This window comes from Candidatus Krumholzibacteriia bacterium, from assembly GCA_035268685.1.
Taxonomy (GTDB): Bacteria; Krumholzibacteriota; Krumholzibacteriia; order JAJRXK01; family JAJRXK01; genus JAJRXK01.
Window position 1 is genome coordinate 1 of sequence record DATFKK010000170.1, and the last position, 57,671, is coordinate 57,671.

General features: G+C 69.4%; 40 protein-coding genes and 1 tRNA gene (1 of these 41 running past the window's edge). 20 read left to right on the top strand and 21 right to left on the bottom strand.

All coding sequences use genetic code 11. The features are described from left to right. The coding region (locus VKA86_15800) for a sigma 54-interacting transcriptional regulator (GenBank protein HKK72670.1) at nt 1-814 on the top strand (814 nt) is incomplete at its 5' end. Here VKA86_15800 and VKA86_15805 read toward each other — a convergent pair. Next, nucleotides 783-2,102: a glycosyltransferase gene (locus VKA86_15805; protein ID HKK72671.1), complete on the bottom strand. Its 1,320-nt coding sequence runs from the start codon at nt 2,100-2,102 to the stop codon at nt 783-785. The two genes, VKA86_15800 and VKA86_15805, sit on opposite strands and share 32 nt — an antisense overlap. A gap of 129 nt (nt 2,103-2,231) precedes the next feature. Between VKA86_15805 and VKA86_15810 the strand changes: the two genes are divergently transcribed. After that, nucleotides 2,232-3,101, top strand: coding sequence for an LEA type 2 family protein (locus tag VKA86_15810; protein ID HKK72672.1), 870 nt, complete (start codon nt 2,232-2,234; stop codon nt 3,099-3,101). A gap of 12 nt (nt 3,102-3,113) precedes the next feature. On the opposite strand, the gene VKA86_15815 is transcribed toward VKA86_15810, so the two are convergent. The 3 genes from VKA86_15815 to VKA86_15825 all read right to left on the bottom strand — a co-directional run bounded on the left by VKA86_15815 (nt 3,114) and on the right by VKA86_15825 (nt 7,838). Beyond that, nucleotides 3,114-3,620 carry a YchJ family protein gene (locus VKA86_15815; protein ID HKK72673.1) on the bottom strand — a complete coding sequence of 169 codons (507 nt, stop codon included), beginning with the start codon at nt 3,618-3,620 and terminating at the stop codon, nt 3,114-3,116. Between the two features lie 86 nt (nt 3,621-3,706). Further along, nucleotides 3,707-4,396 (bottom strand): tetratricopeptide repeat protein, encoded by a 690-nt coding sequence (locus tag VKA86_15820; protein ID HKK72674.1) that lies wholly within the window; start codon nt 4,394-4,396, stop codon nt 3,707-3,709. Between the two features lie 142 nt (nt 4,397-4,538). After that, entirely contained in the window at nt 4,539-7,838 is a 3,300-nt protein-coding gene (locus VKA86_15825; protein ID HKK72675.1) for a glycosyl hydrolase, read from the bottom strand. 223 nt (nt 7,839-8,061) lie between these two features. Here VKA86_15825 and VKA86_15830 point away from each other — a divergent pair, with 223 nt between their 5' ends. Then, nucleotides 8,062-8,868 carry a hypothetical protein gene (locus tag VKA86_15830; GenBank protein ID HKK72676.1) on the top strand — a complete coding sequence of 269 codons (807 nt, stop codon included), beginning with the start codon at nt 8,062-8,064 and terminating at the stop codon, nt 8,866-8,868. A gap of 88 nt (nt 8,869-8,956) precedes the next feature. Here VKA86_15830 and VKA86_15835 read toward each other — a convergent pair whose 3' ends face one another. The 5 genes from VKA86_15835 to VKA86_15855 all read right to left on the bottom strand — a co-directional run bounded on the left by VKA86_15835 (nt 8,957) and on the right by VKA86_15855 (nt 16,842). Next, nucleotides 8,957-9,964 carry a hypothetical protein gene (locus VKA86_15835; GenBank protein ID HKK72677.1) on the bottom strand — a complete coding sequence of 336 codons (1,008 nt, stop codon included), beginning with the start codon at nt 9,962-9,964 and terminating at the stop codon, nt 8,957-8,959. A 131-nt stretch (nt 9,965-10,095) separates the two neighbouring features. Next, nucleotides 10,096-13,245 (bottom strand): hypothetical protein, encoded by a 3,150-nt coding sequence (locus VKA86_15840; protein ID HKK72678.1) that lies wholly within the window; start codon nt 13,243-13,245, stop codon nt 10,096-10,098. Between the two features lie 80 nt (nt 13,246-13,325). Next, nucleotides 13,326-15,707, bottom strand: a complete 2,382-nt coding sequence (locus VKA86_15845; GenBank protein ID HKK72679.1) for a CHAT domain-containing tetratricopeptide repeat protein — start codon at nt 15,705-15,707, stop codon at nt 13,326-13,328. Beyond that, nucleotides 15,704-16,318: a hypothetical protein gene (locus tag VKA86_15850; protein ID HKK72680.1), complete on the bottom strand. Its 615-nt coding sequence runs from the start codon at nt 16,316-16,318 to the stop codon at nt 15,704-15,706. Before VKA86_15850 ends, VKA86_15845 begins: the two co-directional genes overlap by 4 nt. After that, entirely contained in the window at nt 16,315-16,842 is a 528-nt protein-coding gene (locus VKA86_15855; GenBank protein HKK72681.1) for a sigma-70 family RNA polymerase sigma factor, read from the bottom strand. Before VKA86_15855 ends, VKA86_15850 begins: the two co-directional genes overlap by 4 nt. Nucleotides 16,843-17,004: 162 nt before the next feature. Here VKA86_15855 and recC point away from each other — a divergent pair, with 162 nt between their 5' ends. The 8 genes from recC (at nt 17,005) to VKA86_15895 (ending at nt 31,651) form a co-directional block, all read left to right on the top strand. After that, complete coding sequence (gene recC / locus VKA86_15860) at nt 17,005-20,397, top strand: exodeoxyribonuclease V subunit gamma (GenBank protein ID HKK72682.1); 3,393 nt, start codon at nt 17,005-17,007, stop codon at nt 20,395-20,397. Next, nucleotides 20,394-24,020, top strand: coding sequence for a UvrD-helicase domain-containing protein (locus tag VKA86_15865; protein HKK72683.1), 3,627 nt, complete (start codon nt 20,394-20,396; stop codon nt 24,018-24,020). The genes recC and VKA86_15865 overlap by 4 nt, the downstream gene beginning before the upstream one ends. Beyond that, entirely contained in the window at nt 24,017-25,846 is a 1,830-nt protein-coding gene (recD, locus tag VKA86_15870; protein HKK72684.1) for an exodeoxyribonuclease V subunit alpha, read from the top strand. The genes VKA86_15865 and recD overlap by 4 nt, the downstream gene beginning before the upstream one ends. Before the next feature lie 77 nt (nt 25,847-25,923). Next, on the top strand, nt 25,924-27,756 hold the full coding sequence (locus VKA86_15875; GenBank protein ID HKK72685.1) for a histone deacetylase: 1,833 nt from the start codon (nt 25,924-25,926) through the stop codon (nt 27,754-27,756). A 258-nt stretch (nt 27,757-28,014) separates the two neighbouring features. Further along, the gene (locus tag VKA86_15880) at nt 28,015-29,382 is read left to right on the top strand and encodes a DNA polymerase IV (GenBank protein ID HKK72686.1); all 1,368 of its coding nucleotides are present in this window, start codon (nt 28,015-28,017) and stop codon (nt 29,380-29,382) included. Between the two features lies 1 nt (nt 29,383). Next, nucleotides 29,384-30,814: a hypothetical protein gene (locus VKA86_15885; GenBank protein HKK72687.1), complete on the top strand. Its 1,431-nt coding sequence runs from the start codon at nt 29,384-29,386 to the stop codon at nt 30,812-30,814. Beyond that, entirely contained in the window at nt 30,811-31,473 is a 663-nt protein-coding gene (gene lexA, locus VKA86_15890; protein ID HKK72688.1) for a transcriptional repressor LexA, read from the top strand. The genes VKA86_15885 and lexA overlap by 4 nt, the downstream gene beginning before the upstream one ends. Before the next feature lie 103 nt (nt 31,474-31,576). Continuing rightward, nucleotides 31,577-31,651 (top strand) — tRNA-Glu (locus VKA86_15895). 64 nt (nt 31,652-31,715) lie between these two features. Here the strand turns inward: VKA86_15895 and VKA86_15900 are convergent. After that, on the bottom strand, nt 31,716-33,386 hold the full coding sequence (locus VKA86_15900) for a calcineurin-like phosphoesterase family protein (GenBank protein HKK72689.1): 1,671 nt from the start codon (nt 33,384-33,386) through the stop codon (nt 31,716-31,718). Nucleotides 33,387-33,664: 278 nt separating this feature from the next. Here VKA86_15900 and hemB point away from each other — a divergent pair, with 278 nt between their 5' ends. Beyond that, on the top strand, nt 33,665-34,645 hold the full coding sequence (gene hemB, locus VKA86_15905) for a porphobilinogen synthase (GenBank protein ID HKK72690.1): 981 nt from the start codon (nt 33,665-33,667) through the stop codon (nt 34,643-34,645). Nucleotides 34,646-34,678: 33 nt separating this feature from the next. Here the strand turns inward: hemB and VKA86_15910 are convergent, their stop codons facing one another. The 3 genes from VKA86_15910 to VKA86_15920 form a co-directional block, all read right to left on the bottom strand. Then, nucleotides 34,679-35,101 carry a SufE family protein gene (locus VKA86_15910; GenBank protein ID HKK72691.1) on the bottom strand — a complete coding sequence of 141 codons (423 nt, stop codon included), beginning with the start codon at nt 35,099-35,101 and terminating at the stop codon, nt 34,679-34,681. 29 nt (nt 35,102-35,130) lie between these two features. After that, nucleotides 35,131-36,681 (bottom strand): leucyl aminopeptidase family protein, encoded by a 1,551-nt coding sequence (locus VKA86_15915; protein ID HKK72692.1) that lies wholly within the window; start codon nt 36,679-36,681, stop codon nt 35,131-35,133. 178 nt (nt 36,682-36,859) lie between these two features. Beyond that, nucleotides 36,860-37,144 (bottom strand): hypothetical protein, encoded by a 285-nt coding sequence (locus tag VKA86_15920; protein ID HKK72693.1) that lies wholly within the window; start codon nt 37,142-37,144, stop codon nt 36,860-36,862. A gap of 265 nt (nt 37,145-37,409) precedes the next feature. Between VKA86_15920 and VKA86_15925 the strand changes: the two genes are divergently transcribed. The 6 genes from VKA86_15925 to sufT are packed head-to-tail and all read left to right on the top strand — an operon-like array spanning nt 37,410 to nt 43,369. Then, nucleotides 37,410-37,943: an Rrf2 family transcriptional regulator gene (locus VKA86_15925; GenBank protein HKK72694.1), complete on the top strand. Its 534-nt coding sequence runs from the start codon at nt 37,410-37,412 to the stop codon at nt 37,941-37,943. Next, nucleotides 37,940-39,382: a Fe-S cluster assembly protein SufB gene (sufB, locus tag VKA86_15930; protein HKK72695.1), complete on the top strand. Its 1,443-nt coding sequence runs from the start codon at nt 37,940-37,942 to the stop codon at nt 39,380-39,382. The genes VKA86_15925 and sufB overlap by 4 nt, the downstream gene beginning before the upstream one ends. A gap of 41 nt (nt 39,383-39,423) precedes the next feature. After that, nucleotides 39,424-40,170, top strand: a complete 747-nt coding sequence (gene sufC / locus VKA86_15935; protein HKK72696.1) for a Fe-S cluster assembly ATPase SufC — start codon at nt 39,424-39,426, stop codon at nt 40,168-40,170. A gap of 39 nt (nt 40,171-40,209) precedes the next feature. Continuing rightward, on the top strand, nt 40,210-41,538 hold the full coding sequence (sufD, locus tag VKA86_15940) for a Fe-S cluster assembly protein SufD (protein HKK72697.1): 1,329 nt from the start codon (nt 40,210-40,212) through the stop codon (nt 41,536-41,538). Then, entirely contained in the window at nt 41,535-42,806 is a 1,272-nt protein-coding gene (locus tag VKA86_15945; GenBank protein ID HKK72698.1) for a cysteine desulfurase, read from the top strand. Before sufD ends, VKA86_15945 begins: the two co-directional genes overlap by 4 nt. A gap of 17 nt (nt 42,807-42,823) precedes the next feature. Further along, complete coding sequence (sufT, locus tag VKA86_15950; GenBank protein HKK72699.1) at nt 42,824-43,369, top strand: putative Fe-S cluster assembly protein SufT; 546 nt, start codon at nt 42,824-42,826, stop codon at nt 43,367-43,369. A gap of 40 nt (nt 43,370-43,409) precedes the next feature. Here sufT and VKA86_15955 read toward each other — a convergent pair whose 3' ends face one another. From VKA86_15955 to VKA86_15970, 4 genes are all read right to left on the bottom strand, one after another. Continuing rightward, a complete protein-coding gene (locus VKA86_15955) occupies nt 43,410-46,007 on the bottom strand; it encodes a DUF3160 domain-containing protein (protein ID HKK72700.1) in 2,598 nt (865 codons plus the stop codon). A gap of 170 nt (nt 46,008-46,177) precedes the next feature. Beyond that, nucleotides 46,178-48,061 (bottom strand): S8 family serine peptidase, encoded by a 1,884-nt coding sequence (locus VKA86_15960; protein ID HKK72701.1) that lies wholly within the window; start codon nt 48,059-48,061, stop codon nt 46,178-46,180. A 128-nt stretch (nt 48,062-48,189) separates the two neighbouring features. After that, nucleotides 48,190-50,439, bottom strand: coding sequence for an FG-GAP-like repeat-containing protein (locus VKA86_15965; protein HKK72702.1), 2,250 nt, complete (start codon nt 50,437-50,439; stop codon nt 48,190-48,192). Nucleotides 50,440-50,470: 31 nt separating this feature from the next. Further along, nucleotides 50,471-51,943 carry a cytochrome c peroxidase gene (locus VKA86_15970; GenBank protein ID HKK72703.1) on the bottom strand — a complete coding sequence of 491 codons (1,473 nt, stop codon included), beginning with the start codon at nt 51,941-51,943 and terminating at the stop codon, nt 50,471-50,473. 435 nt (nt 51,944-52,378) lie between these two features. On the opposite strand from VKA86_15970, the gene VKA86_15975 reads away from it, so the two are divergent. Both VKA86_15975 and VKA86_15980 read left to right on the top strand, forming a co-directional pair. Continuing rightward, nucleotides 52,379-52,867, top strand: a complete 489-nt coding sequence (locus VKA86_15975) for a PaaI family thioesterase (GenBank protein ID HKK72704.1) — start codon at nt 52,379-52,381, stop codon at nt 52,865-52,867. A 207-nt stretch (nt 52,868-53,074) separates the two neighbouring features. Then, nucleotides 53,075-54,118: a WYL domain-containing protein gene (locus VKA86_15980; GenBank protein HKK72705.1), complete on the top strand. Its 1,044-nt coding sequence runs from the start codon at nt 53,075-53,077 to the stop codon at nt 54,116-54,118. On the opposite strand, the gene VKA86_15985 is transcribed toward VKA86_15980, so the two are convergent. The 4 genes from VKA86_15985 to VKA86_16000 all read right to left on the bottom strand — a co-directional run. After that, entirely contained in the window at nt 54,073-55,062 is a 990-nt protein-coding gene (locus VKA86_15985; GenBank protein ID HKK72706.1) for a D-cysteine desulfhydrase family protein, read from the bottom strand. The two genes, VKA86_15980 and VKA86_15985, sit on opposite strands and share 46 nt — an antisense overlap. A gap of 4 nt (nt 55,063-55,066) precedes the next feature. Further along, nucleotides 55,067-56,095, bottom strand: coding sequence for a glycosyl hydrolase 53 family protein (locus VKA86_15990; protein ID HKK72707.1), 1,029 nt, complete (start codon nt 56,093-56,095; stop codon nt 55,067-55,069). 5 nt (nt 56,096-56,100) lie between these two features. Next, on the bottom strand, nt 56,101-57,051 hold the full coding sequence (gene pip, locus VKA86_15995; GenBank protein HKK72708.1) for a prolyl aminopeptidase: 951 nt from the start codon (nt 57,049-57,051) through the stop codon (nt 56,101-56,103). Between the two features lie 61 nt (nt 57,052-57,112). Then, nucleotides 57,113-57,671: the final stretch of a M1 family aminopeptidase gene (locus VKA86_16000; GenBank protein ID HKK72709.1), read on the bottom strand. Its footprint extends 2,153 nt past the window's final position; 559 of the gene's 2,712 nt are visible here — the last part of the coding sequence; its start codon lies beyond the right edge, outside the window; it ends in the stop codon at nt 57,113-57,115.

A 57,671-nucleotide genomic window follows, 5' to 3' on the forward strand; every position in this document is an offset into this window, starting at 1 on the left:
GACCGACGCTCCCTTCGTACCGGTGAATTGCTCGGCCATCCCCGAGAGCCTGTTCGAGCGGGAGTTCTTCGGTCACGCGCGCGGGGCCTTCACCGGTGCCGATCGCGATGCGCCGGGACTCCTGGAGGCCGCGGCCGGAGGAACCCTGTTTCTCGACGAGGTCGGTGAGATGCCGGCCTCGGTGCAGCCGAAGTTGCTGCGGCTCCTGCAGGAGGGGACCTTCCGCCGCGTCGGAGAGGTCCGAGAGCGAAGCGTCGATCTCCGGATCGTCGCTGCCACCAATCGGCCGCTGTTCGAGCTGTCGCAGGACGGAGAGTTCCGCGAGGACCTCTACTACCGGCTGTCGTGGTTCGAACTGGGGATTCCGCCGTTGCGGGAGCGGCCCGACGACGTGGAGGCCCTGGCCCGTTCCTTCCTCGAGCGGGAGGAACGGCGCTTCGGCCGTGCGTTCCGCATGGATCGAACGGCCTGGCGGGCGCTCCGACGTTTCGAATGGCCGGGCAACGTGCGACAGCTCGAGTCGGCGGTGGCCTCGGCCTGTGCGCGCTCCGGTGAAGAGGGGAGGGTCCGCGTCTCCGATCTCCCGGTCCACGTGCGCCGCGAGGTGCGTGGAATTCGGGAGCGGTCCACGCGCGACCTCGACCTGCACCGGTCGCTCGAGCGCTACGAACGCGAGTTGATCCTCGACGCGCTGCGGCGCAGTGGTCAGCAGCGGACCGAGGCGGCGCGTCGTCTCGGGATCGGTCGGAACACGCTGTACGAGAAGATGAAACGGCTCGGGATCAGACCCGAGAATCCCGGACGAGCCGCGTGATCGCGGCGGCCGCGTCGCCGGGTCCGTCCGCGGAACCGGCGACGTGGGCCGCGATCGGGGCCGCCGTGCGGTCGCGGTTCAGTTCGCGGCGCAGGGCGGCCTCGAGCCGTTTCCCGTCGAGTTTCGCCGACGGAACCACGGCCCCGGCTCCGAGCGCCTCCACCCGCAACGCGTTGTCCGGCTGGTCGTGGCTGTGCGGGACGACGACCTGCGGCAGTCCGCTGCGCAGCACCCGTGCCGTGGTTCCGATCCCGCCGTGATGGACCACGGCCCGACAGTGCGGAAGCAGCGCGCCCAGAGGCGTGAAGCCGAAGGCCGCGAATCCGTCGGGCAGCGGTCCCAGGGACTCGGGCTCGGGCAGCAGGAACAGCCCGCGTTCTCCCGACGCGCGGCAACTCCGAAGTCCCGCCCGCAGGAGTTCGTCCATGTGGACGTTCGCCGAGCCGCCGGTGAAGACGACCGGTGGCGAGCCGGCGCCCAGGAAATCCTGAACCGCAGGATCGAGTGGTGCGTCCTCCCCGGGGTCGAAGAGCGGAAAGTCGGTCAGCGTGACGTCGTCGGGCCAGTCGGGTTGGACGGGAGCGTACCAATCCGGCCACAGACCGACGACACGCTGGGTCGAGTGGATCCATCCGTCGAAGGGACGCCGCACGCGCGGCAACCCGAGCCAATTGCGGTAGGCATTGAGCTCGGGGCAAAGGGCCGGGTCGATGATCGCGGCGTCGGCGACGGCGTAGGCCAGGTCCTTCTGCCAACGCGGACCCGTGCGCGGGAAGTGGAGGTGAGGGGTGCCGACCCGGTCCTCCCGCGACCGCAGGACCACCGGTTGCACGTGCATCGAGACCTGGGGCACACCGAGTTTCTCGTGGGCCAGCCGCGCGCCCAGACACAACACCGACGAGGCCACGACCAGATCGTCGGTCTGCTCCGCCCGGCGTTCGACGATCTCGAAGAGGGGACGCATGGCGGGGACGATCACGTCGCGGGCGAGAACGCGGAATCCCCGCCACGGATGCCAGATGTCGGGGTCGCGGGCCGCCCGCTCGAAGGCCGCGTCGGGGAGCAGTTGCTCGAACTCGATCCCCTCGTCCCGGCAAGCGCGCTCGAACCACGAACTGGTGACCACCACCGGACGATGGCCACGGGCCCGCAGCTTGCGGGCGACGGCGAGGACGGGGTGCACGTCGCCGGCACTGCCGAGAGTCGGCAGCAGGACCGTGCACGGGCGATCGATCCCGACCTCGGCCGAGGGTTTCGATGGACGTTCGAGGAGTGCGGAGAGGTCCATGGCCGGGTCGCTCCGGGGTTCCGGTGGTTGTGGCGGCGACGGCGTACCCCTACGATCGCCACGCTCGGCGCGGCGGGCCACCCCGCGATGCCGCGATGCGAGGCTCCCACCCGTCCCGAGGTCCTGTCCATGAGCACCCGACACCGGTTCCTTCGCACCCCTCTGCTGTTCCCGCTGGTCCTGCTGCCGTTGCTCGGCGGGTGCGCGAGCGTGCTCGAGGCGTTGCAGTCACTGCCGCGCCCCAGCGCCGAGGTGGTCGGGGCACGGATCACCGGTCTCGGTCTGGAGTCGGCCGACCTGGAGTTCGACCTGCGGATCTCCAACCCGCTCGACGCTCCGCTGCCGCTCGTGGACGTCGACGTCGCGCTCGGCAGCGGGGGTCGGAACTTCCTCGAAGGCGTGCTCCCGATGCAGGGGACGGTGCCGGCCGGGGGGCAGCGGGTCGTGCCCGTTCCGGTGCAGGTCGATCTGCTGCAGGCCGTGCGGACGTTGAGCGGTCTGCGGCCCGGACAGGTGGTGGACTACACGGCGGAACTCGGTCTGGGTGTGAACGTGCCGGGTGCGGGTCCGCGTCGATTGCCGCTGCGCCACCAGGGCGAACTGCCGATCCCGGCCCTGCCGCGGGTGGAACTCGATGCCCTCCGCCTCGACGAGCTGGGGTTGCGCGAGGTCTCCGGCACGGCGGTGCTCCGGGTGGCCAATCCGAATGCCTTCGCCGTGGTCGTCGATCGACTGTCCCTGGATCTGCAGCTCGCCGGTCGGGGCGTGGGGACGCTCGGCGCTCGACAGGTCCTCGAGCTCGACGCGGATGGCGCGGGCACGCTCGAACTGCCCATGAGCCTGAGTCCCCTGGATCTCGGCACCGCCTTGCTCGACGCCCTGCGGCGCAGCTCCACCGACTACGGTCTGTCCGGCGGGATCGGCTTCGACACGCCCTTCGGTGCGCTCGCCAGCGACCTGGACGTCACGGGCGAGGTGCCGATCCAGCGGACGCGTTGACGGGGGAACCGCTCAGGCGGCTCGGGCACAGCACTTCTTGAACTTCTTGCCGCTGCCGCAGGGACAGGGTTCGTTGCGGCCGACCTTCGGCTGCTCGCGCCGGTAGGGTTCCTGACGTCCCGGTAGGCCGTCGACGAAGCGCCATTGGCCGTCTTCACGGCCGAAGATGCTCTTCTCGTGGTGTTCGACCTCGTCACCCTCGGCGTCGTCGTAGAAGGCGATGAACTCGACCAGTCCCTGCTCGTCGTCGGGGCCGCCCCCCTCGGTGTCGATGACCTCGAAGCCGTTCCAGGTCGACTCGCGCGCCCACTTCGCGATGTCCTCGCGCACGAGGTCCTTGCGGGCGTCGCTGTGGGCGGTGTCGATGATGTAGTCGACCTCCTGCCTCACGAAGGCGCTGTAGCGAGAGCGCATGAGCTCTTCGGCGGTCTCAGCCGGACGGTCGCCCCGGTGCAACGGGCCGCAGCACTCGGGGTAGGACTTCTTCGATTCGCAGGGGCACAGGTCGGTGGTGGTCATCGCGCGTGTCTCGGGTTCGGGGCAGGAGGAACGGCCGGTGAGAATACCGACGGCCCCCGGTCGCTCGTCAATGGCGGAGTGGTCGGCTACTGCCCGGGGACGTCCGTCTCGATCAAGGTGCGGGCCCGTGCCAGTGTGTTCTCGATCTCGTCGACGAGGGCATCGTCGACGGGCCCTTCGCGGCGGATCCGGTCGAGTTCGGCCAACATGCCCATGTATCGCTCACGAGCGTCCGGCCCGCCAGTGCTCGAAGCGCGGCTCATGTCGATCTGCAGACGCAGTACGTTCGCCCGTTGGGCGGAAAGCGCGTCGGTCGCCGCCACCCGGGCCAGGGCGAGAGCGTGGATCGCGTCGTCGAGGGCGCTCCCGCGGCTGAGGTCGACGGCCAGGTTGTACAGCTCACCGAAGTTGAAACGCCGGGCCGTGGTCACCTCGCGGGCGTAGGTGTCGGGGTCGAGGCTCACCGCTCGGTCGAAACTGCGGTTGGCCTCGCGCAGATCATCGACGGCTCCGTCGAAGTCCTGCGTGGTCGCCCGCGCGCGGACGTCGGCACTCAGTGCGTAGCCGAGATTGTAATGGGCGATCGCCGAATCCGGGTCTCGCGCGACGGCGTCGCGGAACGACGCGACGGCCTCGGAGAAGTCGCCCTGCCGCAATTGGTAGATTCCGGTCGACACCTGCCTCTCGGCGCATCCGAGAGCCAGAGCGGTGGCCGCGGCGACGAACAAGATCGGTCGCAGGGGGGCGAGCACGCGGTGGACGACCGGTGAGGTCATCGGCGACTCCTCGAGGCTTCGATGGAGCGGTGTGGGGCAGCGACGGCGCGACCGATGGGCTGCCGGTCGCGTGCCGCCAGGATTCTAGGGTGGACTCCGCGGGAAGGGGAGCGGAGTCCACCGTCTTCACGAGATCTTTCGATCAGCGACCGGTCTCGTCGTCGTCGAAGCTCGGGATCCGGCCGGGCGTCCACGGCCCGCCGCGCTCCTCGAGCTCCGCCTCGATCGAGGCCAGGTCCTGCTCGACGAGCGTACGCAGGTCGTCGAGCACGCCGGGCATCTGGTCTTCGACGATCTCCACGTTGTCGCGCATGGTCTGCGTCGGAGCCGAACTGCTCGTCCAGTAGCCCATGACCACGCGGCCCACGCGGCCGGACAGACCGGGCAGCGTGGCTTCCTGCCGGCGGGCCACGGTGGCGTCTCCGCTGAGGTCGATCTGGAGGTCCTGCAACCGGTCCTCGACGTCGTCCAGGCGCTGCATGAGATCGCGCACGGGCTCCCCCGGTGTGTCGAGCAGGGCCTGCCGCACGTGATCGATCCGCGAGTGCGCCTCGCTCACCAGCCGGTTGGTTCCCAGGATCACGCGCTGCAGATCGGCCACGCGGTCCTGGAAGTCACTCAGCTCCTCGCGCGATTCGGCCGGCAGGGTGGCCTGGGCGAGGACCTCCGCCTCGAACGAGACCGGGCCGGCGATGTCGGTCCACTCACCGTCGACGACCTTGTCGATCTCGACGGTGTAGGTCCCGGGCATGGCGATCGCGCCCTCTGTCGCACTCGACCACGGGCTGGTCCACGCCGGGGGACTCAGGTTCGTGGGCTCGGGGGACGGATAGCGGAAGTCCCAGTGCACGCGATGCGTTCCCGCCGATTTCGGACCGTCGATCCGACGAACCACGTTGCCCTCGTCGTCACGCACGGTCAGCACGATGCGCGGGGCGTTCTCGCGGTCCTCCTCGCGCAGTTCCTCCCAGCTCGGGTACTCGAGATCGCCGCCCTTCTGCCAGATCTCCTTCTCCGAAGCCAGGCGCAGCTCGCGCTTGGTCTGCAGGCCGTCGCGCAGGTAGTAGCTGAACATCGCTCCCACGGGCGGGTTCGGGCGGGTGAAGGCCTGGTGGCCCATCGATCCCTTGCCCGGAAGGCCCCACGGCGTGCGCTCGAAGAACATCCACGACCGTCGCACCGGGAACAGGACGGCTTCCTCTTCTTCCATGGCGGTGGCGTCGGCGTTGCGTAGCGGCGTGTAGTCGTCGAGCACCCAGAAGCCGCGGCCGAAGGTGCCGACCACCAGGTCCTCGTCGCGACGTTGCAGCTCCAGGTCGCGGCAGGCGATCACGGGGATGCCGCCCTTCAGCTGGATCCACGCGTCGCCGCCGTCGCGGCTGAAGAACACGCCGAACTCGGTGCCCACGAACAGCAGCTCGGGATCGACGTGGTCCTGCACCACGTCGTGCACCTGGCCGCGGTCGGGAAGGTCGCCGGCGATGGAGTCCCAGCTCTGGCCGCGGTCGGTGCTCTTCAACACGTAGGGTGTGAAGTCGCCGCGCTTGTGGTTGCTGAAGGTGGCGTAGACGACCTGGTCGTCGTGGCGGTCGGCGGTGAGCGAGGTCACGTAGCTCATCTCGGGCACGTCCGAGAACTTCTCGGTCTTGTTCCAGGTCTCGCCGCCGTCGGGAGACATCCATACCAGGCCGTCGTCGGTGCCGGCGTAGAGCAGGCCCTCCACGAGGGGGCTCTCGTCGAGGCTGACGACGTTGCCGTAGATCGAGGTCGAGCGGTTCTTCGACACCGCGTCGACGCTCCACACCCGGCCCATGACCTCGAGCTCGTTGCGATCGAGCTGCCGGGTCATGTTGCCGCTGATCTTCTCCCAGCTGTCGCCGCGGTCCTCGCTGCGGAACAGGTAGTTTCCGCCGAAGTACAGGCGCGTGTGCGAGTGGGGGCTGATGAGCAGGGCGCTGCTCCAGTTCCAGACGAAGGGCTCGTCGTCGACTGCCGGCTGCGGCTGGATGTCGATGACCTCGCCCGTCTTGCGGTCGTAGCGCGCCAGGTTGCCGTACTGCCACTGGCTGTAGACGATGTCGGGATCGGTGGGATCGACGGCGGGCTCGAAGCCGTCGCCGCCGAGGGTGATGAACCAGTCGCGGTTGATGATCCCGTTCGCGCTCGTGGTGCGCGTGGGGCCCCCGATGGTGTTGTTGTCCTGCGTACCGCCGTAGACGTTGTAGAAGGGGAAGTCCTCGTCGATGGCGATCTTGTAGAACTGCGTCACCGGAAGATTCCAACAGAAGTTCCAGGTCTCGGCCCAGTCGTAGCTCACGTACACGCCGCCGTCGGTGCCGCTGACCAGGTGCTTGGGATCGTCGGGGTCGATCCACACCGCGTGGTTGTCGACGTGCATGGTGCCGTCGTTGATGCGGTCCCAGGTGTGGCCGCCGTCGACGCTGCGGTGGAACCAGGTGTCGTTGCTGTAGATCACGTCGGCGTCGGTGGGATCGACGATGAGCTCCTGGTAGTACTGCGGGCTGCGGCTCACGTAGTCGGCGATCTTGCTCCAACTGGCACCGGCGTTGTCGCTGCGGTAGAAGCCCGAGCCGTCGCCGGCGGCCTCGACGATCGCGTACACGCGGTTGCCGTTGGTGGGGGCCACGGCGATGCCGATGCGGCCGATGTCGCCGTCGGGCAGACCGCGGGTCAGTTCCGTCCAGGTCTCGCCGCCGTCGGTGGTCTTGTGGATCCCACCCTCGGGGCCGCCGTTGATCAGCGTCCACACGTGGCGGCGACGCTGGTACGAGGTCGCGTAGATCACGTCGGGATCGCGTGGGTCCATGGCGATGTCGCTCACGCCGGTGTGCTCGGAGAACTCGAGGATCCTCTTCCAGGTCTCGCCGCCGTCGGTGGTCTTGTACAGACCGCGGTCACCGCCGGCGTTCCACAGTGGTCCCTGCGCGGCCACGTACACGGTGTTGCCGTCCTCGGGGTGCACGACGATGTCGCCGATGTGCTCGCTGCTCGGCAGGCCGACGTTCTCCCAGGTCATGCCGCCGTCGATCGACTTGTACACGCCGTCGCCGTAGCTCACGCTGCGCTGACTGTTGTTCTCGCCGGTGCCGACCCACACGACCAGCGGGTCGTTCGGATCGAAGGTCACGCAGCCGATCGAGTAGCTGCCCTCGGAATCGAAGACCGGGGTCCACGTGGTCCCGGCGTTCTCTGTCTTCCACACGCCTCCGGAGGCGACGGCCACGATCCAGTGGTGATCGTTGGTGGGGTCGACGGCGATGTCGCCGATGCGACCGGAGTTGATGGCCGGGCCGAGTTCGCGGAACTCCAGGCCGGCGAAGGTGGAAGCGTTCATCGGGCCCTCGTCGTCGTCGGCGGCGGGGACGGCGGGCGCCCACACCAGCGAGACGAAGAGGACGAGGGACAGCAGCAGTCGGGTCATGGCGGAGGGACTCCTCGGAAGGATTCGGAGAAACGGCGAAAGCACCCGGGCTCGCGGGCCCGCCGGACATCGCCTCTCGAACCTTCGAACCCTACACGGCCCCTGCGAGATGGCGCGCCTGGAGTTCTGTGACATGGGGTGCGGCCCTATGGGCCCCGTCGCGTCCCGACCATGTATACTGTCGCGCCCCTGCAAACCCCAACCCCTGGCACAGGAGGACCTCATGTTCCCCAGGATCAAGCATGCCGTTGCGGCACTCGCCGTCGTGGCCCTTATCACGGGCCCGGCGCTGGCCGTGCCGACGACCATCGTCGACACCACGGCCGGCAACGCCACGGTCGACGGAACGATCAACGCCGGCGAGTACGTCGGGTTCTCGACCGGTGTGGGCACCGGTTTCGGTGACGTGATCGGTGACGGAAGCGAATTGTACGTGGATTCCGACCTCGCCGGTGTCGCCTTCGGCCTGAGCACCGGTGCGGGCAATCTGGACAACCAGATGGTCATCTACATCGACTCGACCGCGGGTGGCTTCAACGATACCGCGAGCTTCGATGACAACGCCGATCCGCTCCGGGCGGCGATCAGTGGTCTGGCGGCGGATGGCACCGGAAACCGCTCGACCCTCACCTTCGCTCCGGGGTTCGAGGCGGACTACGCGATCGGTGTCGAGGCCGGCTTCGCTGGTCTCTGGCAGCTCGTTGGTCCCGGATCGCACAGCTTCGTCGCGTCGGCCGACCTCGCGCCGACGGGTGACCCGGCTGCCGGAGATTTCGAGTTGATCTTCGACCTCTCCGAGATCGGTCTGTTGCCGGGTGAATCGTTCACGTACGTGGTCACGTACCTGAACGCCTTCGATGCCTTCCGCAGCAACGAATTCCACGGTGTGGCCGTCACTCCCGACGCCAACATCGGCGCGGGGAACTTCGTGATGTCCGACGGTGACTTCAACACCTTCACGACCTACGAGGAGCCCGTCGACACCGACGACGACTCGTGGGGCGCGGTGAAGTCGCTGTACGAGAACTGATCCATCCCGTTCGGCCGCGACCCCGGTCGAGCGAAGAGTGGCACGGGGCCTCCGCGAACGGGGGCCCCGTCGTCGTTTCCGGGCCCGGTCACGGCAGCCGCCAACCGAGGACGACGTTCAAGCGGGTGTAGACCTCCTCGAAGAAGCCCGCGGGCCGTCGCCCGGCCGGCTGCTCGGCCACGATGATCTCACCGCCGAGTTCGAGTCCGTGGCGCGCGGACAGGACGACGGCGGGTTCGAGCGTCACGCTGTGTCCGTAGGTGAAGAAGTCGTCGGCGAGCTCGCCGCGCAGACCGATGTCGCGGCCGATGTAGGAGTGGTTCAGTGCGACCTCGGTGCGTCCCGCCGCGCGCGGTGTCCACCTCGCCAGGGGATCGACGATCACGGTCGTCCCGTGGTTCACCGCGCCGGTGGCGGTGTTGTGCAGTGCTTCGGTGAACAGTTCGAACCACGGGTTCGGCGTCCATCGGATCTCGCCGCGCAGGTAGACGTCGTGCAGGATCTCGAAGCTCGTCTCGATCCTCAGCCACGGAACGATCTGCTGGCTCGACTCGATCTCGAAGTAGTTCGTCCGGTCGGGTTCGGTCCACACGGTCCGGCGCGCGAACAGGCCGGGTTCGTCGACCTCGCCCAGGCGACCGACGACCATCTCGACCGTTCCGTCGGGTGCGTTGAACCACTCGAGGCGCGCACCGTCGATCCAGCCGACGGGATCGAGTCCGGTGGGCGAGATCACGGCCTTCACCGGTGGGATCACCCCGGCCTGGGCTCGAACGTGCTCGCTCCGGTATTCGACGAAGAGTTGTCGCAGGCGGGGACGGAAGGGATCGGTGTCGTCCCTTCCGCGGCGGAAGTCGGCGAGTGTCACCCAGCGCGAGGCGAAGTCGTCGCCCGTGGACACGAATCCGACGAGGGCCCACTGGTCGCGTAGCTCGACGCGTTGCCGGTAGCGCAGTGCGGTCTGGAAGCGGTCGCGGACCGCCCCGCCGTCGATCACGTCGTAGCGGAGATCGACGCGCAGGTCGGGGCGCGGAAGCGCGATCTCCGCCCGCGCGGATCCGGCGGACCAGGCCACGACGACGAGGGCGGACAGCATCCGGGTGACGGATCGACGACGGACGGACGAGGGCATGCGGACGGGTCCGGGTTGCGGTTCGCGGTTCGCGGTTCCGCAGACCATAGGACCGCGCGCCGGACCGGTCGACCTTTTCGGCCGAGCGGGTTCGATCACTTCACCAGGCTCGTCTTGCGGGACAACCGGAGTCCGGGGCCGCGGACGTCCACGAAGTAGGTGCCGCTCGCCCACGACGTTCCGTCGATTGCAAATGTGTGCACATGTCCCGCGGACAGGGTGCCGTCGAACAGGGTGTCCACGACCCGGCCACGCAGGTCGAGCACACGCACCCGGACCGGGCCGCTCCGCTCGACGACGAGCGAGAACGACGCGCGCGGGTTGAAGGGATTGGGTGCGACGGGTGACAGCTCGTTGCGCGACCGGACGGTGTCACCCGGCCGGTCCGGCGAGTCCACGGCGACGGAGCGGGGACGAACGACCGCGCGCAGCGCGGCGCCGTCGGTGATCAACTCCGCGTCGATCGAAGCCGGCGTCTCGATCGCGTCGAAGGCACCCTGCAGGCAGTCGGCTCCGCCGGCGCAGTCGAGCACGGTGACGGTGTCGGGGATCTCGGGTTCGAAACCCGGTTCGAGGGCGAAGACGAGCGTGCCCCCGAGCGTGGCCCCGCCGGTGGCCGAAAGCGTGTCGTGACGGATCTGGCGACGGCGTACGGGACCGTCCTCGGGGCCGAAGAGATCGATCCGCAAGTGGCCGTCGGCGGTCTGTTCGTAGTTCCCGTCGACGGTCAAGCGGCCGGGCGCGGCCGCCGTGCCGGGATCGACGCGCGCGTCGTTCGTCACGTCGAAGGGGAAGGCTCCGTCGCCGCCGAGCGACCAGTCGGCGCCGAACTGCACGTCGTCGACCGCGAGCTGCGCGTCGGCAGAGAGCACCAGCTCCGCCGTGCGGATCCCATTGGCGGCGCGCGCCGAGTGCTTCGGGGTCTCGGTGCGGTCCATCGCCAGCACCTCGCCCTCGACGCGGCCGCCCGGGCCGATCTCGAGAATCTCGGTCGTCACGAGCGCCGTGGAGTCGGCCGAGACGAGACCGGAGGAACCTTCGACGGATCCCACGTAGAGGGCGGTGGACTGCAGCAGCGCGCCGTCGACGTCGACGGTGCCGATGCCACCAGCGGCGTCACCGACGATGATGCTGCCCGCGACCCTGGTGATGCTGGCGTCGCTCAGGGACAACAAGCCCGTGCCGGCGCTGCCGACGACCAGTCCGCCCAGACTGGCCGACGCCGACGCCCCGAGCACACCGAGTTCGCCGTACCCGCCGGCGTCGGCGCCGAGCACGCACCAGCCGAGGGCCTGCGGGTCGGTGCTCTGCGACAGCTCTCCGGTGCCGATCACGAGGACGCTGGCCGCCCCGACGCCTCCGATCGTGATGTCGTCGCTCGACACCAGACCGGCGTCGCCGACGAACACCTGACCGTTGCTGCCCTCGGCATCGCCGACCAGCACGCGACCCGCGGTCAGGGCCGTCGTGTCGATCTCCAGCTCACCCGATCCCGCTTCGCCCACGACCACCGCGTCGTCCACGATCACGAAGCTGCCCGCGTCCCCTCGGGCCCGGAACGTCCCCTCGCTGCCGGCGATCTCACCGAGCACGATGCGATCGCCGGTGAGCTGCGAGGAGGTGAGCTCCACCGTCCCGGATCCACGACTGCCGACGATCCACCGCGTCGCGTTCGCGTTGGCCGTGTCGAACTCCAGGCGCGCCCGGGTTCCCGTGCGCAGCCCGAGCGCCACTTCGTTCGACACGCTCAACTGCGAACCGGCGTGGAAGTTCACCGTGGTGGTGTCGGCATGGCCGGCGATCAACGGGGCGCCGCCCACGCTCCAGGTCTGCTCGAAGACGTCGAGCACGAATTCGCGGTCGTGGCCCAGGTCGGCGCCCTGGGCCAGGTCGAGGGTCCCGCCGGTGAAGTCGTACAGGCTGAGCTCGCCGTTGCCGGGGCGCGTGACCAACGAGGCGAGGCAGGGATCGGCCCCCGACAGGGACCACGATGCGTCGCCGAACTCGAATCCCACACCCGGGCCGCCGTCGAGGACCAACGACGCGTTCGCCGGGCCCGTCGACACGTCGACGACTCCGTCACCGCCCGACGTGTCGAAGCGCAGGACGTCCTCGGAGCCGGGAACGAAGTCGGCCGACCAGTTCGCGGTGTCGTCGTAGGACCCGGCCCCGCCCGTCCACGTGATCATCCCCTGCGGGTTCTCGGGATCGCGGCACGGCGGGCCGAGTTTCACACGGAAGATCTCGGGGGCGCCGGCGTTGGTACCCCAGCCGACGACCCACCCGGTTTCCGAGACGTCGAAGGCCTTCTTCAGGTCGACCGGCCGGCCGAGCTGTGCGCTCACGAGGGCCGACAGGTCGTGGGCCCGGCCGGCCTCCCACACGATCGCTCCGAGGCCGCCGTCCCAGCCCCAGCCCGCGATCTGATCGAAGTCGTTGATCGCGTGGGCGTCGGCCGACGAGTAGCCGGCGGGCAGGGGCAACTCCGAGTACGTCGCGCCGTCGTAGAGGAAGGCCTGGTCGAAACCGTTCGAGGTCTCGGCGTCGCCGACCACGATGCCCGCGGAGTTCAGGTCGAGCGGATTGATCAGATCCCACGGCGCCTCGGGGAGCGGCACGACGGTGTCGTCGGGCTCGATCAGGTAGACCTCGTTGCGGCTGCCGGCGAAGCGGCGGACGAGCATCGTGCCGGCCACGTTCCGGGCCATGACCTCGCCGAACTCCACCGTTTTCGTCAGCACGTCGAACACGCCACCGGCCTCCCAGCGGAAGGGCCAGCAAGACCCGTCGTCGAGGCAGATGCGCCCGACCATCACGCCGTCGTCGCTGGTGGCGGTCGCCCGGACGAAGGACGTGCTCGCGGGCTGTACCGACTCGGTGGTGGCGAAGCCGCTCGAGGGTGACCACACGTAGCCGTGGGTGGGCTCGAAGTCGTTGTCGACCTTCCAGCCGGTGACCTCGCCCAAGGCGTTGATGCTCTCGACGCTGCTCTGCCACGACAGCAGCCCGGCCCACTCGCCCCCGACGCGGACGTGGCCCTGGGTGCGATTGAGCTCGGTCGCAGCCGTGAGGGCGACCACGCCGTCGTCGTTCACCACGACCTTCGACACGCTGCGCACGGCGTCGGGCCAGCCGAGCCACTCCATGGACTCCACGGTGGGGGTCGCGGCCACCGGTACGGCAACGACGAGCGGGAAGACGGACAGGATCGCGACGAGCACACGGATCGATCGGTCGCGGAGCATGACGGCACCTCGCGGAAGCGGTCGGGGGTGCCGATGTCGTTTGACGGGATGCGGAGATCTCCCGCGGCGATCGCGCGGGGTCAGCCGGCCGGTCGCCGCACGACGAGCCCGCGGAGGGCGAGCAGGACCAGTCCGAGTGCGATCCAAGGAGCGGACGGTGCGCCGTTGCCCGCCGGGCCGGTGCCGGCCAGTGCGGCGACGGGCTCGTGTCCCGGTCCGGTGAGCACGAAGGCCGCCCACTCGCGTGGGGGCAGTCCCTCGGCGCGGGCGCGCCGCCGCGCGCGGGCGAGAGCCTCGTCGCGGGGAAGTCCGGCCCGTAGCCCCTCGTACAGGTGCTCCACGAAGCGGCGGGCACCGACGTCGTCGACGTCCCACAGCGTGCTGATCACGCTGCGGGATCCCGCGCCGAGGAAGGCCCGGGGAAGTCCGAACCATCCTTCTCCGAGCACGCGGTGATCGCCGAAGGTGCTGCAGCCGCTCAGTACCACGAGGTCGTTCGACAGCTGCAGCCCGTCGACCTCGAGCGCCTCGACGACGGCCGGCCCCTCGTCGTCGGCGAGGACCAGGGCCGATCGCCGGCCGTCGACCGGATCGACGACGGCGTGCGTGGCCAGGTGCAGCACCGCGGCGTCGCGCGTGACGTCGTCGCGGAGCATGGCGGCGGTGGCCGCTCCGCCCACGGCGACCACCGACGACGGATCACCGATCGTGCGGACCTCCTTCCGTGCTTCGGGCAGCGGAACGCCCGCCCGCGCGCGTCCCGGCGACTCGGGAAGCGGTCCCGGAGCGACGCCGCGCGGGAAGTCCGGGTCCGCCAGCGCGACCAGCGGTCCGTCGGCTGGTGCTCGCGCGGCGAGCGCGAGGAGCGACGCGGCGTTCGGCAGGTAGCCGAGCGCGACGCGATCGGTCCATTCCATCCCCTCCCGATCGCGCAGCAGGCCGAAGGGGAAGCCGGCCAGCGACGACGGCGGGACCAGGAGCACACGGCGCGTGTCCGTGGGGATCGCCTCGAGCAGTGGCCACAGGATCTGCCGCTCCAGGCGCTCGAGGATCGGTGCGCACGTTTCGATCGATTCGCCGGCGGCGAGCAGACGCAGGGCGGCGCGGGCGTCGGCCGCCGGCTCGTGCACCGGACCGACTTCGACGGCGACCAGCGTGTCGGCCGTCAGCACGAAGGCCACGAGCGGATCCGAGCGGGAGTCGTTGAACAGGACCAGGGCCCCGTCGTGCTCGGCGAGGATCGTCTGCAGACGATCGCGATCCGGAACGTCCTGGTCGACGCGTTCACGGAACAGCGGGGCGCGTCCGCGTTCGACCACGTCGAAGGCCGCCTCGACGTCGCCGCGCTCGAGCAGGCAGCGCGCGAGGGCGGCGTAGACCTCTCCGCTCGCCGCGAAGATCCCGGCGCGGCTGCGCTCGTCGACGAGCTCGCTCCGGCGCGCCTCGAAGAGGTCGAGCGCGGTACGCAGGGCTGCTTCGGCCTCGTCGACACGGCCGAGGGCGAAGAGGGCGTGTCCCTCGAGTCGACGCAGGACGGTGAGCAGGGGATCGTTGCCGGCGGTCCGGACTTCGTCGATCAAGGGCGGCACCGCATCCAGCGCCTCATCGGCCCGCCCCGATTCGAGCAGGGCGACGATCCGCATCTGCTCGGCGTAGCTCGCCGTGTAGCGATCTCCGTTCGCTCGGGCGAGGTCGCGGGCGCGCTCGAGCCACGGTGCAGCCCGGTCGAAGCGGCGCAGGTCGAGCAGCACGTCGCCCATGCGCATGCAGGCGATGCCTCGATGCTCTTCGAGCTCGTGGTCGTCGACCATGGCGAGGGCACGCTCCGCCCACACCAGCGCCTCGGTCGGGCGTCCGAACTGGTTCAGCAGCTGGGCCCGTCGGAGGGCGTTCGCCAGGCGGCCGGTGTGGTTGTCGGTGAAGGCCAGCCAGTGCTCTTCGCGCGCGGTGGCCTCGAGCGCCTCGGCGTTGCGGCCGATGTTTGCATAGGCGTTCGCCAGGTTGCCCCAGGTGCGCGACAGACCCACGGTGTCGGCCAGGCTGGTGCGCAGCTCGAGGGAGCGTTCGTAGACGGGCAGCGCCGCCTCGACGTCACCGCTCACGGTGTGACCGATCGCCAGCGCGTTGAGCAGCGACGATTCCGTGCGGGGCGATCCCTCGGTGCGGGCCAGGTCGACACCCCGCTGCCATCGTTCGAGCGCGAGGTCGAGCGCGTTGCGCCGATAGGCACCGATGCCCGCGACTTCGAGGCAGCGCGCGGCGAGTCCGATCTCGTCCTGGGCCCGAAGCGAATCGGCGTAGGCGAGCAGCCGTTCCTCGTGGTCTTCCATCCGCTCCGGTGTGGTGGGCCGATCCGCGAGTGCGCTGCGCGCACGGTCGACCAGCGTGGCCCTCGCGGGCAACGGCGTCGCCACCGTCGCGAGGCAAAGGAACACGGTGGCGAGCAGCCATCGACGGGTCATCGCGGCGGGACCACCTCGAAGCTCGTGCTCGCGCTGGTCCCGCCCTCGGCGCCGTCGGGCGCGATCTCGACCACGATCCACCGCCAACGACCCGTGCTGTCCGCGGGGGTCGATTCCGGGGCGCGCACGAGGAGGGTATCGGCGACGACCTCCGTCGCGCGCCGTCGTGCCTGCGCGTCGTAGAGTTCCCACCGATAGGTGGTTCCCGGTTCGTCGGTCGTGGTCGACCATGTGAAGCGGCGGGGGAAGTGGTCGAACTCGCCCTCGGGCGCGAGCGGCGTGATGGAGCTGCCCGTGCCCCGCAGACGCGGCGTTCCGTCGTCACCGGGCTCGGTCAACGGGCCGAACACGACGAAGACGACCACCGCGGCCACCGCGGCGACCGCGGCAGCCAGGCGACGCGGTGCCCACCGTGTCCGCCGACGCGTCGGCGTCGCGTTCGCGGTCTCCCGCAGAGTCTCGCGCATCGAGATCGCCGCGTACAGTTCCTCGCTCCGCTCCGGCGATTCGAGCGCGCGCCGCTCCCACGCCCCGCGCTCCGAGCCGGACATGTCGCCGGCAGCCCAGCGTTCGATCGCTTCGTCGTCGTGTCGATCGGGATATTCGTTCACGGCTGCACCCCCTCGCGCCGCAGGATCTCCTCGAGCTTCTTGCGGCAGCGGTACACGCGCCGGTAGAACACGGCCGGTTCGAGTCCGGCCCCGGCGGCCAGGTCGGCCGGCCGCTGGCCCTGGGCCATGGCCCACAACCAGCGGGCGCATTCCTCCGACACGGCGCGCAGAGTGGCCAGGGCGGCGTGGACCGCGCGGTGGCGGCGTTCGTGGTCGAGCGCGTCGATCGGATCGGGTGCCGTATCGGCGAGGTCGATCGTGTCCACGTCGTCGTGCGAACGTCGCTTCTGGTACCAGTTGCCGGTCACGTTGCGCAGCACCACGAAACACCAGGCGAGCGGTGGATTCGCGGTTCCTTCGCGCATGGCGATGCCGGGGCCCTTCTCGAGGACGATGCCCAGGGTCTCCTGGACGACGTCCTCGACCGCGTCGTCCGGGACCCGACGTCCGGCGATCTCGAGCATGCGCGCGCGCAGGGTCGCGAGCCAGGCGGGGTCGATCGCGGGATCGTCGGCGTCGTGCATCGATCCGGTTTGACGGGTGGGGGAGATCTCCCGGCACGATCCAGGGTGCGCGGGAGGCGGGCTCCGGTCAACGCCGCGCCTAGCCCGGTCTCGACCGCCGCGCTGCCGCGCGCTACACTGCGCCGCCCCGAGGCTCCCGTCTCGTACCACCTGCCGATGCCGATGACCGCACCTCCCCTCGAATCCGGCCTGCGTCTGCCCACGAGCGATCGTCTGGAGGACCTGGCCGACGACCTCGTCGCCCGCCTGCACGCCCGGCCGTTGCCTCCGCTCGAGACCGAGACGGTGGTGGTGGGCAGCCGCGGCATGTCCCGCTGGTTGAACCTGCTCCTGGCCCGTGATCTGGGAATCGCCGCTTCGGTGGCGTATCCGTTTCCGTTCAACTGGGCGCGACGGACCACCGACATCGTCCTCGACCGCACCCGCAACGACACCGCCGATCCCTTCGGGCCGCAGGCCCTGCCCTGGCGGGTGCACGCCTGGCTGGGAAGGGTCGAAGAACTCGATCTCGAGCCCGACGCCCGCGCGCCGCTCGAGCGCTACCTGGCCGACGACCCCGACCGGCGCAAGCGCGGGCAACTGGCCCGGCGCGTGGCCCGCCTGTTCGTGCAGTACCAGACCCTGCGCGTGCCCGAGCTGCTGCGCTGGGAGCGCGGGGAGTGGTTCGGCGACGATCCCGACGAGAGTGGCGGCGAGATCTGGCAGCGCGCGCTGTGGAACACCCTGGTGGACGAGGCCGATCGTCCGTCGCTCGCGCGCGACCTGGACGATGGGATCGGGCGTCTGCAACGCGGGGAGGGTATCGAAGGACTTCCCCGGCGGGTCACGCTGTTCGGTCTGAGTTCGGTCCCTCCGGTGCTGCTCTCTCTCGCCGAGGCGGTGTCCCGGCACCGCGAGGTGACGATCGCCACGCTCACGCCCACACGCGAGTACATCGGCGACGCGCGTCCGGCGCGGTGGCAACCGGTCGAGCAGGGAGACCTGTTCGACGCGGCGAAGGTCCACCCGTTGCTCGCCGAGTGGGGGCGGGTGGGCCGTGACCTGCAGGATCAGCTGACCGAACTCGAGGGCATCCATCCGGAGGTCCAGCGGGAGACGGCACCCGAGAGGACCGTGCTCGGCCAGCTGCAGCAGGATCTGCTCGACGCCCGCATGCCGGCCCGCGCGGACGAACGCGCGGCTCCCGAACGCGTGCGCGTGCGGCCCGACGACCGTTCGCTGCGCATCCACGTGTGCCATTCCGAGCGCCGCGAGATCGAAGTGCTGCGCGACGAGATCCTGCGCGCCTTCGAAGAAGGGGTGGTGCGCGAGCCCTCGGACGTGCTGGTCCTCGTGCCCGACATCGATCGCTACGCGCCCTTCGTGCGGGCCGTCTTCGAGAGCCCGCGCGCGACCCCGGCGGGCCCGGTGCACCTTCCGGTGCAGGTGGCGGACGGGCGCGACACCGACCACTCCGACTTCGCCCGCTTCGCGCTCGACCTGCTCGACCACGCCGGTGGACGCCACACGGCGAGTGGCGTGCTCGAACTGCTCGAGTCCGGACCCGTGGCGCGTCGCTTCGGTCTGGACGACGTGCCGACGAGCGACGTGCACGACCTGGTCCGCGGAGCCGGTATCCGCTTCGGTCGCGATCCGGTGACGCGCGCGGCCGAACACGATCTCCCGGATCTCGACGGCGGCACGTGGCGCGAGGGACTCGACCGCCTGGTGCTGGGCTTCGCCCTGGGCCGCTCGGACGTGACGATCGACGGTGTGGTTCCCCGTGCCGACGCCACGACCGGCCGCGCGGAGACCGTGGGGCGTCTGGCCACCGCCGTCGACGCACTGTTCGCACAGCTCGACCGGCTGGTCCGGCCGCGCTCGTTGCGGCGGTGGTGCGAGGACCTGCGGTCGGCACTGTTCGCGCTCACCGCCGCCGACGGTCGGACCGACGCCGCACTGCGCGTCGACCTGGTGCGGACGATCGAGGCCCTGGCCGAGGTCGCCCGCGACGACGACACCGACGTCGCGCGCAGTACCTTCGCCGCCGCACTGCGTGCGCAGCTCGCCGACGACGCGGCCGGGCAGGGTTTCGTGAGTGGCAGCATCACCGTGGCCGAGTTGCGGCCCATGCGGAGTCTGCCCTACGCGATGATCGCCGTCGCCGGACTCGACAGCGATTCCTTCCCGCGCCGGGATCCGGCCGAAGGGCTCGATCTCACCCGAGGTCGGCCGCGTCGCGGGGACCGCTCGCCCCGCGCCGACGACCGGCAGATGCTCTTGGAGGTGCTGACCTCGGCCCGCCGGCGCCTGGCGCTGACGGCCATCGGGATGTCGCAACGCGACGGTACGGAGATCGCGCGCAGCGTGTGTCTGGACGAACTGGTCGACGTGATCGATGCGAGTTTCGTGGTCGACGCCGATCCCGACACGAAGCCTTCGGCGGTGCTCACCGTGGAGCACCGACTGCAACCTTTCCACGCCGCGTACGGCCGAGACGACCATCCCGAGCACTTCACCTACGCGCGCGAGACCGTCGACGCCGCGCGCGCGTTGCGTTCGCGGACGGCGGAACGCAGTCCCTTCGTCGACTCCTGCCGTGTCGACGACGGCCTGGTCCGCGACGCCGAGGGCCGCGCGCTGGTGACCGTCGACGACCTCGTCACCTTCTGGCGCAACCCCTGTCGCTGGTTCGTCGCGCGCGTGCTGGGCATGGCGCTGCACTTCGACGAGGGCGACCTCGACGACGAGCCCTTCGGCGTGGACGCACTCGGCAAGTATCGGATCCGACGCTGGATGGTCGATCACGTGGACGACCTGCCGCCCGTCGACGCGATCGTGGAGCGCGCCGAACACGAACTGGGCACGGCGAGCGGTCGCTCGGGACGCGCGCATGCGCGCGAGGTGGTCGAGACCACGCTCGGACGTTGGCACGACGTGCTCGCCTCGGATCCGCGGCCGCGGACGCGGGAGGTCGATCGGAGTGGGCCGACCTGGCGTCTGACCGGGACGCTCGACATCGACCCCGCGCAGGGTCAGGTCGTGTGGACACCGAAGCCGAAGGTCGAGGCCGATGCCCTGATCGAGGCCTACGTGCGGCACGTGATCCTGGGGGCCACGCGCGGTGAGGACGGCCCGCCGCCGTGGGCGACCTGTGTCGTCGCGGCCGAGGGCGCGTTCAAGGTCCTCACCGATGGGGTCGGAGATCCCATCGCTCTGCTCGACGAGATGATCGCAGGCTTCGTCGAGGGTCAGCGCCGACCCCTGCGGTTCTTCCGACGCAGCACGGTGGCGTGGTGCTCGAAGACCCGGGGCGTCGACGATCGCTTCGACCCCGACGTCGCGCGGCACGGTTTCGGCGAGTTGGCCTCGGCCTGGGAGGGAGACCACCACGCGCGGGGGGACCGCGGCGACGACGAGGTCACCCTCTGCATGCGGGGCGTGCGGACCTCGGAACTGATCGACGACGACTTCCTGCGTTGGGCGCGGCTCTTCGATCCGGTCGTCGTCGCGACCAGCGGCCGCAAGAAGGCGAAGTGGCCGCCGGCGTCCGGCGCGAAGGGGGGGACTTCGTGAACGAGACCTCCCGGAGGTTCGATCCCGTCTGCCAACCCCTCGACCGTTTTCCCCTGTTGATCGAAGCGAGCGCGGGGACGGGCAAGACCTGGTCGTTGACCGCGCTGGCCACCCGACTGGTCGTCGAGGGCAGGGTCGCCTCGATCGACCGGTTGCTGCTGGTGACCTTCACCGTGGCCGCAACGCACGAGCTGCGCGAACGTCTGCGCACACGTCTCCAGGACACACGGAACGCGTTGATGGGCTGCAAGGTCGACGACGACTTCGTGCAGCGCCTCGTGGAGCGGTGCGACGACCGTGCGCTCGCCCGCGATCGTGTCCTGCGCGCCCTGCGCGACTTCGACGAAGCACGCGTGAGCACGATCCACGGCTTCTGCGCGCGCGTGCTGCAGGACAGCGCCTTCGAGGCGGGACTGGTCTTCGAGACCGACGAGACGCAGGACAGCGACTTCCTCCGGCAGGTGGCGGTGGCCGACGCCTGGCGTGCGCAGGTGCAGGCCGGCCCACCCTGGCGCGCGGCGTGGCTGGCCGAGAAGAGCTACCCGCCGCGCAAGGAAGGGCGGGGTCGTGATCTGTACGCCGACCTGGAGACGCGGCTGCAGTACGACGGCGCCGAGTTCCTGCCCGCCGTCGAGAGCTCGGTCGACGACGCCGACCGCGAGGTGCGCGGCATCCTCGCCGGTCTCCTGGACGACCCGGGGTTCCTGGAGTCGTTGCGGGAGGCGGTCGACACGGTGGAACAGGGCCTGGCCGGACGACACCGCGCGCGTTTCGAGGAGTTCCGTCGGATCGTGGACGAGGGCGCCCTGGCCGACGACGAGACCACCTGGTCGGTTCTCATGGGTCTGCTGCCCGGAAGGATCGAGAAGACCGTCGGCACGAAGCCGCTGAAGAACGAGGTGTGGAAGGCCGTCGTCGACCGCCTGGAACCGCTGGAGTCCTCTCTGGAGCGCGGATTCGAGGTCCTGCGGCGGGCATTGCTCGAATCGGCGGCCCGGCGCTTCGCCGCGGCCAAGCAGGCGGCGAACCTGCGCGACTTCGACGACATGATCGGCGAGGTGCACGACCGGCTGATCGACCCCGACACCCGTCGCGCTCTGCGGAACCGCATCCGCGGCTCGATCGACGCCGCGCTGGTCGACGAGTTCCAGGATACCGACATTCGTCAGTGGACGATCTTCGAGACGCTCTTCACCGACGCGCCGTTGATCCTCGTGGGCGATCCCAAGCAGGCCATCTACGGATTCCGCGGTGCCGACGTCTTCGCCTACCTTCGGGCGCGCGACGCCGCCCGGGCGACCACCTCGTTGCCCGGCAACCACCGCAGCCATCCCGATCTGGTCGAGACGGTGAACGCGCTCTTCACCGCCGACGGCGCCTTCGCGCTCGACGACCTGCAGTCGGGTCGGGTGCAGGCCGAGAAGTCGGCCGAGGCCCTGTCGATCGGAGATGGTCGACCGGCGGTGGAATGGATCCGGATCGACGCCGACGGGGCCCGGGAGTTCGGAGGCACGAAGAAGGACGACTACCGGCGTGCCTCATGTGCCCGGGTGGTCGAGCACACGCAGCGCCTGCTGCGGTCGCGGGTCCCGATCGACGGCGAGAGGGTTCATCCCGGACACGTGGCCGTGCTCACCCGTTCCCACGCCCAGAGCCGCGAGATGCAGGACACCTTCCGCGAGGCCGGTATCGACGCGATCGTGCGCGGTTCGGGCGACGTGCGGGCGACCGACGTCGTGGCCGAGGCGGGAGCGGTGCTCGAGGCGGTCCTCGATCCGACCGACACCCGGCGCGTCCGCACCGCGCTGGCCACGCGACTGTGGGGCGCACCGCTCTCCCGCCTCACGGGACTCGAACACGACGAGCGCGCCATGGCCGACGTCGTGGTCGAACTGGAGGCGTTGCGGGAACGCTGGCGGCGCCGCGGCGCGTTCGACGTCCTGTCGTCGATCGTGGCCGAGCGCGAGGTCGAGGTCCGGTGGCTGTCCGAGCGCGACGGCGAGCGCGACGTCACCGATCTCCGTCACGCCATGGAGTGGATCCACGGCCTCGAGACCGAGCGTGGCCTGCGTCCCGAGGGCACCGTGGCGGCGCTGTGGTCCGAGCGTGACGGCGACGAGAACGACGTCACGCGCCTGCGCCTGGAGCGCGACGAGCGCGCGGTGAAGATCGTCACCGCCCACGCGAGCAAGGGGCTGCAGTACCCGGTGGTGTTCGTGCCCTTCGCGTGGGAGGACCGCCCGGCACGCGCGCCGTGGGTCCACCACGATCCGGACGACCGGACCCGCGTGACCGTGGACTGGCGGACCGTCGATGCCGACGACGCGTGTCGCGAGCGCGCCGTGGTCGAAGGGCTGTCCGAGGAACTGCGTCTGCTCTACGTGGCGATGACACGGGCGGAGCGCCGCTGCGTGGTCGTCGACACCGACTTCACGCCCCGGAGTGTCGAGAAGGCCGAACGCCGTTTCTCGCCCCTGCACTGGTTGTTGCACCGGCCCGCACGAGCCGAGGGCGAATCGACGACGGGCTGGGTGGCCCGCGCGCTCGACGTGCTGAAGGCCGAGCCGGGTTCCGGGAGCCGTCACGAGGAACTCCGTCGCCTGAATTCCTGCGAGGCCGTCCGGGCCGAGGCGGAACCGACGACAGCCGATGCCGACGACGTCGGCGAACTGCGGGCGCGTGTGCTTCCCGCCGACGTGCGCGGTCGTCTCGTCCCCTGGTACGTGTCGAGCTTCACGCGCCTGACCCGCGACGTCGACCCAAGCGTCCCGCCCGAGGTCGCGCTCGCCGAACACGACGATCCCGCGGTCGAAACCACCGCCGCCGTGAGTGCGTCCGTGCCCGAGGGCATCTTCGCCTTCGCTCGTGGTCCCCGCGCCGGTGACTGCCTGCACGAGATCCTCGAGCACAGCGACTTCGGCGCCGATCCGGCCGATCCCGATCACCGCGACCGCGTGCGCCGGATCCTCGAGAACCACGACATGCTCCGACCGGCCGCCCACGCCGCCGACATCGACCCCTTGCGCGAAGCGGTGGACCTGGTCGCCCGGGTGGGACGTGAACGCGTTCCCGGAGAGGACTTCGAACTCGCCCGGGTCGACGCGGCCCACCGTGCGAACGAGTGGAACTTCCGTCTCCCGGTCGATCACCTCGACCTGCCGCGTCTCGCGCGAGCACTGCGCGACCACGCGCCGCGGGACATCGCCGACGGTCTCGTCGACGAACTGATGGCCCAGCCGGGTCGGCAGGAGGGCGGACTCTTCGGTGGCATCGTCGACCTCGTCTTCGAACACGAAGGTCGGTGGTTCCTGATCGACTGGAAGAGCAACCACCTCGGCGACGACGTCGACGACTACCATCCCGACGCCGTGCACCGCGCGATGATCGAGCACGCCTACCACCTGCAGTTGTTGCTGTACCAGGTCGCGCTGCACCGGCATCTGAGCGTGCGTCTCCGGGACTACGACTACGATCGTCACTGCGCCGGGGGCGCCTACGTCTTCCTGCGCGGACTGTGCGGACGCCCCGACCGGGGCTGGGTGCGGTGGCGGCCCGACCGGGCCCTGGTCGGCGCGGTCGACGCCTGCTTCGCCGTGGCGGCGGTGGAAGGGGGTGCGCGATGATCGAAGGGCTGCCCTGGCTGCAGCGCGACGATCTCGATCCCATGGCGCGCGCCTTCGCGCACACCGCGTGGCGTGCGAACGTCGAACGGATCGGTCCGCAGCGTGCCGCCACGCTGGCCGCGCTCTGCGCGTTGCTCGTGGTCCAGAGGAGTGGCGGACACGGCGCGATCCATCCCGACGACTGGTCGTCGGTGCGCGAGCATCCCGATCTGGACGGTGTGGTCCTGCCCGACGTGGCCGCGTGGGAGCATGCGCTCGCCGCATCGCCCTGGGTCGGCGACGGATCGCAGGCCACACCGCTGGTCCGGCGCACCGACGGCAGCCTCGCCCTGTACCGCGATGATCGCGCCGAGATCGAACTCGCCCGACGGCTGCGTGCGCTCGCCTCCGACGTCGACGACACTCTGCCCACCCCCGATCGCGTCGAGGCCTTCGGCCGCTTGTTCACGCTGCGCGAACCGACGGGTCCGGCCCTGGCTGCGGCGACCGCCCTGCGCTCGCGTCTGACGGTGGTCACCGGCGGGCCGGGCACGGGCAAGACCACGACCGTGATCCGTGTCCTCGCCCTGCTGCTGTCGGCCGATCCGTCCCTGCGTGTGGCCGTGGCCGCGCCCACGGGAAAGGCAGCGGCGCGCCTGAGCGAATCCTTCGCCGATCAGCGCGCGGGGCTTCCCGTGAGCGATCGCGTGCGTGCGGCGCTGGATCTTTCCGTGGTGACGGTCCACCGCCTGTTGCGGGCACGCCCGCACGACGGATCCTTCGGTCACGACGCCCGGCGCCCGGTGCCGCACGACGTGGTCGTGGTCGACGAGGCCTCGATGCTCGACCTCGGTCTGGCCCGGGCGCTCGTCGATGCCTTGCCACCGCGCGCGCGATTGATCCTGTTGGGAGATCCCGATCAGTTGGCCAGTGTCGACGCGGGGGCGGTGCTCGCCGATCTCGTGGCGGCGCGGACCACGCGTGGCGATCTGCGGTCGCCGGGCTTCGCGGCCTTCGCACGCCCCTTCTTCGAATCGGAGATCGAGACCGCGGCCGACGTCGACGTCTTCGCCGATGCCACCGTCGAACTCCGGGTGAACCATCGCTTCGACGCCCAACCGGCGATCGCGCAACTCGCCGAAGCGTTGCGCGCCGGCGAGCCCGATCACGTGCTCGAGGTGCTCGACACCGGCGCGTTCGACGAGGTGCGGCGCGTGGAACCGGGAGAGACCGCCGACACCCTCGATCCCGTGCTCGACGATTGGCTGCAACACGTTCCCGGTCAGGACGACGGCGACGATCTCGAGCGTTTGCGCCGGGTCGAGTCGGGGGTGCGCCTGCTGGCCGCGCTGCGCCGCGGGCCGTGGGGAGTGCAGGGATTGAACGCCCGTGTCGAGCGTCGCTTGCGGCGCCGCGCCGAACGCGCGTGGGACACGACGGAGACGTGGTATCCGGGACGGCCGGTGATGATCCGACGCAACGTCGCCGCCCTGGGCGTGTCGAACGGCGACCTCGGCGTGTGTGCGCCCGACCGTGAACACGACGGAGAACCCTCGCTGCTCCTTCGCGACTCCACGGGCTCGGTGCGTCGCCTGGCCGTGGCCCGGCTGCCGGAACACGAGACGGCCTGGGCCATGACCGTGCACAAGTCCCAGGGGTCGGAGGCCGATCACGTCCTGCTCGTGCTGCCGCGGGATCGTCACCCGCTGCTGACCCGATCCCTGCTGTACACGGGCGTGACGCGGGCGCGACGGTCGGTGACGGTGGTGGGAAGCATCGACGCGATCCGTGCGGCCGTGCGCGCGCGTGAGCAGCGACGCACGGCCCTTCGGGACCGGCTCCGGTAAGAAGAGCCCGGGTCCCGATGCGACGCACCGGCCCGCCCCGAACGCCCGGAGCGCCCCGGGTCCACGGAGGACATCGGATGGACACGACCCGATGGAGACAACGAGGACGGCGGTGGCGTCGGAGGCTCCTCCGCTTCGTTCCGCGACGCCACGGTGCGCCCGTCGAGTGGGTGTACAGCCGCCGGTACGCCGTGGACCTCGACTCTCCGGTCGTCGACCGCCGGCGCGGGCAGCGGGTGCTCACGCAGCTCGACCAGGAGGGAATCCTCCGGCAGGGCGACCTGCACCGGACGCGCCGCGTATCGCTGCGCAAGCTCCTGCACGTGCACGATCCCGACTATCTGCGGGCCCTCGAGTCGGCCGACGGTCTGTCGCGAGTGATCGGACACCCCGTCGACGCCGCGGCTGTCGACGACTTCCTGCTCGCCCAGCGGGCCATGGTGGGAGGCACGGTCCTCGCCGCACGTCTCGCGCTGCGGGACCGGCGCGTCCTCTTCAACCTCGGCGGCGGCCTGCACCACGCCATGCCCGACCGTGGCCAGGGCTTCTGCCTGTTCCACGACATCGCGGTGGCCATCGCGCACCTGCGCGATCGCGGCTTCGGCGGCCCGATCCTCGTCGTCGACCTCGACCTGCACGACGGTGAGGGCACGCGCCGGATCTTCGCCGACGATCCGACGGTGCACACGCTCTCGATCCACAACCGTCACCTCGACGACGTCGAGGCCGTCGAGTCGACCAGCGTGGAGCTGGGGACCGGCGTCGGCGACGAGCTCTACCTGCGGACGATCGAGGAGGTCCTGCCGCGCGTGGTGGCCGATGTCCAGCCGGGGTTCGTGTTCTATCTGGCCGGCGCCGATCCGGCCCACGACGATCGTCTGGGCGACTGGCAGATCAGCCCCGCCGCCATGCTGTACCGGGATCGGAGGGTCATGGAGATCGTCCGCCCGCAGGAGTCGCGTTTGCCCGTGGTGATCCTCCTCGCCGGCGGCTACGGGCACCAGGCGTGGCGTTACACGGCGCGCTTCGCGACCTGGCTGGCCACCGGTACCGCGGTGGAACCGCCGACGACGGCCGCCCTGCCGATCACCGACTACCGGCGCCTGGTGCGCCATCTGAGCGAGCCCATGTTCCTGTCCGAACCCTCGGACGACGACTGGGGCCTGACCGAGGAGGACATGCCCGGACCGAACTCGATCGCGGCGAAGCGTCTGCTCGGACGTTACACGGTCCACGGAGTCGAACTCGCGCTGGAACGCATGGGTTTCCTGCGCAAGGTGCGGTCGTTGGGTTACGAACACGTCATGGTCGAGGCCGACCTGGACAATCCGCTGGGGGACACCCTGCGCGTGGTCGCCGCCACCCCGGACCGGCCGGTGATCATGGAGCTGCGCGGTCGGATCGAGTGGAAGATGGTTCCCGGTCTGCGCGTCCTCTTCGTGGAATGGATGCTCAGTCAGAATCCACGCTCGGACTTCCCGGCGCACCGGCCGGGACTGTCGGGTCAGAAGCATCCGGGCACCGGCCTTCTGCGCGACGTCGCGAGCCTGCTGCTGCTCGCCTGCGAGCACCTCGAACTCGACGGGATGGCGTACGTGCCATCGCACGTGGCGCTGGCGGTGCAGTCGGCGGGACTGGCGGGCTTCGTCGACGACGAGTTCGGTCGGCACTTCCACGCCGCGTTGCGGGCGCTGCGCGGACATCCCTTCCTCGAGCGGGTGCGGCTGCTCGAGGCCGGAGCCGTGGTGGAGCAGCAGACCGGAGAGCCGATCCGATGGCACCCGACGACCATGTTGGTGCCGGTGAGCGACGCCGCGAAGCGGCGTGTCGATCCGAACTGGACGCTACCGCGCGAGGGCGACCCGGTCTACGAGGTCGTGGAGGAACGAGAAACGGGCCGAGCGCTCTGACGCCCGGCCCGTTCCGTGAAGGAGTCGGAGGGAGAATCTGCACTCTTCCCGGCCACGAGCGCTTCTCCTCCCTCCGTGCCGTGCACTATGGGCGAAGCCGTCCCGTATATCCAGTCTTGATTCGTGATATCGCCGATCGTTTCCACTTCGAGCCGTATCGGGTGGGGGAGGATTTCCTCGATTTTCCCCCTGGACAACCAAACATCTGTTTCACATACTGCCGGTCACCAAACAGATGTGTGGTCTCGGGCCTCCCGGATGGGGAGAAGACGAGGCACGCATCCGACGCCCCACCGGGGGCACCCTCGAATCCGGGATCCGGAGCGCATGCGCCGCAAGTGGTTCGCCCACGTCGACATGGACGCATTCTACGCGTCGGTCGAGGTGCTCGACCAGCCCCGACTCGCCGGTCGGCCGATCGCCGTGGGTGGACGCTCCGAGCACCGGGGCGTGATCGCCGCGGCTTCCTACGCCGCGCGCAGGTTCGGCGTGCGCAGCGCCATGCCCACGGCCGAAGCGCTGCGCCGCTGCCCGGAGCTCGTGCTGATCCCCGGACGCATGGAGCGCTACGCCGAGAAGAGCCGCGAGGTCATGCAGATCCTGCGGCAGGTCGCGCCCGCGGTCGAACCCCTGTCCCTCGACGAGGCCGCACTCGATCTCACCGGCTGTGCCCGTCTGCACGGCGCCGACGTCGAGATCCGGGGCGATCGCCGCGAGGACTGGTCCCGGTTCGCCCTGGAGCTGCGCCGGCGCATTCGCACGCGCACCGGTCTCTGGTGTTCGATCGGTCTGGGCGAGACCCGACGCATCGCGAAGATCGCCAGTGACCTCCGGAAGCCGCGGGGTGTGGCCGTGGTGGAGGCCGGCGCCGGCCCGGATTTCTTCTCCGGTCTGCCCATCGAGCGACTGTGGGGCGTCGGTCCCAAGATGCGCGAGCGCCTGCGCGCGGCCGGAATCCGTACCGTGGCCGATGTCGTCGCCACGCCGCGCCCGGAGCTCGCCGCCCGCTTCGGCAAGGCCGGACCGTTGTTGCACGACGTCGTCCATGCCCGCGAGACCGGCCGCGTCGATCCCGACCGTCCACACAAGAGCGTCAGCCACGAGACCACGTTCTCCGTCGACCGTACCGGTCTCGAGGAACTCGAGCCGGTGTTGCAGAGGTTGTCCGACAAGGTCGGGGCACGCCTCCGCCGGGCCGGCCTGGCGGGGCGGGTGATCGTCCTCAAGATCCGCGACCGCGGCTTCCACACCTTCACCCGTCGGCGCTCCCTGGCCGCGGCCACCGACTCCGACACCACCATCTACGAGACCGGCCGAAGGCTGCTGGAGTCGATGGACTGGGACCGGGTCCCCGTGCGCCTGATCGGCATCGGGGTCACCGACCTGGCCAGTGTGTCGGCGCAGCAGGGCGACCTGTTCGCCAGCGAGATCGAGCGCGAACGGCCCCGGCTCGAGCGCGCCCTCGACGCGGTCCACGAACGCTTCGGTGAGGGCGCCATCGGTCACGCCCGCAGCGTGCTCGATCCACTGCGCCGCCGTGACGGCGTGTCATGGCTGCCCAGCGCCCCCGCCCCGAGTGCGCCCAGGACGGCCGACGACGACGACTCCGACCCCAGGGAGAACTGACATGTCCGAGCCCCACCGGATTCCCCGTGTCCATCTGTCCGAACTCGAATCCGCGCGTGTCCGCGAAGTGGCCACGACTCCCGCGGGTGACCTCGACGCCCTGGCGTTGGAACAGGGACTGCGGGACGCGCCGGGCGACGCGGTCCTCTTCGAGTGGGACGAATCCAGCGAGGACGCGGGGTCGGTCGACCTCCGTGGCCTCTACGCCGTGCTCGGTGCGGCGGCCCGGGCCCAGCGCGTGTTGTTCCCTGCGCGCTGGTTGCCCGTGCGTCGGGCGTCCGACGACGCCGCGAGTGTCCCTGACCCGTCTCCGCGCGTTCTGGCCTTCGCGCGGAGCGACACGGCTCTCCAACGCCTCTTCGCGGAGGCCACCCCGGAACTCGAGGCCCGCGGACTCGCGCGGCCGGACGAACCGGTGGTGTTGCTGGGTGTCGAGGGTGATGCGCTCGCGAACGGCGCGGGTTCCGATGCCGCGGAACTGCGCCGTCGTGCCGAGCACTGGATCCAACGGCTGGGCGCCGACCGCGTGGCCCTGGCCGTCCCCCCGGACTCCGCCGACGACCATCCATTGGCTCGTCTCGCGCGCGACCGGGCTCTGCCCCTGATGGTCCTCGGGGGCGCGCGGCGCCGGCAGGGTGAGCGCGTCTCGACGCCCATGTTGTGGACCGACTTCCAGCTCGACGTCGAGCACCGTCTGCCCGACGACGAGCAGATCGCCGGACTGCGCGATCTGCTGCACCGCGGTTCGCTCCTGCGAGAGCGCACCCTCCACGAGCGTCTTCCCTCCTCGTGGCGGGCGCGTCTCGACGCCGAGCTCCGCGCTCTGTACGCCTGGCACGTCAGTCCGCTGCTGCGGCGGGTGTCGGCGCTCGTGCAGTCGATCGAGTCCGTGGGTGGAAGCCGCGTCGAGGCGCCGCTGCCGGGCCTGCACTCGGTCACGGCCTACCTGCTGGGTCTGACGGATCGGCGCCCGGTCGAGATGGCGTTCGGCCTGGTGGATCCGGTCGACAGTGCCCGCTCTCTGGCCGTTGCGCTGCAGTCCTTCGACCGCCGGCTGGTCGTCCACGTCGAGGACCAGGCCTGGCCGGCCCTGGAGGGTCGACTGGCGGCCTGGTCCGAGGCCGGTCTGCTCGCGCGCTGCGCCCCGACGTCGAATCGGGCGTCGGAGTACTGCTTCAGTGGTCTTCCCCTGGCGCAGCGCGTCGGCGTCCGCCGCGGGCGCGATGGCATCGGCGAGGTCGACATCGATCGCGCCGATCAGCGGGCGCTCGGTTGGTTCCACCTGACCTGCCGCCGGCAGGACGTCGTCGAGCGGCCGCTGCCGGCGTTCGGCGCCGACACCTCCGCGCCGGTCGTCGATCTTTCCGGCTCCCGGTCCCAGCTCGCGCTCGGGCTGGACAGCGATGTCCCGGTCCAGGAGAACACCGCGTGACACCTCCCCGTCGCCGCGAGCTCACCGCACGTCAGGAAGACGTCCTGCGCACCCTGGTGCGCTGGATGCGCGAACACGGCTATCCGCCCACCATGCGCGAACTCGGCCAGGCCGTCGGTCTGTCGAGCACGCGCAGCGTGTCGGACCACCTGGTCCGCCTCGAGGAAATGGGGTTCATCCGCCGCCGTCGGGACCGCTCCCGGGCGATCGAGATCCTGCGGGAACCCGCGGACGCATCTCCGAGCGTCCACGGTTCGCCCGTACTCTCGGACGACCGGGTCGAGGTTCCGATCGTGGGGGAGGTTGCGGCGGGGAGCCCCATCCTCGCGGCGGAGAACGTCGACGGAATGCTGACCGTCGACTCGGGTCTGGTCCGCGATAGCCGGTCGTACTTCCTGCGGGTCCGCGGCGAGTCGATGGTGGAGGCCCACATCTGCGACGGCGATCTGGTGCTGATCCAGCCCCAGCAGGAGGCCCGCAACGGGGAGATCGTCGTGGTGCTGATCGACGACGACGCCACACTCAAGCGCTTCTACCGGCGGGACGGCTACATCGAGCTGAAGCCCGAGAACGAGGGCATGGCCAGCATCATCGTCACCCCCGAGATGGGCGAGGTCCGGGTGCTCGGTCGTCCGGTCGGGGTGTGGAGATCGATCTAGACCCCTCGACGAACCCTCTGCGGCCCCTCAGCGGCCGAGCAGAGCCTCGTGGACGTATGCTTGCGAAGACGGCCGAGCGCCCGTAGCCTGGCTTCTCACAGGCGGCCCCATCGTCTAGTGGTTAGGACATCACCCTTTCAAGGTGAGGACACGGGTTCGATTCCCGTTGGGGCTGCCATCCCGATCTACGACGAGCCGTCGTGGCCGCTCCGCCGGAGCCGCGCCACGGCGGCTTTCGTCGTTCAGCGCCGCACCTCGAAGATCCTGTGCCCCCGGTGCTCGGTCCCGTACTCGTCGGTCGCCCGCACCTCGATCCGGTGGACGCCGGCATCGAGACCTTCGGTGGGAAGATCGGCGAACCACAAGTGCGTGGTCGCGACCGGTCCCACCCAACCCTTCATGCTGTCGGCGTGGCGGGCCATGTGCTCGAGCACCCAGGGATCCTCCCGCACCTCACGCTCCATCTCGACCCAGGGACCGTCGTCGACACGCATCGCGACGCGTGAGCGCGGACCACCGTTGAACAGGTTCACGTACACGTCGGTCGAGGGCAGTTCGTCGAAGAGCAAGGGACCGACCTGCAGCTCGCCGGGACGGTAGGACTCGAGCAGCGCCACACCGAGTTGGTGGTAGGCGCGGTCGAAGCCGATCCGCATCTGGTGATCGGCTGGGTGCCCCGCCGCGCGGTAGTGTGCCACCGCCTCGTTGGCGTCGATCGACAGGATCGTGTAGCCGTTCGGCACGCCGTCGCGCTGCACGGTCACGGGCACGCCGCGCTCGTCGTGCGGGCCGGTCCACCAGCTCCCGCAGACGGTGGCCAGCACGTGATGGTGCAGCGGCTCGTCGCCCGGCCAATCGTCGGACTCGTCGAAGTGGTGGTGCTCCACGAGATGCGTGTGGCCGGCGAACGAGAGCACGTGGTCGCGCTCGCCGAGGATCCTGAACAGCCGATCGCGATCGAGCACGTTGATGTACGGCGCTTCGGGATCGACGTGGCTGCGCAGGGGGATGTGCATGGTCACCACGACGAGGTGATCGCCGGGAACCAGCGCCAGGTCGGCTTCGAGCCAGTCGAGTTGACGCTCGGACAATCCGCCGTAATAGCCGCCGGCACCCCGCACGGGAGCGTCCTCTTCGCCGCGGCTCGTGCCACGGTAGACCACGTCGTCGAGCACGACGAAGTGGGCACGGCCGTAGGTGAACGAATAGGTCGTCGGACCGAGGTAGCGCTGGAAGGTCGCGAGCGAGTGCTCGTCGTCGGGCGACAGGAAGTTCAGCTCGTGGTTGCCGGGGACGTTGTACCAGGGCACGCCCAGGGCCCCGAGCAGATCGAGGTAGCGCGGGAACAGCGAGAGGTCGTCGTAGAGGAAGTCGCCCAGGGTCATGCCGAACGCGGCGTCGGTACCCGCCAGCTCGTTCAACACGTCCTCGCGGATGTAGTCGAGTTCGACGTGGCTCTGCGGCTGGGTGTCGGCGAAGAGGATCACGTCGAAGGATTCGGGTTCGTCCACGGGCACCAGACCGAAGTCGATGGAATCGGGCAGAGGGCCGGTGGGCGCCAGGCCCGGATACGCCAGATCGAGTTCGGCGGGCGTGCCCTCGGGCCGGTGCACGTGGTAGAAGCGCGGCACGCCGTTCGGCGCGAGCTGCGTGCGGTAGCCGCTCGGCTTGACGACGAAGATCACGTCGCCCTCCTCGACCTCGAGTTGCCATCGCCCCTGTGCGTCGGTGGTGACCACGCGATGGCCGTTGCTCACGGCCACGTCGGCGAGTCCGGCCTCGCCGGTGTCACGGCGGCCGTCGGCATCGGCGTCGACGTACACGTGGCCGCGGGCGGTCTCGGCCGCGGTGACCGCGGTGGGGGCACAGGACACGAGGGCGAGCACGCACAGGGTGCGCAGCGTTCTGGTCATCGCACGATCTCCTGGAGCGGTGGTCCGCCGACGGCGGACCGGTCACGGGCCGGGCGCAGGACCCACGAGCCTGCCCAACGGGCCGACCCGCTGTCGAGAGGAGTTTTCGTGAAGGATGGACGGCCGCGGGGTGTCCCGAAATCGTGATCGACGGCCCTCGTGACCTTTACCGCCGGGCCGGGCGCACCTAGCCTTCTGCCGGTTCCGCGCCCGCCGGTCGCGGGGCCGTTCCCCCGCCCAGTCCGCGATCGACCGCTGTCCCGTCTTCGGAGGATGTCATGCTGCACCTGCCCCAGCGCCCCCGCCGCAATCGCAAGAACGAGGTCGTCCGGTCGTCGCACCGCGAGACCTGGGTCGGTCCCCAGCACTTCGTCTATCCGCTCTTCCTGCACGCGGGCAGTGGCAAGCAGCCCATCGAGAGCATGCCGGGCAGCGACCGCCACGACCTCGACACTCTGCTCGACGAGGTGGGCAAGGCGCGCGAACTGGGCGTGAAGAGCGTGGTGCTCTTCCCCGCCGTCGAGGAATCGCTCAAGAATCCGACCGGCGACGAGTCCTACAATCCCGAGGGCCTGATCCCGCGGGCGATCCGCCGGGTGAAGGAGAGCTTCGACGACGTCATGGTCTTCACCGACGTCGCACTCGACCCCTACAACTCCGACGGCCACGACGGCATCGTGCGCGACGGCCGGATCCTGAACGACGAGACGGTCGAGGTGCTCTGCAAGCAGGCGCTGGCCCAGGCGCGCTCCGGCGCCGACGTGATCGCGCCGAGCGACATGATGGACGGCCGCATCGGCGCGATCCGCGAAGCGCTCGACGATGACGGCTTCACCGAGGTGTCGATCCTCAGCTACTGCGCCAAGTACGCCTCGAGCTTCTACGGACCGTTCCGCGACGCGCTCGACTCGGCACCGAAGGCGGGCGACAAGAAGACCTACCAGATGGATCCGGCCAACGTGCGCGAGACCCTGCGCGAGATCGAGCTCGACGAGGACGAGGGCGCCGACTACCTGATGGTGAAGCCGGCCGGGCCGTACCTCGACGTGATCCGCTTCATGCGCGAGGCGACCACGCTCCCGGTGGCCGCTTACCAGGTCAGTGGGGAGTACGCCATGCTGAAGGCCGCGGCGGCCAACGGCTGGCTCGACGAGCGTGCCACGGTGCTCGAATCGTTGCTGGCGATCCGCCGCGCCGGAGCCGACGTCATCTTCACGTACTTCGCGGTGCAGGCCGCCGAGTATCTCCGTCAGGGATAGCGACTCACCCCGTACGGAGACGGGCGGCGGTGGTCAGCCCATGGATCTGACCACCGCCGCCGATCGCCGCATCTCCTCGATCATCGCGTAGAAACCGTTGCGCCGGTTCGGCGAGAGGTGGCGGTCGAGTCCGATGCGCTCGAAGGCGGCGTCGAGGTCCACGGCCAGGATCTCTTCGGGGGTCTTGTCGCTGAACAGCGTCCGCAGAACGGCGAAGAGCCCCTTGACGATCGCCGAGTCGCTGTCGGCGTTGAACCGCAGCTTCTTCTGACCGTTCTCCTGCACGATGTCGGTCTTCAACCAGACCTGACTCATGCACCCTTCAACGCGGTACTTGTCGGTGTGGTAGTCCTCGGGCAGGGGCGGCAGTTTCGCCCCCAGCCCGATGATGTACTGGTAGCGATCGCTCCAGTCGTCGAAGAACAGCAGATTGCTCTCGAGTTCTTCGTAGTCCACGTCAGACCTCCTGGTGAACCGCGCGCTTCCTACTCGAGCAACGCCGCGGCGAGTGCCGGGATCGGAGCGCCGGTGGGGCGGCCGTGCTGCCAGTCGCCACCTTCGGTCGCGCTTCCGGCCACGTCGAGATGCGTGAAGGGGAGCGGACGCTCGCTGCGCAACCCGTGGTCGGACAGACCCGCGGCGACCACCAGGAACGCCATGGGGAACTGATGACCGCGCGGCGTCGCCGAGCTGGGCTTGTTGTTGCAGCTGAGTACGTCGTCGGCCTTGCTGCGCGGAGCGATGAACTCGAAATCCTCGCGCCGCGAGCGGTTGACCTCGAAGGTGTCGCCCCACAGATCCCCGGCCTCGCTCAGGCGGGCGCCGATGCTCTGCGCGCGGGCGGCGCCGTTCTCGACGGCAATGGTGTTCGGGCCGGCCGCCAGCGCGGCGTGGCCGGTCAGGGTGGCGGCGCTGAACAGCATGGGGTTCTCGGCGTCGACGGCCTTCTCGCGCAGGTGGCTGAGGCAGTCGGCCAGGACCAGGCGTCCCTCGGCGTCGGTGTTGCCGATGCGTACGCGGATGCCGGCATGGCTGGTGATGATCTCGTCGCTCACGAAGCAGTCCTCGCCGACGCTGTTGCGCACCGCACCGATCTCGGCGATCACGCGTACGTTCGCAGGAGCGAGTTCCGAGACCGTCTTCACGAAGCCGGCCACGGCGGCGGCGCCGCCCTTGTCGCGGCTCATGCCGGCCATGTGGCCTCCGGCCTTGATGTCGGCTCCGCCGGTGTCGTAGACGACGCCCTTGCCGGCCAACAGGATCGTGCGCTCGATCGGTCCCGAACCCTGGTACTCGAGGCGGATCACACGCGGGTGGTGGCGTTCGACCTGCATCGAGGCGCGCCCCACGGCCATCATGAGCGGATACTCGCGTTCGAGCGTGGCGCGGTCCGAGACGATCTCGACCTCGACGTTCGATCCCGCGAAGGCGGCCTCGCACAGTTCGGCGAACCGGGGCGGTGCCATACGTTCGGGCTCGGTGCCTCCGAGATCGCGGGCGAGCCGGCGGCCGGCCTCGACGGCCCGGATCCGATCGCGGATCGCGTCTCCGTCGCGGTCGGCGACGAACCCGAGCATCTCCATGGGTTCGACGTCGGCTTCGCCGAGGGCCTCGCGTGCCTCCAGCGGCTCCCAGAGAGCACCGAGGGCCTGGAGGACCGACACGGCCTGGGCGTTGCCGTAGACCGGGTCGGACGGGACTCCGGCCACGACCAGGAGTGGTTTGCGGGCCCCGGCCTCGCGCGCGCGCTGGATCCCGCGCAGGGCGGCGTCACCGAAGCGGCGAACGTCGTCGAAGTCGCGGTCGAGCTGGCCGGTGGGAGCCATGACCAGACGCCGCCCCGCCAGATCGTCGGCACGACGAAGGGTGACCAGATGGTCGCTGCGCGCGTCGACGGCCGCGGCGGCGTCGAGGTGGGCCTGGATCTCGGGATGGTCGCCGAACTCCTTCATGGGTCCGACCGCGATCACGCAGTCGAATTCGGAGCCCTCGAGTTCGGCCTTGGCATCGGGCGAAACGTGCTTGAGTTCGACCACCACGGAACCTCCCACCGGAGTCTGGAGACGCTCGGGCGCTCCGGATCGGTCGAGGTGGCGGAGCGCACGGGCAGGAACGTAGACCCGCACCCGGGGCGCCGCAATCGGAGTGCGCACACACGAGGAGGCACGCGCGGCGTCCGCCGGCGTGCCGAGGGTGTCAGGGCTGTGATCGGACCTAGACCGACATGCCCTGATAGCGCGTGAGGGTCTCCTCGAGCGAACGGGCCACCGCTTCGCGATCGAGCCGTGCGCCGGGCCGGGCGTGCAGGGTCAGCTCGATCCGGCCGTCCAGTTCGTCGGCGTCCACACCGGCGAAGTGGTCGATCTGGTCGGTGGCGCAGCCGCATCTGCCGTCGCGGCAGGCGTCGAAGGCGCGCAGCAACGGCAGGCGAGGTCCGTCGTATCCCACGATGGACACCACGAAGGCGCTGCCGTGTTCGGCCAGCTGGTATTCGGCCATGGTGGAAACGGTCCTCTCAGGGGTGTCGGGCGGGACGACCCTGCCGCCGCCCGTCCCCCACATTATAAGGCCGGACGCGCGGTGGTGGGGGGCTCCGCAACCTCCCGGAAGGACCGATTTCGTGACCCTCCGCGGCGGCCGGGCTAAATCTATACTCTCGAGTAGCGATTCGGCGCGGATTGGATATGCTATGCGGCGCGCGGCCGGAAGGAATGATCCGCGTGCATCAATCGAGCGACCCGTCCCCCGAGCGAGGACCTCCACCGTGATCCTGACGGCGCAGGAAGAATTCGGACTCCGTTGCGCGCTCACGATCGCGCGCGCGGGGACCGACGACAGCGGCCAGCCGGCCTCGGTCACGCTCGGTCAGATCGCCGAGTCCGAGGGACTGACCCCGGCCTACGCCGGCAAGATCATGCGCCTGCTGGTCCAGGCGGGACTGGTCGAGAGCACGCGGGGCCGGAGCGGTGGTTACCGCCTGGCGCGCGCGGCAGAGAGCATCTCGGCGGACGAGGTGGTCCACGCCCTCGGCGGCAAGTTCTACGATGGCGAGATCTGCTCGCGGTCGGCCTCGGGCGAGGGTCTCTGCGTGCACAACAACGATTGCGCGGTGCGGTCGCTCTGGACCGGATTGCAGACCATGGTCGACGTCTTCCTGTCCCGGATCACTCTCCGGGACCTGGCGGTCGACGAGGCCACGATGCAGCGCACGGTCACCGTCGTGCGCGAGAGCCTGGATCAGGACCCGACCGACGCGGTCGGCGTGACGTCCGACGACGTGCAGGAGGGAGTGCGATGACCGACAACCGTCAGATCGAGGAACTCGCCCGCCGCGAGTACGAGCACGGTTGGGAGACCGAGATCGAGTCCGAACGGGCTCCGAAGGGCCTCAGTGCGGACATCGTGCGCCTGATCTCGCAGAAGAAGGGCGAACCCGACTGGCTGCTCGAATGGCGTCTCAAGGCGCTCGAGCAGTTCTTCGCCATGCAGGAACCGAACTGGGCGCACGTGAACTATCCGCCGGTGGATCTCCAGGACATCTACTACTACTCGGCTCCCAAGAAGAAGCCGACGCTCGAGAGCCTGGACGAGGTCGACCCGAAGCTGCTCGAGACCTTCGACAAGCTCGGGATTCCGCTCGAGGAGCAGAAGATGCTGACCGGCGTCGCCGTCGACGCCGTGTTCGACTCGGTGAGCGTGAAGACGACCTTCCGGGAGAAACTCGCCGAGGCCGGCGTGATCTTCTGCAGCTTCAGCGAGGCGGTGCAGGACCACCCCGAGCTGGTGAAGAAGTACCTGGGCAGCGTGGTGCCGACCACGGACAACTACTTCGCGTCGCTGAACAGTGCCGTGTTCACCGACGGCAGCTTCGTGTTCGTTCCCAAGGGCACCCGGTGCCCCATGGAGCTGTCGACCTACTTCCGGATCAACGACCGCGAGACGGGCCAGTTCGAGCGCACCCTGATCGTGGCCGAGGAGGGTGCCTACGTCAGCTACCTCGAGGGCTGCACCGCGCCGCAGCGCGACGAGAACCAGCTGCACGCCGCGGTGGTGGAGCTGGTGGCCCTCGACGACGCCGAGATCAAGTACTCCACGGTGCAGAACTGGTACCCGGGCGACGAAGAGGGCAAGGGCGGCATCTACAACTTCGTCACCAAGCGCGGTGCGTGCCGCGGCAAGAACTCCAAGATCAGTTGGACGCAGGTCGAGACCGGCAGCGCCGTCACCTGGAAGTATCCGAGCTGCATCCTGCAGGGCGACAACTCGGTGGGCGAGTTCTACTCGGTGGCCCTGACCAACAACGCCCAGCAGGCCGACACCGGCACCAAGATGGTGCACATCGGCAAGAACACGAAGTCCACGATCATCTCGAAGGGGATCAGCGCCGGGGCGGCGCAGAACAGCTACCGCGGCCTGGTCAAGGTGAACAAGGGCGCCGACGGCGCGCGCAACTTCTCGCAGTGCGACTCGCTGCTGATCGGCGATCGGTGCGGTGCGCACACCTTCCCCTACATCGAGAGCAAGAATCCCACCGCGCAGATCGAGCACGAGGCCACCACGAGCAAGATCGGCGACGACCAGCTCTTCTACTGCCGGCAGCGCGGTCTCAGCGAGGAGGACGCGGTGTCGATGATCGTCAACGGCTTCTGCAAGGAAGTCTTCAACGAACTCCCCATGGAGTTCGCGGTCGAGGCGGGCAAGCTGCTCGCCGTGAGTCTCGAAGGCGCCGTGGGCTGACCCGGCCCCGTTCCACGACACGACGAAGCGAAGGAAACGTCATGCTGAAGATCGAGAACCTCCAGGCCGCCATCGATGGCAAGGCCATCCTGCGGGGAGTCGACCTCGAGGTGAACGCCGGCGAGATCCACGCGATCATGGGGCCGAACGGCTCGGGGAAGAGCACCCTGGCCAGCGTCCTGTGCGGACGCGAGGAGTTCGAGGTCACCGGGGGCTCGGTGGCGTTCGAGGGCCAGGACCTGCTCGAACTCGACCCCGAGGAGCGCGCGGCGCTGGGCATGTTCCTGGGCTTCCAGTACCCGGTCGAGATCCCCGGCGTGAGCAACACCTACTTCCTGAAGGCGGCCGTCGACGCGCAGCGCAAGGCGCGCGGCGAGGAAGAGATGGACGCGGCCGACTTCCTGCGTCTGCTCAAGGAGCGCGCCGCGCAGCTGCAGCTCGACCCGTCGCTGCTCAACCGGCCCGTCAACGTGGGCTTCAGCGGTGGCGAGAAGAAGCGCAACGAGATCCTGCAGATGGCCGTGCTCGAACCCAAGCTGGCCATCCTCGACGAGACCGACTCGGGTCTGGACATCGACGCGCTGAAGATCGTGGCCGATGGTGTCAACCGTCTGCGCGACCCCGAACGCGCCACGATCATCGTCACGCACTACCAGCGTCTCCTGGAGTACATCGTGCCCGACTACGTGCACGTGCTGCAGAACGGTCGCATCACGAAGAGCGGCGATCGCCAACTCGCGCTGGAACTCGAAGAGAAGGGCTACGCCTGGGTCGGCGCCGAGGCCTGAGCCGCGCACCGAACCGAGCTCGACGCGAAAGGACGTGCAGTGAGTCAGCAGCAACCCTTCTCGGGCGGACTCGACGCCTGGATCGAGGCCCTGTCGACGAACGGCGGTGGCTGGAGCGCCGACGTCCGCCGTGCCGCCGCGGCGCGCTACCGCGAACTTGGGCTGCCCGGCCGCAAGGACGAAGACTGGCGCCAGATCAACCTGAGCGCGATCTCGGCGGTCGAACGTCAGGTGCCCGAGGCGCCGCCCGCGATCGAAGCCGATGCGCTGGAGCGGTTCGCGATCGCCGATCTCGGCGCGATCCGCGTGGTTCTGGTCGACGGCTTCCTCGTGCCCGAGCTCAGCGAGATCAGCGATCTACCGTCCGGCGTCACGATCGAGAGCCTGTACGGGGCAGCCGAGGCCGGGCGCGAAACCGCGCTGACCGGACTGCGTCGCGACGGCGGGGATCGGGCGACCGGCTTCGAAGCCCTGAATGCGGCGTGGTTTCGCGACGGAGTCGTCTTGCGGATCGACGCCGACGTGAAGGTCGAGCGACCCCTGCACGTGCTGCACGTCAGCACGAGGCACGACCGCCCGACCGTCGTGCATCCTCGCCTGGTGGTGGCCGTCGGCCGCAGTGCCGAATTGACGGTGGTGGAGGACCACGTGGCTCTCGACGGGAGCGACGATTTCGTGAATGCGGTGGTCGACCTGCAGCTCGACGACAACGCACAGGTCGACTGGGTCCGTGTGGTGCGGACCGGTGCCGAGCACCTGCACGTGGCCTCGATCCGATCGCGGCAGGGCCGGGACAGTCGTCTGCGCGAGCACGCGATGGTCGTCGACGGCGAACTCGTGCGCCAGGACGTGCGCGCACACCTGCAGGGCAGCAACAGCGAAGTCGTCCTCAACGGCTTGGTCGTCCTCGACCAGCGTCAGGTGGCCGACAACCACACGTGGGTCCACCACGAGGTCCCCTACACACGCAGCGAAGAAGTCTACCGCAACGTTCTGGACGGCAAGGCCCGCGGTGTGTTCATGGGGCGCGTCGTCGTGGCCGAAGGCGCGAAGGGGACCGACGCCCAGCAGAACAACGCGAACCTTCTGCTGAGTGACGAAGCGCAGATCAACACCCTGCCGCAGCTGGAGATCTACAACGACGACGTCAAGGCCAGTCACGGAGCGACCCTGGGGCAGCTCGATCGGGACGGTCTGTTCTACCTGCGCAGCCGCGGCATCGACGAGACCACCGCGCGTGGCCTGCTGACCTTCGCCTTTGCCAGCACCGTGGTCGAGTCCATGCCGCTGGCGGCGCTGCGTCGTTTCGCTCGGCGTAGTATCTTCGAGCACCTGCCCCACGAACACCTGAGCGAGGAGCTCGTGTGAACCAGGTCCGACCCGAATCGACCCCGCCCGTCCAGGACGCCGCGAACGACTACGACGTCACGGCGGTCCGGGCCGAGTTCCCCCAGCTCGCGCGGACGATCCACGGACGACGGCTGGTGTACCTGGACAGCGCAGCGACGGCGCAGCGGCCGCGCACCGTGCTCGACGCCATGCACGAGTACCACACCCACTGCAACGCGAACGTGCATCGCGGTCTGTACACGCTGTCCGAGGAGGCCACGGCGAAGTACGAGGCCGTGCGGGGGACGTTGGCCCGGTTCACCGGTGTGGACGATCCACGCCGCGTGGTGTTCGGCCGCGGGTGCACCGAGGCGATCAATCTGGTCGCCCACTCCTATCTGGCGCCGCGTCTTCGACCCGGTGACGAGATCCTGGTGACCGAGATGGAGCACCACTCGAACATCGTTCCCTGGCAGCTCGTTGCCGAGGAGAAGGGTGCGAAGGTGGTCGCGGCTCCGATCGACGACCGCGGGGAGCTGGTGCTCGAGGAGGTCGAGCGCCGGCTGAACGACCGTACGCGGCTGCTCGCCTTCAACCATGTCTCGAACGCGCTCGGGACGATCAATCCCGTGGCCACTCTGGTCGAACTGGCCCACTCCCAGGGTGTGCCGGTGCTGGTCGACGGGGCACAGGGTGGACCGCACGCGCCGATCGACATCGACGGCTGGGACGTCGACTTCTACACCGTGAGTGGGCACAAGGTCTACGGGCCCACCGGTGTGGGAGCCCTGGTCGCGAAGTGGGAGCACCTCGAGTCCATGCCGCCCTGGCACGGTGGGGGCGACATGATCCGGCGGGTCAGCTTCGAGGGCACCACCTATGCCGATCCACCGCAACGCTTCGAGGCGGGTACGCCGCCGATCGCGGCGGTGATCGGTCTGGGCGCCGCCGTGGAGTTCGTCGAATCCATCGGCCACGATGCCCTGGGCGAGCACGAGCGCCAGGTGCTCGAGTACGGTACGCAGCGGTTGCTGGAACTCGAGGGTGTGCGTTTGTTCGGCGAGGCTCGCGAGAAGAGCCCGGTGCTGTCGTTCGTGCTCGAGGGCATTCACGCCCAGGACGTGGCCACTCTTCTCGACGAGGAGGGCGTGGCCGTTCGCGCCGGGCACCACTGCACCCAGCCGCTGTGGGACCACTTCGGCGTGCCGGCGACCATCCGTGCTTCGTTCGGTTGCTACAGCGATCGTGACGACGTCGATCGCCTGGTCGAAGCCCTGCAGAAGGTCCGCAAGATCTTCGCGGCCTGACGCGACGGAGAACAGCCATGAAGAACGAACTCGTCACCTTCCAGCGTGACACCAAGGCCATTCTGGTGCCGGACGGCACGCCGGCCACGATCTCCGAGGGCATGCAGGGCCGGGTGACCCAGGCCCTGGGTACGAGCTTCACCGTGGTGACCCAGTACGGCCAGATGTTCCGGGTGGCCAACGAGGACGCCGATGCCGTGGGCAAGGATCCCAGCGACTTCGAGGTCGACATGCCGACCGGCGGCGATCTCGAGGAGAAGGTCTGGGGTCAGCTCGGCACCTGCTACGACCCGGAGATTCCGATCGACATCGTGCAGCTCGGCCTGGTCTACAGTTGCGAGCTCACCCCGCTCGAGGGCAGCCCCGGCCTGCACCACGTGGACGTCGTGATGACGCTCACCGCACCCGGCTGCGGGATGGGCGACGTGCTCAAGAACGAGATCGAGGAGAAGATCCAGATGCTGCCCGAGGTGGCCAGCGTGCAGGTCGATCTGGTGTTCGAGCCCGCCTGGAACCCGAGCATGATGAGCGAAGAGGCCCGTCTCAGGACCGGGATGATGTAGGCACGAGCGGGCTCGTCTCCGAGCCCGCCCTTGTCGCGGTCTACCGGACCAGGGTCAGTTTCGTGGTCGCCGTGCGCATGCCGGCGGCCACTTTTGCATGGTAGACGCCTGATGCGACCGCACGACCGTTCGCGTCCTCACCCCGCCAGGGGATCAGGTACGTCCCCGGCTGGAGCGTCTCGTCGACCAGTACCGCGACGCGCGCGCCTCGGGCGTCGACGATCTCCACGCGCACGGACATCGGCTGCTTCCCGGTCAGCTCGAAGCCGATCACCGTCCGGGGATTGAAGGGATTGGGCTGACCACGCACCCATCGAACGCCGTCCCGAGCCGGGGTGGGCGTATCACCGGGGTCGGCCGGAGCGTCGACCGCCACGGGCCCGAGGATCGAGGCGGCGTCGGTGCGCACCCGGCCCTCGGTGTCGGTGAGATAGACGTGGGTCCAGCTCTCGGTGGGCGGAACGTCGTAGGTCAGGCTCAGCGGGTTCGACCAGTCCCCGCCGTCGAGGATCGATTCCCAGTCGTCGTCGGTGAGCCGGTGGAAGTCCAGGGTCACCAGTTCCCGGTACGAGGCCACCGGCCCGACGAAGGCCGTCGGCGCCCCGCCCGGGCACCGCGCGACGAACACGCCGAGCAGGGGATTCGCCGTGGCCACGTGCAGCACCTTGCCCACGGTCGAGCCGAACTCGTCGGTGGGCTGGGTGTGGACGTCGGCGATGATGCGATCGGTCTCGCTGGCCGGGGCGCTGCAGCCGTCGGCGCAGTAGTAGAGACGGGGCAACCATCCCGACTCCACCAGATTGCAGCCGGACTCGGCGAAGAGCACCCGCTGCAGGAACGAGCTCTCGGCCGCGGAGAAGGCCACGCCGTCGAGTTCCTTCTGTGCGATGGTGCCCACGGTGTCCATGAGGGCCGCGGCGCGGTCGAAGTACTGGGCGATGCGGTCGCTGTGCGGGCCGGGGTCGAGGCGCGCCACGATCTCGTCGCGCCCGAACTCGGCGAAGCGCCGCAGGCGGTCGTACAGCGCCGGAACCGGCTCGACGTATCCGTGCGGATACGAGCAGATCACGCCCCCGGTGTAGGACTGCTTCACGTACAGGATGGTGTCGTGCCGCAGCTCGGCCCACGAGGCGAGCTGGGTGTTCATCTTCTGCTGCTGCCAGCCGCCGGTGCGCATGAAGTCGGGCGCTCCATCGATCTCGCCCGTTCCGGTGAGGGTGCGCAGGGCGGCGAGCCAGTGGGTGTAGAGGCTCGAACTCCAGAAGGTGTCGTCGTACGAGTCGATCAGGTAGCGCAGGGCACTGAGGTTGGCGGCGTAGTGGTAGGTCTCGAGTTCGTCCTCGAGCAGCGGCAGGACATCGTCGTTGCCCAGGGCGTAGAGCACGTCCAGCGGGTCGGGCAGTCCCCGGAAGGGCGTCGATCCTTGGTAGCGGATCCGGTCGTAGACCACGTTGCCCAGCACGTTCGAGTCGATCGTGAAGCGCTGGCCCATGAGGAGGAAGGCGTAGGGCGGATCGAGGGGCTCGCCCGACATGGGATCGCCGATCAGCACGCGTGAGTTGATCGCCTGCGGCTGGTAGGCGCCGCTGTCGAGCAGGTCCTCGAAGGCTTCGTACGTCGTGGCATCCCACAGTTGCGCGGGATCGGACAGCGTGAGCTCGGTCGCCATGGCGTCGAGGTGCGCGAGCGTGGTGTTGTCGGACTCGCCGATGAACACGCGCAGCAGGTCATCGATGCGTTCGAGCTGGGGGCGCACACCGGCGCGGTCGACGAGAGCGCGCAGGAGGAAGGCGTCGACGACTTCGCGCTGCACCGAGGGCGGCGCGCCGATCCCCGGCGGGATCGACAGCCGGAAGTCGATCCGGCCCAGCCACATGAGGCAGCGGAAGTAGCGTTCGAGTTCGGGTCGGTCGGTGTAGTGACCGCGCGGGACGAACTGGCTGAAGTCGACCGTGCGCGGCGTGTCGTTGAAAAGCGCGACGTCCTGCAGGCCGCTCGCGTCGCGGGCCGCGGCGACCACGGTGTCGTACAGCGCCTGGTTCGCCGGGTCCAGCGGCCCGGTGGTCTCGTCGCGCAGCAACGTCAGGGCCACGCTCAGGTACAGGTCGAGATCGGCCACGCAGTCCTGCATGGCCGTGTCTTCGGCGTGGGCGGCGGCGAGATCGGGCCAGGCCGCGCGCATCGACGCGAGCGCTCCGTCCACGGTCGGGATCAGTGTGGTGAGCTCGATGCCCTTCAGGATCTCGTCGAAGGAGCGGTGGAAGGTGTGCAGGAACAGATCGCTCGACAGGAACACGGGCAGGTCGGCGTGCCACACCCAGCGCAGGGCCGCGCCGTAGGAGCTGTGGTGGAGGCGTTCGCTGACCACGAAACCGTGGCGCTCGAGCAGGTCGAGTTCGCCGTCGCGCAGTTCGAGCGCGGTGATCACCGAATCGAGGAAGGCGGTGCCGCCGAGCGTGTCGTCGACACGGTGGAGGTAGGGGCCGACCGGCGCGTGGCGTTCGAGCAGGGCGCTCGCGGTGAGGTCGGCGTCCTGCTCGAGATGCGCGCGGTAGGCGTCGAGATCGAAGTCGCCGGCCGTGGCCGGACCGCAGAGGACGAACAGGGACAGGACGACGAGGACGGACAGCCGTGCCATCGGTCGGTTCCCTTCGACGGATCCGGGAGGCCGACCGCGCCGCACACCCGTGGGCGCGCGAAGGAGGGCGCGGCCGCTGCACTCCCGGTCTCCTTCACAGGATTCCGGGAGTGCGGGCCCGTGTCAAGATGGTGCGGCGTCGGTTGATGCGGCCGCACCAGCCGGGGTGCTCACCGCCGCGACCTGACCGGCATCTCGTCGAGGGCCGCGATCCCGTTCTTCGGGTGGATCCGTCGGACCTCACGGTCTCCGGCCATGATCACGTCGGCGGTGTCGATGATCAGCTGTTTCACGGTGATCGGGTCGAGGTCGGGCCGGATCGCCAGGATCTTGGCGGCCAGGTTGGCCACGTTCGGCGAGGCCATCGACGTGCCGTTCAGGGCGAGGCGGTCGCCGCCCGGGACGTAGCTGTCGACGTCGAAGCCGCTCGCGTAGACGTCGACCTTGCCGAAGGTGGTGAACGAGGTCTCCTCGCCCGCCTGGTCGACGGCACCCACGGTCATGATGTTGGGCAGTTCGATCGAACTCGGAACGAACTCCTCGAACACGTTGTCGTTGTCGGAGTTACCGGCGGCGACGCAGAACAGGACGTCGGGAGCCTCGGCCATGGCCTCGGTCAACGCCTGCTTGCCGATCTCGAAGTACTCGCGGGCCAGGGCCTTGCGCTGCTCGGGGTCGGCCGGGTCGTTGTGCGCGGCGAGCGCGGCCTCGATGTCGGCCACGCTGCCGCCCCAGCTCATGTTGACCACGCGCACGCCGTGGTCGCGGAAGTAGGCGACGACGGCGCGGTACGAGTCGGCCCAGCGCTCGATGCGTTCGCGGGTGGGCTTCGGCGGGATCATCTCGTGGTCGAAGCTGAGGCGGGCGTTCATGATCCGGGCGGCGGGGTTGCCCTCGGCGGCGATCCCGGCCACGTGCGTACCGTGCGAGTGGTTGCCGTAGGCGTTGATCGCCTCCATGAAGGGTTCGACCTCGTCGGTACCGAGTTCGTCGATCCGCTCCTTGAGGGCGTCGGCCTCGGGGCTGTCGATCGACATCTGGACGTCACGCAGTCCCTTCATCTGCCGCTGCAACCGCCGCGGATCGTCGATCTCGCCGACGGGGTACAGGGGCTCGGTGGCGCTCCGGGCCTCGGTGTCGAAGTAGATCCCGTGGACGTCGTCCACGTAGCCATTGCCGTCGTCGTCGGTGCCGTTGTCGGCGACCTCGCCGGGATTCGTCCAGATCTGGTCGAGTTCGGCGAAGACTCTCTCGTCGACGCCCGAATCCCACACGCCGATCACGACCTCGGTGAGATCGTCGCGGCCGGAGAGGTCGACCGATCGGGCCTGCCAGATGTCCTGCTTCTCGACGGCGTGGGCGTCGAGGAAGTCGGCGTACACGCCGGCGATGACGTCCTTGTGGGGTAGCATCATGTGCACGGCGAAGCCCTGCTGGACGAGGCTCAGGGCCAGGTCCTTGGTCAGCACGCCGTCGCTGCGGTCGATCTGCGGTTGGACCTGTGCCTGGACCATGCCTTCGAGCAGATTGCGATTCACGATCTCCATCATGCCCTTGCGCTGCTTGAGGTCGGCCTCGACCACTTCGTAGGGGAGGACGTTCACGCGGTCGCGCAGGGCGTCCTCGTAGGCCTCCTCGAACTCGCGCTCGGGCTGCTGGATCGCGTCGATCCAGGCGAGCGCGGTGAGCCCGGCGAGCAGCCGCTGGGCCTCCTTGCTCTCGAGCTCGCGCACCCTCGCGAGGTGCTCGCGGTAGTCGTCGTACCGGCCCTCGACGAGCGCCACCGTGCCCAGAGCACCGTGGTAGTTCTTGAGCGTGGTCGCGTCCTCGATCGCATAGGTCTCGAGGTCGGAGTGGAGATCGGCTGCGACCTCGCGGGCCAGTTCGAGCAGCAGGTCGCGGTCCTCGAGCAGGTCCACGGCCGCGCCGTCGATGGTGTAGGTGTGCCGCGGGAGGTCGTCCGCGCGCTCGATGGGGATCTTCTCGGCGTGGGCGTCGGCGACGACGAACAGGACGGCGAGCGCGGTCAGGGCGCGGAGGGCGAACCGGAGCATCGGGAATCCTCGGTTGGGGGCGAGCGGTGGACCCGTACAGTACGTCCAGCTGGGGATCGGGTTACGGCGGGACGACGAAGGGGCCGCTCCCGGCACGGAACGGCCCCGAGAGACTGCCGCCGTCGGGCTCAGCGCGCAAGCACCATGCGGCGGGCGCTGGTGCCGTCGTCGCTGATCAGGGAGTACAGGTACACCCCGCTCGACACGGGCCGGCCGGTGTCGTCCAGGCCGTCCCAGTCGGCGTGCAGCTTCCCGGGCTCGACGACGTCGTCGACGAGGGTCCGCACCTGACGACCGCGGGCGTCGTGGATCACCAGGCGGGCGTGCATGCGGCGCGGCACGCTGAACTCGATGCGTGTCGAAGGATTGAAGGGGTTCGGATAGTTCTGCCCGACCTCGGCCCGGCGCGGCGCGGGCGTGGTGCCGGCCGTGACCTCGGCCACGGTGCTCTGGATCTCGTCGCCGCTCGCCAGGCGAAGCGCCAGCCGGTAGCGGTAACTGCGGCCGATGACGGCCGTCGGGTCGAAGACCTCGCCGCCGGCCGCGCGCAGCGTGACCTCGACGTCGTCGAGGCGCACGAAGCGCTCGGGGGTGCGGGCCTCGGCGCGGTCGACCGCCACGTCCACGATCCGCACGCCGGGGGCCGAGCGCCACTCGAGCAGCACGCCCCGTCCGAAGGGGCGGGCCGCGAAGGTCGAAAGGGCGGTCGCCACCGGCGTCGCCTCGCCCTGGCCCTCGATCAGCCGGTAGAAGCGGTTGGCCTCGATACCGGAGAACTCCTCCATCGCGCCGCCGGGCCACTTCACCTCGACCGACTCGACGTCACCCCAGCCGAGACCGAACTCGACCTCGAGCGAGGGGTGGCTCATGAAGCTCGTTCCCGCGTGCACCTCGCGCATCATGGTCACGCCCGCCGTGGTGGTCAGGTAGACCTTCGCGCCGATCCCCATGCGGTTGGTGACGCCGCCGTCGCCCACGCGTCCCTCGAGCCGCAGGTTCACCCAGTTGTGGCCGGTGTCCTGGTCGTTGCGGAACACCATGCTGTGGCCGGTGAAGACCTGCGTGTAGTCCTGCGGCGTGGGGTCGTAGTAGGTGTTGTTCGTGGTCACCACGTCGAGGTCGCCGTCGCGGTCGAGGTCGCCGGTCGCCAGTCCGCGGCCGAACAGACCGGCGTCGAAGCCCGCGCTCTCGTTCGCCGGGGTGAAGGTCCAGCCGCTGGCGGGCCCGTCGTTGATGTAGAGCTGATCGGGGATGTCGAAGGGCTGCGAGAAGATGTTCGAGAAGATGTGCCCACCGGTGAGGATCAGGTCGAGGTCGGTGTCGTTGTCGAGGTCGACGAACTCCACGCCCCAGCAGTTCAGGTCGAACTCCACGCCGGCACTGGCCGCGACGTCGGTGAACGACAGATCGCCGGTCGAGCCGTCCACGCCGTCGTTGCGGTACAGCGCGTTGAGCTGGAAGTTCGTGACGTAGATGTCGAGGTCGAGGTCGTTGTCGTAGTCGGCGATGGCCAGGCCCATGCTCTGGGCCTTGGGCTCGTCGGCGCGACCGTCACCCAGGATCCCCAGGGCCCGGGCGCGTTCCACGAAGGCATAGTCCCCGGCCGGCCCCTGGTTCTCGTAGAAGAAATTGAAGCCGAAGTCGTTGGCGACGTACAGGTCGAGGTCGTCGTCGTCGTCCAGGTCGGTGAAGACACCGGTGAAGCCCCAGAACGGATCGTCCTTGCCGTCGATCACCGCGTCCGGGATCTGGCGCACGAACGAGAATCCGTTCCCACTCTCGTTGCGGTACAGCACGTCGACCTGGAAGCGGTAGTGGGCGATGTACAGGTCGACGAAGCCGTCCTGGTCGTAGTCACCGAAGGACACGCCCATCGACTCGGGCGGAGGGAAGTAGGAACCGTCGAACTCCAGACTTCCCGGCAGCACGGGAACGAGCCCGTACTGGGTCTCGTTCGAGCGATAGCGGTCGCCGCCGTTGATCTGCAGGAGCGGCTGCTCGTAGAAGTTCGCGATCGCCAGGTCCGGACGGCCGTTGTTGTTGACGTCGGCGAAGGCCAGACCGTTCCCCCCGCGGCTGTTCGACACGCCCATCTGCGCACTGACGTCGGTGAAGGTCCAGTCGCCGTCGTTCAGGAAGAGGCGGTTGCCCACCTCGCTGCCGTTGGTGAAGAAGACGTCGAGCCAGCCGTCGCCGTTGACGTCCTCGATCCCCACCCCCGGTCCGTAGAGGTTCTGCTCCTCCAGGGTGAGCGAGCGCGGGTCGTGCTCGAAGCGCATTCCCGTCTGCTCGGAGATCTCGGTGAAGGTGACCGCGGCCGCGGCGGGGAGGGTCGTGCTCACGCACAGGGCGAGAGCCGGGAGCACGAGACGACGCATGGTGTCCTCCGGGACGGGGTCGAGGTCGATCTCAGCGGGCGTCGACGTGTTCGGGTAGTGGGACCATCGAGAAGGGCTCGAGGGCATCGACGATCGGCGATCCGCTGGGCACGCGCGTGGGCACGGTCGGATCCGAACGGCCGTCGATCGTACGGTCGGTCATCGCGTGCATGAACGCGACGAGATCGTCGACCTCCTGATCGGTCAGGTCGATCGGGACCAGGCGGTCGTCGAGCAGGTCGGGGGTCAGGATCGGTCCCGGCGTGCGCGTCATCTGCAGGCGGCCCATGTATCGATCGTAGATCGCTGACCACTCGGGTCGGGTTTCCGGGTCGGGCGGAACGCCCGCGATCAGGTGGAAGATCACCACGTCGCGCAGACTGTTCGCCGTGCCGTGGCGGAACCAAGGTCCCGTCAGGGCCACGTTACGCAGCGTCGGCACGCGGTATCGGTGCACGTCCTCGGGATTCGAGGTGTGCTCCATGCGGCCGATGTCCACGCCGTTGCCGCCGCGCTCCACCGGGTACCGGCCGGGCGCGCGGGGGTTGTCGGCGACGCCGATCCGCGAGAACGAGAAGTCGCTGAACATGGGTCCGGAGTGGCAGGCGGCGCAGTTCGCCTTCCCGTAGTAGAGGTCGGCGCCCCGGAGCTGCTCGAGGGTCAGGGCTCGGTCGTCCCCTCGCACCCACTGGTCGTAGGCGCTGTCGATCGTCACCAGTTCGCGCTGGTAGGCGGCCAACGCACGCTCCAGCGTGTTCTTCCGGACGACCTGCTCGGTCGGATCCGCCTCCGCGGCTTCCCCGGGGAAGGCCTGCGCGAACAGGTCGACGTACTCGTCGATCTGTTGCAACCGGGCGACCATCGTGTCGGCCGCCGCCGAGTCGGAGTAGGTGTGGACGCCGTGGTTGGGCAGGTGGTAGCTCATCTCGTCGATGGTCGCCGTGGGTTGCAGCGACTGACGCTCCAGGCCCGCCGTCCGACCATCCCAGAGCAGCAGTCCGCGGTGGCTCGGCGGACCGCCGGCTTCGGCGCTGTTGAAGCCGACGTTCATCGCGGTGGGGGTGTTGCGCGGCATCAGCATGACGTTCTCGTCGGTGAGCACGCGCTCGGGACCGAAGCCGGACCCGCTGACCCCGGAGCTGAGGTCCACGCCGTCCTGCCAGGCCATTGCAGGGTGGTGGCAGCTGCCGCAACTGGTGTCGAGTCGTCCGGACAAGAGCTGGTCGAAGAACAGGAAGCGGCCCAGCTCCAGGCGCTTCTCGAAGCCCGGCTCCGACGGCGCGTTCTGTGGCGGATACGGCAGATCGCCCAGCTCGAGTGTCTCGAGGGCGTAGACCTCGCGCGGGTCCGGCCCATCGAAGTCGTCGTAGGGATTCGGGCGGTCGTCGACCGGAGAGGAGGGACCGCCGTCGTCCGAGCAGCCTCCGAGCGAGAGCAGGGCCGAAGCGGAGAAGACGACGAGGATGCACGTTGCGAGACCACGTGGCAGACCACGAGGCATCATGACGGTGTCCTTCCTGACGTGTGCAGCATGTCACTGCGCCGGACCCGCGGCGAAACGGGCGGGGAGCGGGGGGCGAAACCCTGGCGCAGCGAACTGAATCATACCCCAGAACAGGGCTCGACGGCAATCCGGAGGGGGGCGGATGGGCACCGGTCCGGCCCGGCCGGAAACTGGTGCTTCTGCATCAGTCGGCACGCCAACGACTTGTCTGGCACGAAGGTCGCATTTCCACAGTTGTCGTCGGAACGGGGGTTGTTATCGTGCCCCTGCACACACGACGTGGATTTCGGGTCCGGGACGAGGCGGAGTGGCTAGAACGACCAAGAGGGACCGCCGTCCCAACCATGTGACAAGCACACCGGTTTCTCTCCCGGACCCCACCATCCCCACGCCCACGTCATCCCGGCGTCCGCCGTCCCCCTTCGCCGAGATCTCGTGAACCAGCGCATCGCTCTACCCTGGAGCCGCTCCTGCTTCGTCTGCGGTACGGAGAACCCCATCGGTCTCCGCGCGCGCAGCTATCTGGTCGACGACCACGTCGAGCTCGCCTTCACTCCGCGGCCCGAGCACGCCGGGTGGACGGATGTCGTCCACGGTGGGCTGATCACGACCGTTCTCGACGAGGTGATGACCTGGGCGGCGATCGTCGTCCGCGAACGCGCCTGTTTCGCGGCCGACTTCTCCGTGCGACTGCGGAAGCCCCTGGTCCCGGGCACACCCTGTACCGCGATTGCTCGCGTGGAGTCGGAGCGCCGCCGCGTGCTCGGCACCGCAGCCGAGCTGATCGGTGCCGACGGGACCACCTACGCGACGGCGTCCGGACGCTACGTCTCGATCCCTCCGGAGAAGATGACCCACATGGAGCAGGAGTGGGTGAGCGAGCCCGGAGGATGGCCGATCGAGAAGCTCTTCGATCCCTCTTGATACACAGAACCGTAGAGCGATCCGTACGACGAACGGCGAGGCGCCCCCGAGCCCGCAGGCTCCCGGTGCAGGCCCGACTCCGGCGCCCCGCCACGTTCGTGACGTGCTCCAAGATGAGGGCACACCGTTCCAGACTACGGAACGGTGGGGCCGTATTCTTCCTGTCCTGCCGAATCCGGCGTACTCCAGGCTCCCGAGGTGTACACCGTGCCGAGCAAGCGCGACCGAGACGCCACCCATGCGAACAAGCTGTTGCGGCTGTTCGCCAAGCTGTTCTTCAACGACCGCGAATACTCGCTCACCGAGCTCTCGGAGATGCTCGAGTGTTCCAAACAGACGGTCCTGCGCCTCGTCGACGCGATCGAGGAGTCCATGGGCCTCGACGTCGAGCGAACGCGTCGCGGGAACCGGAGCTTCTTCCGTCTTCCGAGACGGAGAGCGGTTCCCGCGGTCAAACTCCTGAGCCACGAGGAGCTCCAGGCCCTGCACATGTGCGCGGCCTTCGCCGAGTCGCTTCTCGGCCGTGAGCTCTTCGACGAGGCCACCATGGGTCTCGAGAAGACCTCGGTCCTCCTGCCGGTCGAACAGCCGCCGTCCGAGGAGCACTTCGCCACCTTGAGCGGGGGCCACGTCGACTACGGCGAGCACGCCGACACCCTGCGGCTGCTGATCGAGGCGATGGAGGAGAAACGCGTGTGCCGGGTGCGCTACCGACGTCTCCTCGCCGACCGCGAGCGCACCTTCAACGTCAAACCGCTGAAGATCTTCTCGTACCGCGACTGCATCTACCTGCACACGCGGCGGGCGCGGGAACCAGGGCAGCCCTGGAAGGAGCCCAAGTACCACCCGCTGCTCGCAGTGCATCGGATCCAGTGGATCGACAAGACCGACCAGGTCTTCCGCGTTCCCGACAACTACGACTTCGAGCGCGACGTGAAGGCCGGCTTCGGTGTCTGGCAGAACGAACCCTTCCGGGTGCGTTGCCGTTTCACCGGCTGGGCTGCCGAGTACGTCGCCGAGCGGCGGTGGAGTCCCGATCAGGTGGTCGAGCAGCGCAGCGACCGCTCGATCGTGCTCGAGTTCACGGCACGGGGACGTCCCGAGGTCGTGTCGTGGATCCTCGGTTTCGGGCCGAACGCCCGGGTGCTCGAGCCGACCGACATGGTCGACGAGGTCCGGGCGCAGATGGAGCAGGCGCTCGCGGGCTACGGGGACGAGGACGCGCTCGACGACCGCAGCCAGTCGGCGTAGGGGAACAGCGCCGGCGTGCCGCCGGTGTGCCAGAAGAGGACGCGCGAAGCTCGGGGCAGGCGACCGTCGGCCGTCATCGCCAGCAGTCCCCCGAAGGCCCGTGCAGTGTAGACGGGGTCGAGCAGGACGCCCTCGGTACGGGCCGATCGGTGCACGGCGTCGCGCTCCCGAGCGGTGACCGTGCCGTAGCCGGGCACGGCGAACTCGTCGACGACTTCGATGGCCGCGCCGGTCGTCGTGCCGTCTTCGGTGTCGAGGGCGGCGATCAGCTCCGTGATCTCGTCGCGCAGGTCTCCGTTCGGACCGGGCTCGGGGTCGATCCGGACACCGATCCCACGTGCGTTCAGATCGGCCCGGGCCATCCCGACACACAGTCCGGCCTGCGTGCCGCCGCTGCTCGACGCGAACACGATCGCGTCGAAGTGCAGCGAACGGGCTTCGCACTGCTCGCGCAGCTCGGCCGCCGCACGCACGTAGCCGCGGGCACCGATCGGATTCGATCCTCCGTAGGGCACGACCACCGGTGACCGTCCGCGCTCGCGCAGCGCGGTCACGATCGTCGGCACCGTCTCGCCCTTGCGCGCCTCGCCGCACCAGTGCAGATGCGCGCCGAGCAGGTCGTCGAGCAGAAGGTTTCCGTCGCGCGTGCCCGGGTCCGCGCCCCCGAGTGCGAGGTGGCACTCGAGTCCGGCGCAGGCGGCGGCCGCGGCCGTCTGCCGGCAGTGGTTCGACTGTACCGCGCCCGAGGTGACGAGCGTGTCGGCGCCGCGCGCCAAGGCGTCGCCGACCAGGAACTCGAGCTTGCGAGTCTTGTTGCCGCCGAAGGCCAGACCGGTCAGGTCGTCGCGCTTGATCCACAGCTCGATGTCCAGCTCCGCGCTCAGGCGTCGCATGGGGTGCAGCGGCGTGGGCTGGGGAACGAGTTCGAAGCGAGGCGTGGTCACGATCTCAGTCCTTCCTCGGAGCCGGCGGCACACCGGAGAGCAGATCCCACACGGGCAGTCGTTCGCCCGCGAAATCGATCCAGGCCAGATTCTCCCACGGCGACCCAGGGGCGCTTCCGGCGAGCCACGCGGGCTCCCACGCGAACAGGGCGTCGGTGGCCGGTTGGGCGCGCACGAGGTCGGCGACGGCCGCGAACCAGGCACGCTGCCCGGCGGGTGTGGCCGGGGGGCCGTTGCGAAGTTGTTCGGTGGTGCCCACGACGTTGTGTTCGGCGTCGGCCCAGCCGAGCGTGAAGGGGTACGCCGTCTCCACGATCCACACCCGCCGTTCGCCGGCCGCCCGGGCCACGCGGTCGAGGGCGCGACGCAGCGCCGCGAGATCGCCGTGCCACCACGGATACCATGACAGGCCGACCACGTCGAAGTGCACGCCGGCGGCATCGAGTGCGGTCACGCGCGCGGCGGCGACCTTGCCTTCGGCCTGACCCGAGACGTGCATCACGATGGTGGTGGTGGAGTCCGACCGCGCGGTGGCCGCACGGAGCAGGCGCGTCGCGCCGGCGGACTCGAACGAGCCGTGGGGGAGCAGGATTCCCGGATCGATCTCGTTGCCGATCTGCACGGCGTCGACACGGCCGGCGAAGCCCGCCGTGATCGATGCCACATAGGCCGCGAGGCTGTCGGCCAACACTTCCGGTGCGAGACCACGCCACGCGCGCGGCAGTTCCTGTCGTCCGGGGTCGGCCCAGGTGTCGGACAGGTGCAGGGCGAGCAGGACCTTCAGGCCGTGGCGCTTCGCCCGCGTGGCCAGACGGTGGGCCTGCTCGCGACCGCCGTGCTCGTGGCGTGAGGTGTGGAAGACGCGCAGGCGGATCCAGTCGCCACCGGCTCCGGCCCACGCGGACACGGGGTCGATCCCGGGGTGCCGATCGGCGATGGCCGGCCAGGAGGAGAGGTCCGCTCCCCACATCGGACCCGCAGCCGGTGCCGATCCGACCGCAAGCATGGCGCTCAGCAGCAGGGCCACGGGCACGAGCGTCAATCCAGTGTCGCGAATCGATCCGTGGCTCGGATCAGGTGATCCACGATTCCCGGTTCGCTCGCCGAATGGCCTGCGTCGCCCACGACCTCGAACTCGGCCTCGGGCCAACGCCGGTGCAGCTCCCAGGCCGTGATCATCGGGCACACCACGTCGTAACGGCCCTGGACGATGAAGGTCGGGATGTTCCGGATGGTGTCGATGCCGTCGAGCAGCTGGTCGGGATGGTCGAAGAAGCCGTGGTTCGTGAAGTAGTGGCACTCGATCCGCGCGAAGGCCGCGGCGAAGGTCGGGTCGCCGGTCCGCGCGATCAGGTTCTCGTCGGGGTGCAGCTTGCTGGTGCTTCCTTCCCACACGCTCCAGGCGCGTGCCGCGCGGTCGCGGACCTCGGCGTCGTCGCTGGTCAGGCGACGGTAGTAGGCCGCGAGCAGGTCGTCGCGCTCGTCCTCGGGAATGGGGGCGAGGTAGTGCTCCCAGGCGTCGGGGAAGATGAAGTTCGCGCCCTCCTGGTAGAACCAGTGGATCTCCTTGGGCCGCAGCATGAAGATCCCGCGTAGCACCAGTCCCTTCACGCGGTCGGGGTGCTTCTGGGCGTAGGCCAGGCTCAGGGTGCTGCCCCAGCTGCCCCCGAACACCACCCAGCGATCGATGCCGAGTTCGGTGCGGATTCGCTCCATGTCGTCGACCAGGTGCCAGGTCGTGTTCTCCTCGAGCTCGGCGTGGGGCGTACTCTGGCCGCTTCCTCGCTGGTCGAAGATCACGATTCGGTAGCGCTCGGGATCGAAGTAGCGGCGGTACACCGGATCGCCGCCGCCGCCGGGTCCGCCGTGGACGAAGACCACGGGCTGGCCGTCGGGATTGCCGCACTGCTCGACGTGGATCTCGTGCAGGTCGCTCACCTTCAGGCGGGCGGTCCAGTAGGGTTCGATCTCGGGGTGGAGCGTGCGCATCCGGGGCCCTCCGGTGGTGTGGTGTGCGTCGCGGAAGGCCCCGGGGGAGACGGCGGTCGGGTCAGCGCACGAGCGTGACCTTGGTGTGGTCGAGCGTGTCGCCGGAGCGCAGGCGCACCGTGTACACGCCCGAGGCCACCGCCTGGCCGGTGTCGTCGAGGCCGTTCCAGAGGATCGAACCGTCGCCCTGTGGGCGGACCTCGTCAAGCAGCATTCGCACGCGCCGACCACGTACGTCGAAGACCTCGATCGTCACCCTGGTCTCGCGCTCCAGCGCGTACTCGATCGACACGCGCGGGTTGAAGGGATTGGGCACGGCGCCGCGGATCGCGGTGCGCGTGCGGGGCACGGTCTCGACGTCGGTCGCCATGGGCTCGCCGATCAGTTCGGTGAGGATGAACTCGGTGTTCTGCCGCAGTGCCGTTCGATCCCAGCGATAGGGCCGGCCCACGACATGGGCGAAGTGCCCGCCGGACGCCCGCACGGATCCGCCTCCCTCCGGTCGTCGCCACGCGCCGAGCGACCGGCTCGGGTCGGACGAATCGACGAAGAGGTTCACCGTCTCCGCCTGGGTGAAGACCGGCGACAGCGGCGACGACAGGGTCTGTGTTCCGGTCGCG

Coding starts and splice junctions, on each gene's coding strand:
- VKA86_15805 (HKK72671.1), bottom strand. CDS start 2,102: ATGGACCTCTCCGCACTCCTCGAACGTCCATCGAAACCCTCGGCCGAG.
- VKA86_15810 (HKK72672.1), top strand. CDS start 2,232: ATGAGCACCCGACACCGGTTCCTTCGCACCCCTCTGCTGTTCCCGCTG.
- VKA86_15815 (HKK72673.1), bottom strand. CDS start 3,620: ATGACCACCACCGACCTGTGCCCCTGCGAATCGAAGAAGTCCTACCCC.
- VKA86_15820 (HKK72674.1), bottom strand. CDS start 4,396: ATGACCTCACCGGTCGTCCACCGCGTGCTCGCCCCCCTGCGACCGATC.
- VKA86_15825 (HKK72675.1), bottom strand. CDS start 7,838: ATGACCCGACTGCTGCTGTCCCTCGTCCTCTTCGTCTCGCTGGTGTGG.
- VKA86_15830 (HKK72676.1), top strand. CDS start 8,062: ATGTTCCCCAGGATCAAGCATGCCGTTGCGGCACTCGCCGTCGTGGCC.
- VKA86_15835 (HKK72677.1), bottom strand. CDS start 9,964: ATGCTGTCCGCCCTCGTCGTCGTGGCCTGGTCCGCCGGATCCGCGCGG.
- VKA86_15840 (HKK72678.1), bottom strand. CDS start 13,245: ATGCTCCGCGACCGATCGATCCGTGTGCTCGTCGCGATCCTGTCCGTC.
- VKA86_15845 (HKK72679.1), bottom strand. CDS start 15,707: ATGACCCGTCGATGGCTGCTCGCCACCGTGTTCCTTTGCCTCGCGACG.
- VKA86_15855 (HKK72681.1), bottom strand. CDS start 16,842: ATGCACGACGCCGACGATCCCGCGATCGACCCCGCCTGGCTCGCGACC.
- recC (HKK72682.1), top strand. CDS start 17,005: ATGACCGCACCTCCCCTCGAATCCGGCCTGCGTCTGCCCACGAGCGAT.
- recD (HKK72684.1), top strand. CDS start 24,017: ATGATCGAAGGGCTGCCCTGGCTGCAGCGCGACGATCTCGATCCCATG.
- VKA86_15875 (HKK72685.1), top strand. CDS start 25,924: ATGGACACGACCCGATGGAGACAACGAGGACGGCGGTGGCGTCGGAGG.
- VKA86_15880 (HKK72686.1), top strand. CDS start 28,015: ATGGGGAGAAGACGAGGCACGCATCCGACGCCCCACCGGGGGCACCCT.
- VKA86_15885 (HKK72687.1), top strand. CDS start 29,384: ATGTCCGAGCCCCACCGGATTCCCCGTGTCCATCTGTCCGAACTCGAA.
- VKA86_15900 (HKK72689.1), bottom strand. CDS start 33,386: ATGACCAGAACGCTGCGCACCCTGTGCGTGCTCGCCCTCGTGTCCTGT.
- hemB (HKK72690.1), top strand. CDS start 33,665: ATGCTGCACCTGCCCCAGCGCCCCCGCCGCAATCGCAAGAACGAGGTC.
- VKA86_15920 (HKK72693.1), bottom strand. CDS start 37,144: ATGGCCGAATACCAGCTGGCCGAACACGGCAGCGCCTTCGTGGTGTCC.
- sufB (HKK72695.1), top strand. CDS start 37,940: ATGACCGACAACCGTCAGATCGAGGAACTCGCCCGCCGCGAGTACGAG.
- sufC (HKK72696.1), top strand. CDS start 39,424: ATGCTGAAGATCGAGAACCTCCAGGCCGCCATCGATGGCAAGGCCATC.
- sufT (HKK72699.1), top strand. CDS start 42,824: ATGAAGAACGAACTCGTCACCTTCCAGCGTGACACCAAGGCCATTCTG.
- VKA86_15955 (HKK72700.1), bottom strand. CDS start 46,007: ATGGCACGGCTGTCCGTCCTCGTCGTCCTGTCCCTGTTCGTCCTCTGC.
- VKA86_15960 (HKK72701.1), bottom strand. CDS start 48,061: ATGCTCCGGTTCGCCCTCCGCGCCCTGACCGCGCTCGCCGTCCTGTTC.
- VKA86_15965 (HKK72702.1), bottom strand. CDS start 50,439: ATGCGTCGTCTCGTGCTCCCGGCTCTCGCCCTGTGCGTGAGCACGACC.
- VKA86_15970 (HKK72703.1), bottom strand. CDS start 51,943: ATGATGCCTCGTGGTCTGCCACGTGGTCTCGCAACGTGCATCCTCGTC.
- pip (HKK72708.1), bottom strand. CDS start 57,051: ATGCGCACGCTCCACCCCGAGATCGAACCCTACTGGACCGCCCGCCTG.